Here is a 50,722-nt window from a genome sequence, read left to right on the forward strand (position 1 = left end):
GGCAGTAATAACATGACATTTATTCTCTACCGCTCTCTTTAAATAGCTATATGCAGGCTCTTCATTCACAATGGCTTCAAATATTACTTGCATGCCTGGTTCAGCCAATACATCATCCATGCTTGTAGTCATCAAATGTGCTGTGCCTGGTACACGTTCGCGGCTAGCATCTGTTACTAAAATTTTCGCTACTTCCAACTCAATGCCTAATTTATTTTTAAGATCTTCCCGCTTTTCATTTAATATATGATAGATCCCTTGACCTACCGTTCCAAATCCTAAAATCGCTGCCTTTATAGTTGCCATTCTTATTATTCCCTCCAACTTACATTCCGCAGTTTCATCAAGCCAAACTCTCCGTGGGGTTGTGCCAAATCATTTGACACCAACCGCAGGCCTTAGCCAACCCTTAATTTTGGATAAATTTTGATATTCAGTACATGTTAGATCATATACAAATTCAAATAATTCGAAATTTAACTTAAAGAAAATTGTAACGCATATATATACTTTACACAAGAAAAATCTTTCTAGGAAGGACATTTGTTTTCCCTAGACGTGCAAAAGAAATCGGTTTCATTCCTTTTACTATACGTTTTTTTAGTTTATCCATAAAATTCGAACAAATATTGACTCTTTACTCTCAAATAATGATGTCTTTCTTCTATTATATATGTATGTTCAGACACCCATAAACCAGCTAAATAATTAAACTACTATAAAAAAGGCTCATTCCCTGTAGCAGCAGAGAATGAGCCTAAATATATGAGGGATTATTTAGCTCGCTTTTGAAAGCAATTGAAAACGATATTGTGTTAAAGCTTGTTGAACAATACTAATTTCTTCTTCTGTAAAATTTGGTATTGCATACGTACGTTCTACTAATTGAAATGTACCGTATTTCAAATAAAATTCTGTTGCTGGAAGCTGGATGTGGCTCACACCATACTTCTCATATGTCTCATAAACTTCCTTAATCGTATAGCCAATATCATCTGCGCAAACCTGTTCCTGATATGCTGAATGACCAAAAATTTGCTGCCATTTATGTTCCACTAATGTAAGGATGTGTTGAATGGATTGATTGTTAACAAATACATGACCTTCATTTAGTTCATAAATTAGATAAGATGCAATGTTTTGCGCACTATAGAGATTACCCATTTTAAACACTCCTTTATCATCAGTTTTTTTGAAGAGTAGCCACTGGCTATGTAACTACTCTCCTATCTATTCAAAAGTGGGGGGAGCACTTATGAAAACATTTACCTTTTCAACGAGGTTTTTCCGAACACTTAACTTAATTCCAAGTATATAACAAGGTTTTAACAAAGTCAATAATACATATAAAATTACTCGGTATTATTTTTTAAAAGGTTCTGATAATTACCGGATGAGGTAATTGGTTAATGTAGCAACGTTTGACGTATACCAAATGAGGCTATTCGAATGAGAAAATACGTAAACGCTACAACACTCGCCTGTCATTCTATATTACGCTTCTACTGTTTGTTCAGTTGTTGCTGTTGCCTGAGTAATAGCCTGCTCTAAATCTGCAATGATGTCCTCCACTGCCTCTAAACCGATTGATAAGCGAATGAGCGATTCGGTTACGCCAGCTTGAATTAGTTCATCTGCTGATAATTGTTGGTGTGTAGTAGATGCTGGATGGATAATTAGCGACTTAGCATCCCCTACATTTGCCACATGTGAAAACAGCTTTACATGATCAATAAGCTTTCGTCCTGCTTCACGTCCACCTTTAATGCCAAATGTAAGCACTGAGCCGAAGCCATTTTTTAAATACTTTTTCGCCAACTCATGTGTTGGAAAATCTTCCAGGCCATTATAATTTACATACTCCACAGATGGGTGGTTACGTAAATATTCAGCCACAGCTAAAGCATTTTCATTGTGTTTAGGGATACGCAAATGAAGCGTCTCTAAACCTTGTAATAGATTGAAAGCTGCATCTGCACTTAACGTTGGTCCAAAATCACGTAACAGCTGTACACGCAGCTTTGTAGCAAATGCTGCAGAAGCTGTATCTATTCCATAGCGTAAACCATGGTAAGAAGCATCCGGCTCTGTAAAGCCTGGGAATCGCCCACTAGTCCAATCAAACTTACCAGCGTCTACAACAACACCGCCTAGAGTTGTCCCATGGCCACCTATCCATTTAGTTGCTGAGTGAACTACCACATCTGCACCGTAGTCAATTGGTGTAGAACCATAAGGAGAAGCAAATGTACTATCGATAATTAATGGTAAGCTGTTGTCATGTGCAATCTTAGCTACAGCTTCAATATCTAAAACCTTTAAGCTTGGATTACCGTAAACTTCTGCGAAGACAGCTTTTGTTTTATCAGTAATGGCAGCCTTAAAATTCTCTGGGTTTGTTTCATCTACAAAAATCGTTTTAATACCATAGTTTGGTAATGTATTAGCGAATAAATTATACGTACCACCATATAAAGAACTGGCTGCTACAATTTCATCTCCTGCTCCAGCTAGATTTAATATAGAAAATGCAATAGCTGCTGCACCAGATGAAAGTGCTACTGCTGCCGTCCCACCTTCTAATAAAGCCACACGCTTTTCAAAAACATCCACTGTCGGATTCGTAATTCGCGTGTAAATGTTTCCCGCTTCCTCTAAGGCAAAAAGACGTTGCGCATGAGCAGTGTCTTTAAAAACGAAAGCAGTTGAACGGTAAACAGGAACTGTTCTAGAACCCGTCACTGGGTCTGGTTCTTGACCGCCATGTAACAGCAGTGTTTCTGGTTTAAAATTTGTCATTGTGTACCTCCATTTGGTTATTTTTTTACGATGGTACCGGAGATGAGGAGGATTTTTCTGTAGAAAACAAAAACCCTCTTCAGCTAAGAAGAGGGTTGCGGTTGCAAGTTTTCCTCCCCTTATCTGCCAGATCCAAGTAAGAATCTGTAGGAATTAGCACCTTAGTAAGTTCATCACCTACTGGTTGCCGGGCATCATAGGGCCTATCCCTCCGCCGCTCTTGATAAGAGTATGAGATTCAATTTCCATCGTTGTTACAAAGTATAAGCATAGAGTTTTTTTCTGTCAACATCTAAATTTTATTTTTTCCGAAACTTCTGTCTGCTCTTTTACGTAGTAAGAACGCATACACTATTTTAAAAAAAATTTGAAAGGAGTATTTTTATGGTAAAAGCCGTGATCTGTTTTCTAGTTGTTGGCTATTTGATTGGCTGTATTCACGGCTCTAAAGTGGCACAATTTTTATCCGGGGTTGATTTAAAAAAAGCTGGCCATGGCAATGCTGGTGCCTCTAATGCTACGCTTTCACTCGGCTGGAAATATGGCGTTTTAGTAGCTCTTATCGATATTGGCAAAGGCGTCGTAGCCATCGTCGGTGCACATTTTTATTTAACAGATGCAACACATTTAACAGCAGAACAAACATGGCTCCTCACCTATTTGATAGCTGCAGGGGTTATTTTGGGGCATAATTTCCCTTTTTATATGGGCTTCAATGGTGGAAAAGGGACTGCCTCTATCATTGGAATTTTACTTGCGGTTGATTGGAAGATTGGTTTATTTGCACTTATTCTATTTATTATTTTATCTTTTGCAACGAACTATTTAATTGTTGGGGTATTAGAATTTTACCTCGTTTTTTGTACCGCTACTTATTTATGGATTCCTGGGCTTGGCCCGACCATTATTGCCATTTTACTTTTTGCTATTGCTATTATTTTGCACATTGAAAATATTCAACGTTTAATCAATGGAACCGAGCCTAAAGTTACTTCTGCCTTCAAGAAAAAGAAATAATATTTTTTAGGAGATATTTGTATTTTTTATGACCATAAATTATCTCTTTAATTACTATTAAAGCTGTAAAATAGACATATTTCGCTTCTTTTCATTCTATACAATAAATGGACGAATTCTTATCTTAAAAAAACATTATACTGACCGATGTTATGGATAATAACCGTCATTTTTACGTAGACGTAGAAGGGATGAGAAAATATGTCTTCACCTAAACAAACAACAACGAAGCGTAATTTAAAGCCTTTATGGATTGGGTTGGCTTTTGCTTTATTAATTATCATTATTTTTTTACCTAATAACGGTGAGCTACCTGTAGCTGGACAGCGCGCTTTAGCCATTTTAGCTTTCGCGGTTATCCTGTGGGTAACAGAGGCCGTTTCATATCCTGTTAGCTCTGCAATGATTATTGCACTCGTCACTGTTTTACTAGGACTTGCACCATCCATGGATGATCCAACAACACAACTAGGTACTGCTAGCGCCTTAAAACTATCATTAAGTGGTTTTAGTAACTCTGCCGTGGCCCTAGTAGCAGCGGCTCTTTTTCTAGCAGCAGCCATGCAAATTACCAATTTGCATAAACGACTTGCTCTTTGGATTCTTTCACTTGTAGGAACAAAAACAAAAGCCATTGTTTTCGGTGCAATATTAGTTTCAATTGCCCTTGCATTTTTTGTTCCTTCAGCTACTGCACGTGCTGGCGCAGTAGTCCCTATTCTTCTTGGAATGGTCGCAGCATTCGGTTTACCACGTGATAGTCGACTTGCTGCTTTACTCGTTATTACTTCTGTACAAGCCGTCTCCATTTGGAATATCGGTATTAAAACTGCGGCAGCGCAAAATATGGTTGCTTTGAATTTCATCCAAGAGCAATTTAATGTGAATATTTCATGGGGTGCTTGGTTACTTTATGCTGCCCCATTCTCGATTATTATGTCAGTAGCCTTATTTTTCATTATGATTACGCTTATTAAGCCTGAGACGAGCAATATTGATGGTGGTAAAGAAGTCATCAAGAAACAATTGGCTGAGCTTGGGCCGTTAAAAGCACCTGAGATTCGGTTGATCGTTACATCATTAGTTTTACTATTTTTCTGGGCAACGGAAGGCAAGCTCCATCCATTTGATACAACAACGGTTACAATTATCGCCATTGCTGTACTACTAATGCCTAAAATCGGCGTTTATTCATGGAAGGAAGTTGAACCTCATATCCCTTGGGGAACAATCATTGTCTTTGCAGTAGGTATTATGCTCGGAACTATTTTGCTGAATACAAAAGGTGCATCATGGTTATCAGATAAAGTTTTTGGTTCACTCGGTCTAGATACTATGCCAATTCTTGCTACGATTGCTATCGTAACATTATTTAATATTCTTATTCATTTAGGTTTTGCTAGTGCAACAAGCTTAGCCTCTGCACTTATACCAGTGTTTATCGTGTTAACTTCCACATTAACAGCTAATGTTGATCAGGTTGGTTTTGTTATTGTACAACAATTTGTTATTAGCTTTGGTTTCCTATTACCAATTAGTGCACCACAAAATATGCTTGCCTATGGTACAGGAGCGTTTACAACAAAGGATTTCCTGAAATCAGGTATCCCACTAACGATTCTCGGCTTCCTCCTAATTTTGCTGTTCTCTGCAACTTATTGGAAATGGATTGGCCTACTTTAAACTCTAATCGTCTTAGATAAACTTATACAACAAAAGGCCTTGAGGGAGCAGCTGTCCTTCAAGGCCTTTTTATTAGAATTTTATTTTGATAAAGCTGGGTCTTTCATTGTCCCACTTTTTGCGTAATTGACATGCCATGACAGCGCTTTTTCAAGATCATGTGGCGTATGATGTCCACCAGTTGCCTCATTAGCGTCGTTAAAATATTGCCATAGCTGCTCACGATAGTCAGGGTGAGCACAATGATCAATAATTAGACCTACACGTTCTTTCGGAGCAAGCCCGCGTAAATCAGCCACTCCCTGCTCTGTTACGATAACATCAACATCATGCTCTGTATGATCCACATGCGATACCATTGGGACAATGCTCGAAATATTCCCACCCTTAGCATAGGATTTAGTCACAAAAATACCTAAGCGCGCATTGCGGGCGAAGTCACCCGATCCCCCGATACCATTCATCATTTTAGTGCCAGAAACATGTGTAGAATTAACATTTCCGTAAATATCAACTTCTAATGCCGTATTTACTGAAATCAAGCCGAGTCGACGAATAATTTCTGGTTGGTTAGAAATTTCTTGTGGACGCAGTACTAATTTATCCGCATACTTGTCAAAATTCCCATAAACACGGTTTCCTACTTGTTCAGAGAGGGTAATGGAAGTAGCAGAAGCAAAATTCACTTTTCCTGCATCGATTAATTCAAATACTGCATCTTGAAGTACTTCTGAGAATACTTCTAGGTTCTCAAACTCAGAATCTTTAAAACCAAGTAACACTGCGTTCGCCACTGATCCAACCCCAGATTGAATTGGACGCAAGCTTGTTGTTAAACGTCCAACTTTAATCTCTTCTCGTAGGAAGTTTAACAGATGATTAGCCATAATATCCGTTTCCTCATCAGCAGGAACGATCGTTGATGGCGCATCTAAAATATCAGAAACTACGATACCTTTTACTTTATCTAAATCTAACGGAATACCAATTGTACCGAGACGATCAGACACATTTTGCAAAGGGATTGGGTCCCGTTTCCCCTGTTGTGCAGGAACGAAAATATCATGAACACCTTCTAATGCATCAAGTTGTGCTACGTTTAATTCAATGATGATTTGATCTGCCTCTTGCACAAAAATCGGAGAGTTACCAACTGAAGTTGTAGGAATTAATAAGCCATCTTCTGTAATAGCAGCCGCTTCAATAATTGCAAAATCAATAGGTCCTATAATGCCTTGGCGAACCAACTCCGCATTATGAGATAAATGTGCATCTACAAATGTGATATCACCACTATTAATTTTATTGCGAATACCAGCATCTGCCTGGAAAGGTCCTCGCTTGCGAATAACGCCAGCCTCCGCTAGGTATTGGTCTACCTCAGGGCCTAGAGATGCTCCTGTATATATATCTACCTGGAAGCTCTCTTTTTTAGCTTTCTCTACAAGAGCAAGAGGTACAACTTTTACATCTCCAGCACGAGTGAAACCACTCATCCCTAATACCATGCCATCCTTAATCCAAGATGCTGCTTTTTCTGCTGTTACAACCTTGCCTCGTAATTGCTCATGACGAAGCTTTTTCGCTAACTTTTCTTCCATTCCTTATTCCTCCATCCCACTTTATTTTTGTTCAACTAGTATTTGGTTCCATTATCTCTGTCATCAAAATTACCTCTGCTTCAAACAAATAGGCAGGAGGCTTTATCCTTAATTAAAAGAGCTAACCCCACTCCTCTTCTGCATAAGAATAATCTAATTTTTGGTAGCACAACCAAATAAAAAGCCGATTATATAATTTTATACTATTTAGAATATTTAATCTATATCAAATGAAATATTTAACTTTCCGAGATAATTTCTACATTTCCAAACTATTTAAATATAATTATCTACCCCTCTTTAATCGATTTTGATTGGAAAGCGTGCTATGCTCTTGATATATAAGTGACAAAGGAGAGTAGACAAATGGTTAAAGAATTATTACGAAACCATTCTTCAGTAAGAATCTATGATGGAAACCCGATTTCAAAAGAAATTATTGAAGAATTAATCGCAACAGCCCAAATGGCTGCCACGTCACATTTTGTGCAAGCCTATAGTGTTATATGGGTAACAGATGCAGACAAAAAAGAGAAATTAGGATTACTCTCTGGGAATCCCCGTCAGTATGAAACTTCTGGTGGAGCCTTTGTTTTTTGCGTTGATTTCAAACGCCTACAAATGGCAGGTAAGTTAGAGGGAGTAGATATCGTGGCAGATTCAGCCGAAAATGTCCTTGTTGGAGTTGCTGATGTATCATTGTTTGCACAAAACTTTGTTATTGCAGCAGAATCAATGGGATATGGCATTTGCTATATTGGAGGAGTGCGCAATAACCCTTCAGAAATAAGCGATTTATTTAATTTACCTGATCACGTTTTCCCGTTGTTCGGTCTAACAATTGGTGTACCTGTTCGTCGTAATGAGGTAAAACCACGTTTGCCTGTGTCTGCCGTATTACATGAAAATGAATACAATGCCGAGAAGTATGATGAACTTTTACCAGCATATAATGAGACAATGGAAGCCTATTATAATAGTCGATCATCTAACAGAAAAATCGATAATTGGACAAAGCAAATGGCTGATTTTTTAATTGAGCAACGTCGTCCTCATATAAAAGATTTTTTAGCTACGAAAGGATTTAACTGGAAATAAACAACTTTTTTCTAAAATGGGGTTACTATCGAATGATAATAACCCCATTTTTTTCATAATATCGATACTAATTTGTATAAACTCTAGTCATTATGTCTCGATATATCTATTAAGTACAATAATAAATTAAACGAAAAGACTCTTCCATTTTCAAACAATTCCATTCATATTAATAAATGATTACTTATTTACGAAGGGAGTTATACAAGCAATGTCCTATATCAATAAACATCTTGCTCGTACCTTAGAACAACAACATAAGAGAAGTGTAAGAGGTTTATTTTTAAAAATTGAAGAACTAAATGCTGCTTGCACTCAACTAAGAAAACGACTTGAGCCTGAAACAGATATAGCCGTTTATAAATATGCGATAGATTATGTCAATCAATTTGTTGCCCATACCTCTATCCTCAATTTAAAATTTATTACTAATACTCAAAATTTAGAAGTGTTAGTATTACACGCTCTTCTACTATCCTTTATTTTAGAAAATGAGGACAACCAGTCTTTTGCCTACGAGGAAAAATTGCTAAAAGGATACTTACAAGACACTTTCACATTAAATGATCATGCAAAAACACTCTTTATAAACCATAGAGAAAAAATGCTCAGCTTTATTGAAAACGAAGGAACATAAAAAAGACGCTCTTGATATAACGAACAAGATCGTCTTTTACTTTTTTATTGTAAGCCTTTAATAATTAAAGAACGGACTGGCAGGAATTGCTCCCCTGTGTCACCATATTTGATAATAACCTCGTCACCTTCTTGTAAATAAATAGCTAAAGGTTCTGTTTCGGCACTTACTAAGTAATTTTCACCATTGCTTAATAAGAAAGAAATCGTCGTAAAATCACCAAGTCGTTCCTTGTAAACTCGGACAACTTTTCCGCTAGCCTGTTTCTCTTCTGCATTTGAACTACCATCTACCGTATTTCCTCCTCGACTTAAAGCAGTTTTATACAGCTTCAGTGCTTCTCTTGGAGTGGTAGCGTAAACAGAAATTTCAGGATTGGCTGCTGAAACAATGAAATAGTTTTGTAAAAATCCATTTGAATCAAGCACCGCTGTCAGCCAGCTAGCTTCTCCATAAAAATTATATAATACAGGCATTTCACCAGCCCATTTTTTCTCAATAAATTTCTTTTCGATAATTTGCAAATTCCCCTGTGAGTCCATATAGCTTGAATCTAGATTACCTGTGTAATAGGTTGCTTCGCCTGTTCTTGCATTCGTTAAGGAATAACCTAACATGGAATCTACGCCTTCTTTAGGACTTGTAAAATCGGTAAAGTAATACATATCGCCTTTTTCATCAAAAATAGGACTGACATTCGATTCTGTACCTTCGTCCGAAGGGATTTTCACATCTTTCTTACCAAACATACTGTTCCAAAAACCATGAACATAATTACCGAAATAACTGTTCTGTAAGCTTACAGTCTCAGGTGAAACTGCACCATCAATAAATTCAGGTATAGCATCAAGCTTAACTACTTCTGACTTCCCTGTAAGTGCATCGACCAAGACAATACCTTTTACATCAAAGCCATTACGCCCAGAAATAAATTCACCATATGAGCGAATGTAATAAGGCTTCCCTTCATCATCTACTTCAAGTTGTACATCTCCGTAGAATATAAGGAATGGATGTTGTAAACGAATATGACGTTCTAAATTGGTATTTAAATAGGCTGAAGGAACATATTTCATTTCCTCTTTTACAAATTTAGGATTATCTGCTGAATCTGTAGCACTCATAATAAAGTAACCAGGTGTCGTATCACCATTCATCCATTTAAAGAATCCCGAAAATTCAACTGGTGCGATATAAACATATTCACCTTTTACTTTTTGAATTTGTAAACGACCTAATTCATAATAGCTTGTATTCGGTACTTGCCCGAATGCCTTTTTCATTTTATTACGAGCAAATTTTGGTGGAACACTTGCAGGTGTCTGTGTCTCATCAAACGGCTTTAGCTCCACTTCTTCCTTCATTTCTGAAGACTTAAATTTCTCATTCGCATTCCATAATGGTGCTGATAGAACATAGACTGCAACACCTAGGCTCGCTAAAAATAAAACACCTTTTATTTTTCGTTCAATGCCACTTGCAAGCATTGCACCAATTAACGTTAATAAAATAATAGCTGGCCAGAAAACAAGCCAATTGACGTCAATTTTTGTTACATACAAAGTGATTCCTGTTGCTAAAAACCCTAGCACAAAGACACCAATAAAAAAGTATCCAATCACCTTTCTAGATTTTCCATCTTCTCGCTTCTTAGTAATAAGCGGTGTTACTAACACACTCGCGATTAATGCAATGACTGCAGAAGCTATTAGTAGCTTAGTCATTTGGTTCATCCTCTCTTAAAGCTTTCTGTCTTCTTATTTACGGTTACATACTAAAAAAGTTTCATACATAAGGTATATTAAATTACATGTAGGCGTCTTTATGTCCAGGTATTTTTAAAGTCTATAACATCTGATGGTGATTTTCGCCATCAAAATGTTGGACCACCGGAATATCCAAAGGACGTATTGTTTTGCATATCCTTTATTTCAATATCGTTTAGATTCACTCTCCCTGGCGACTCGTTACTTAAAGAGGTGAGTCCCCGCTCTTCACTATCAGATAAAAAATGTTGGCTGCATAGATAAATAAAGGAATTCTATCATAAAGAAAGAATTTCATAATAGAAAAGGAGCTGAAAATAGTGTTTAAAAAAATATTAATTGCTTTCATTATTTTATTTGGGTTGTATTACATTTTTCTTTTTTCTCATATTCCAGAAAGCTTACAACTAATCTTTAAGGTCATCCCGATGTTGTTGATGATTATTTTAGCGGCCATTCAGAAACCCGTACATAAAAAAAAATATCAACTATTGATTATTATAGGTCTAGTATTTTGTATGATTGGCGACTATACATTGCAATGGTTTTTAATTGGGCTAACTAGTTTTCTAATCGGCCATATCTTTTATATTTTTGCCTTCTCATCTGCAAACGAGGAACCAGTACCAATATGGGCAAAAATAATCTTATTACTGTACGGAGCAGGAATGGCCATTTGGATTGCAGGATCCGTTTTCAAAACTGGTGAAACGATTTTAGCTATTGCAGTGATCGCCTATATTGCAGTCATTTTAACGATGGGATGGACAGCAATTAAAACTGGCTCTAAATTCGCAACAATAGGTGCTTTGTTATTTATCGCCTCAGATTCCTATTTATCTATTAATAAATTTGTAATGCCATTAGCTTTTTCACATGAAGTCATTATGCTGACTTATTATAGTGCCCAATTACTCATAGCTTTAAGTATTCTTCAATATTCCGAAATCCGAAGTAAAGTGTTACAATAATTACACATACACATTAGGGGGCCATACTTATGAAAGAACAAGTAATTGAGCGATTAATACGTTATGCAAAAATTGATACACAATCAGATTTCACAAGCGAAACTACTCCTTCTACACCAAAACAATTTGATCTGTTACATGTTTTGAAAGATGAACTTGCTACTGTAGGCTTAACAGACATTACATTAGATGAAAATGGCTATTTATTTGCGACACTAGAAGCAAATACAGACAAAGATATTCCAACTATCGGCTTTTTAGCACATGTGGACACAACTACGGATTTTACGGGAACAAATGTTAACCCGCAGCGCTTAGATAATTATGAAGGTGGAGATATTCAGCTAAACAAAAACTTAGTGATGTCACCAACTGATTTCCCTGAGCTTCAAAATTACATTGGTCAAACACTTATTACGACAGATGGTACGACATTGTTAGGAGCAGATGATAAGGCTGGTATTGCTGAAATTATAACAGCTATGGAATACCTTATCCAAAACCCAAGTATTAAGCATGGTAAATTACGCGTGGCGTTTACACCTGATGAGGAAATCGGCCGTGGCCCACATAAATTTGATGTGGCTGCATTTGGAGCAGACTATGCCTATACAATGGATGGCGGACCATTAGGTGAGCTACAATACGAAAGCTTCAATGCTGCTGGCGTAAAGGTAGTCACAAAAGGAACAAGCGTCCATCCTGGATCTGCAAAAAATAAAATGGTCAATGCCATTACAATGGCTATTGCCTTCCAAAATGAAATGCCTACAGAGGCGGTTCCTGAAAAGACTGAAGGTTATGAAGGTTTCATTCATTTAATGGGCTTTAAAGGGGCTATCGAGCATGCAGAGCTATCGTATATCGTTCGTGACCATGATCGTCAAAAATTCGAAGAGAAAAAACAGTTAATGCAAGATGCTGCAGCCAAAATTCAAGCGCAATTTGGTGAGAATGCTTTAAGCATTACTATCGAGGATCAATACTATAATATGGGCGAAAAAATCGAACCTGTAAAAGAAATTGTGGACATCGCTCGTGAGGCTATGGAAAAATTAGATATTACACCAATTACCCTACCTATACGCGGTGGTACTGACGGCTCACAATTATCTTATATGGGCTTACCAACACCAAATATTTTTGCTGGCGGCGAAAATATGCATGGTAAATTTGAATATGTATCTGCTGAAACAATGGAAAAGGCAACACAAGTCATCATTGAAATCGTTCAGCTATTTGAACAACGTGCAGAATAGTTTATCTTGTGCCCAAGTAGTTCTTTAAGGGACTTGAAATATAACGGAGAAAGGTTAGTTCCTTTCTTCGTCATTTTTTCTATATTAATTACTGAATATTCTAATTACATAAAGAATTTGAGTGATGAACTCAAATCGAGGTGATCATAATGAAAGAAATTGCTATAGGCATAGTAGCTTCCCTTTTTTTTGCTGTAACATTTATTTTAAATCATGCCATGGAAATGCAAGGTGGTAGCTGGCTATGGAGCGCGTCATTACGCTATTTCTTCATGCTACCTTTTTTACTTATCATTGTGTTTTATCGCAGAGGCTTTTCACAATTATCTAATGAGATAAAAGCACAGCCTACAGTTTGGCTTCTTTGGAGCTTTGTAGGATTTGTCTTATTCTATGCACCGTTAACCTATGCCGCTGCATTTGGCCCAGGCTGGTTAGTTTCTGGCACTTGGCAATTTACCATTGTTGCTGGCGTATTATTAGCTCCACTCTTTATGACAGTTATTGCTGGCAAAAAAGTGCGTCAAAAAATACCATTCATTTCCCTTCTAATCTCATGTGTCATTTTAGTAGGTATTTTACTAATCCAAATACCTCAGGCACAATCGGTTTCATTTAAAAGTTTAATGCTAGGGATTTTGCCTGTCATCGTCGCTGCATTTGCTTACCCTCTCGGCAATCGTAAAATGATGGACGTCTGTGGAGGGCGTATCGATACCTTCCAACGTGTTCTTGGTATGACAATCGCTTCGATGCCAGCATGGATTATCATGGCTATTTATGCCCTGTTCACAGTTGGCCTACCTTCAACAGGCCAGTTATTCCAATCATTACTTGTGGGTATTAGCTCAGGCGTCATAGCAACTATTTTATTTTTCATTGCAACAGATCGTGTAAAAGATCATCAGGGCAAACTAGCAGCGGTTGAAGCGACACAGTCAACAGAAATTCTTTTTGTCATTATTGGTGAGGTAATATTATTAGGTATTCCATTCCCTAACTCGATTGCCCTGGCAGGTCTAGGTGTCATTATTGTGGGAATGCTACTGCACAGTTACTACACAATGATTCTTGGGAGAAAAAGTACTGCCCAACAAACGCCGTCTTCCTAACAGCTCATTTGGAGGGCTGTTTTTTTCTTGGCAGTATGAAAATTGAAACGTCTGCCCCACAGATAAATTCAAAAAAAAGACGACTCCATTCTATAATAGAAAGAGTCGTCTGAGATTTTCACGTTCCCAAAAAATGAGGGGGGTTTTAGGAGCGTAATCATGAACTAGCAAACTTCTGGAGAAAAGTAGCTAAAGTTCATCCTCTCTACACTGTATTGTAGTGGAGGAATAATCTTTATACGATAATGATAATCATTATCAATTAAATTGTCAACAATAATCTAATAATTTTTTAAAAAGATTTTTTTAATGAACGGCGGTACTGCCATTGCTTCAATTGAAAATGTAAAAAGCAACCTATACAAAAACCTGCTATAGCAATGGAAGAAGCTATTGCTACCATTGCCGTAAAGATATGACCTACTACCTGCCAATTTAATAGATAACCTAACAAGCCACCCGTTAAACAAAAGCTAGCTATACTCGCATTAAATTTTGGTTGCTGTGCATCCTCTGGTATATAGGTAGATGGAGCTTTTTTGAGAAACAAACTCCCAAACCGAATAATGGGGTTATAGTTAAAGAAGACACCCAATAAATTCGCAACCAATGGAATGGCTAAAATCCATATAATTCCTGTAATCCATGTGGCGATCACACTTAATAGTATCGTCCATTGATTAAGTCGTACCAGTGGTCTAGGAATTGCATGAGGCAATGACACTTTAAAACCCACCTTTCTTATATGTTTAATGTATTTTACTATATGGCATTCCATTTGTGAAGCAAAAATGATTACTTTATAATTGAATTACGAAAGCTCTTAAGAAAAGGGGATCATCATGCCAGCTTTAACGATGGATCAAGTTCAACAATTAAACTCCTATAGTATTTATACAACGGAACCAAAGCGAACGTTATTTACTTTAGCTGATATACATAAAGACTTTTACCATCCTGATTTTTTAAATCTCATGATGGGTATCACGGACGCCGCTACGGAAACTGCCGCGATTTCTCACTTCGCGCGCCGCTATGGGATGTTTTTTGCTATGCAGCTTTATATGCTCGCCGCTTATGACGAGGTGTGGGATGGAAAGCCAATTGAATTACGCTTCGATGCTGCCAAGGAATTCAACAGCTTTACAGTCGCTATGTTTGTTAATCCTAATGATTGGCGCTATGTTGAGGAGAATGAACGTCAGGTGGTCATTGAAAAAATTCTATACGATGGTCATGTGATTGTTCAACAACTTCGAAAAGTAACTTCAATCTCCCCTCTTACTATATGGGAAAATTTCTTTGGCTATTTACTATGGCATTATCATATTTTACTATCGAACCCTGGCTTAGCCGATCAAGCTATGGACGATATAGAAATATTGGAGGACCCTAAAACATGGGCACGCTTCTCTAATAAATCTTGGTGGGCACAATATACAGGGGGTCTAAGTCCAACAAATTTAGTCAATGTCCCTGTCCGTAAATCGTGTTGTTTTTCGAAAGATATACCGGGATTAATGGCATGCGGATTTTGTCCAATGAAGAAATAATAGCAAGACAAAAAAAGCCTTAACTTCCACAAATACATGTGAAAGCTAAGGCTTTGTATGTTATTTTTCGTATACTACAAACCAATCATTATTTTCCGCATACATAGACGTACCAAGAAAGCCTTGCTTCAAAAGCTGCTGTTGTGCCGCTGTATCTTTCATGTTGATTACTTGTTTTTCTGTCAATAAAGGGAGCTCTTGACGTAAATCCTTAAAGAATATATAACGTAGTTTGTCTACATATTTAATTTTTAATCCTTTAATAACAAGGTCTTGAGCGAACTTATCCTTTAAGCTCGGAATATTAAATGGCTTGACTGTTGAACATACATAATCGTATTTTTCCACATCGATGTTACTCATCACTATTGTCGCTAATGTTTTTTGTAAGCCGTAGCCACGGTACTTTGGTGAAACATTAGAAATCTCCTGATATAAAACTCGATTAAATTCGCTCTCAGGAATTCCACAATCATACCCAAGATGTTCCTCATCAATAGGAGGATTTAATAGGGCACGGAAGGCAATCAATTTCTCACCTGCATAGGCGCCTATCATCATACCTTGTCCATTTAGAATAAATTCGAATTCCTCGGTGCTCAATGGCTGTAAGATGCTTTTATCAGCTAAAGCTTCATAAACCTCCACCTGCAAGTCTTCGATTTGTTGTAAATGTTGAATTGTTAACTCTGTGACAAAGTATGGAGTCTCTCCTAGCATACCTTCATATATTTTTTCCATGTTTCGCCTCCTTAGGCTGTGACAACAGTTGAAAACTTACACAATTCCTTCATAACAGCTTCGTCTACATCAATACCGAGACCCGGTTGTTCATTTAAACAGATAAAAGGAACATCATAATGAAGATTACCCACATCTTTTGAGAACTTCAATGGCCCTGTCAATTCAACACTTGTCATAATTTTTTTAGAAAATGCTACATGGAAACCTGCCGCAGAGCCAACAGAGGACTCTACCATGGAACCAACTTGACATTCAATACCAGCCATTTCTGCCATAACTGCTAGCTTCATTGCAGGATAGATGCCTCCACATTTCATTAATTTTATATTTACTTTATCTGCAGCACGCTTGGCGATGATTTCACGCATTTCACGTACTCCTCGAATCCCTTCATCAATCATTAGAGGTACATCAGATTTTGACTTAATCTCAACCATTCCATCGATATCTTCACTATCAACGGGTTGCTCTAACCAATCAATATTTAAATCCTTCATTGCACGTAAGCCCTGTAATGTAGTTGCAGCATTCTCCCACCCTTGGTTGACATCTACTCGGATGGCGATATCTTCACCTACTTGCTGTCTTACTGCTTTAATACGAGCAACATCACGGGTTACCTCTGTACCTACCTTCATTTTAAATGAACGATACCCCATCTCTACACGCTTCGCAGCCTCTTCAGCCATTGCCTCGGGCGTTCCAATACTTAACACATGTGTAATAGGGAATTTTTCATGATAACGCCCACCTAAAAGCTGATATACTGGAACTCCCAATGCTTTCCCAGCAATATCAAAGCAAGCAATATCAATAGCTGCCTTTGCTGCCGGAACATCTTTTACAATCTTATTCATTTTATCGTGCAATTTTTCAAAGGCCATGGGATCTTCACCAATAACAGCAGGTGCAAGATGATGTTGAAGCACAGCATATGTACTTTCCCATGTTTCACCCGTTACATGTTCATCAGGAACCGCTTCACCATAACCTACAATACCAGTATCAGTTGTTACTTTTAAAATAATAGAAGGCATTGTATCATATGTAGCATAACTAATGATAAATGGATCAATTAGCGGTAAATGTATAGCATAAATTTCTACTTGTTGGATTTTCATAATAATCAGTCTCCTTTGTCGTTATATACGTCGCTAATACGTCGCTAAATATTTAAAAAAATAGAAAAGGAACGATGCCCATGTCTACGAAAATAGCGATTATTTGTTCTAAAGCATTTATGAAGCGTATTATTAGTATCGCACAAAATATAGACAATATTCAATTAGAATTTTATCTATACAACCACCCCTCTGAGGCGCCAATTTTAATGAAGCAAATTAAACCATGTGATGCTCTTTTATTCGGAGGTACATTACCCTTTTTACATGCTCAATCTCACCTACCGAAAATACCAATACCTTGGAATTATATAAAACAAGATGAAACAACTATCTCTACAACTCTGTTATCACTAGTAGCTAAACATGCTATACCAATCAATAGAATTTCAATTGATGTAATGAATCCAGCATTTGTTGATAATGTTTTAACAGAAATTGACTATAAGGGTCCGAAGCCACATATTCAACATATTTCTATTACAGAACCCACAGAACATATTCTAAAGCGTCACATTGCGCTGTGGAATACCAAAAGCATAGATATCGTGATTACAAGTATCCACAGTGTTTTTGATACATTACAAGCACATCAAATACCTGCCATGCGCATGATAGACGCCACGAATTCTATTATTCAATGTCTCGAAGAAACCAAATCAAAATCACTTTTAACAAAATCCGAATCATTTAAGGCCGTAGTTGGATTTTTAGAATTCCCTACTGATTCTTCCATTGATTCAGCTATTTTAAATCAAATTGCGAAGGCTACCTTTTCAACATATAAACAAATTTCATCACAAACCTTTGAGCTTTATACAACTGCTGGCCATTTACAAAATGCACTTGTAAAGGAAACTTTAAAAGAGCTTATTAAACAAATTGAAATACCAATTAAACTAGCCTTCGGGTATGGTCACTCCATGTTAGAAGCCACCCAAAATGCTCAGCATGCTTTAACATTTTCGAAACCATTTGAAATTTATATTCTGGATGAACATAAAAACCTTTTAGGTCCCTTTCCCAAATCAGAAGGTAAATTATCTTTAAAAACAGATGATCCTTATGTATTACAAATGGCCAAACTCACAAGCTTAAGTCCATTAAATATTTCTAAAATCATCAATTTTAGTCATGAAAGGCAATCCGCACAATTTACATCGCAGAATCTTTCAGAATACCTACAGGTTACTAGACGTACAACTGAGCGTATTATAAAAAAATTAGTAGATCAAGGTTACGCTAAGGTCGTTGGCGAAGAAATGACACATCAACAGGGTCGACCTCGCACCATTTATGAATTAAATTTCGCCACCTATTAACCAATTATATAAAAGGAATTCTCGTAAATGCTAAGCATCTACGAGAATTCATATGATTAATCAACCATTACCATATTATCAGTGTTTTCCATTTCTTGTTCCTTTTTACGTTTCTCTGCTTCCGCCATTTCTTCTGGCGTTAATTTAACAATAGCAAAACCAATATATCCATAGATGATGGAAATAATAGGTACCATGAAATTAAGAATGGCATATGGTGCATACTCCATAGCGCCTACACCCAATGTCGCTAAAATAAACACACCACAAGTATTCCATGGGAAGAAAACAGATGTTAATGTTCCCCCATCTTCTAAAGCACGAGATAGATTTTTAGAATGTAGGCCTCGTTGCTGATAGACACCTGCAAACATCCGTGAAGGGACTACAATTGAAATGTATTGCTCTGAACACGTTGCATTCGTTGTGACACACGCTGCAATTGTTGAAGCAATAAGGCTCCCCGTAGATTTAGCAAACTTCATGATTACATTCATAAGGGCTTTCAACATCCCTGAATATTCTAGAATACCACCAAATGTCATCGCCACAATGGTCATTGAAACCGTATTCATCATAGAATCTAAACCACCACGGTTAAATAAATCATCTACCATGTGATTGCCTGTCGAGATTTCAAATCCGGCTTGTAATGCTTGTACAGCACTTGCAGCCGAACCGCCTTGTACAAAAATTTGTAGTAAGAAACCTGATACAATCCCAATAATTAAAGCTGGAATTGCTGGTACTTTCTTAGCTACTAAAACAATAACACCCACTGGTACAAGTAATAGTAAAGGAGAAATAACAAAGCTTTCTTCCATCACTTTTAACGTTGTTAAAATTTCTTCTGATTTCATCGAAACATCTGCAAATTTTCTACCCAAAAATCCGAAAACAACAAGTGAAATAATTAACGCTGGAATCGTTGTATAAAGCATATGCTTAATATGTTCAAATAAATTTGTACCTGTTAAACCAGCTGCCAGATTCGTTGTATCTGATAATGGTGACATTTTATCTCCAAAGTAAGAACCTGAAATAACCGCACCGGCAATCATAGCTGCTGGAATACCCATACTTAAACCAATACCCATGCCTGCCACACCGATTGTCGCCATCGTCGACCACGAACTACCAATAGCTAATGACACGATGGAACATAAGAGCATAATTGTTACTAAAAACCACGCTGGAGATATTAGCTTTAAGCCATAGAAAATCATCGTTGCTACGACCCCGCCGCCAATCCATGCTCCAATTGTCAAACCTACTAAAATAATAATGACAATGGCAGGTAATGCCAAACGTATCCCCTTATACATCATTTCTTCAATTTCAGACCATTTGTATCCATGCATTTTGGCAACAATTGCTGCTACAGTTGTGCCGACAAGAAGAGGTACGTGAGGACTTTGCTCTAAAACAACTACTGTAATTAACATTGTAATAATCATAATTGCAAAAGTTAGTAGTGCCCAGCCCGCATTTATATCCTTTTTCATTTTTCCATCCCCTTTTTTTGCACCAAATTCCTTTTCGGTTTTTCAAAGACGCAAATAATTTTTTACGTTTTTTAGCTTAATATTCAAAAAATTAAAAGTCAACGCAAAAAAATTATGCTTCTCTAGCAAATCCCTTTGTTTTAGGGCAATAAAACGCTTTCAAGTAGCAATAAAAAGCTCCGCAAACCCTTGAATATCCATGCATTTAAAGAAATGTTCATGCAAAAAAAGCTATATGAAAAAATTATTGCATTTTTCATATAGCTAAAAAAATATTTTTTTATTCAGGTTTTTTTTCTAATACGCAGGCAAGTACTTTGGCAGCATCAATTAATGCGCTACGATCAAATGTCATTTTAGGATGGTGTAATCCTGGTGTTAAGTTTGCCCCAATTCCAATCATTGCCGCTTTTAATTCTGGCTTCTTCACGGTATAAAAATGGAAATCATCACTGCCTGGAGTCGTTATTTCATCTGCTAAATATTCCTCGCCCAATGCTTGAACAATTGCCTCTTTCGCCATTTTTGCAGCAATTGTTGACACCTCCGCGCCTGGTGTGAAATCAAGCCACTTCCAATTCATATCAATTTCAAATTGTTGCTGAATTGATTTTAAGCCAGACTCAATTTTGTTACGAAGTAATTCAAGTTGTTGATTATGCTGTGCTCGAATGTCCATCGAGAAACTAGCATTCCCTGGAATAATATTTGTACTACCGCCATCCGCTATAATTTTTGTTAACTTGGCAGAATGGGGCTCAAAAGGCGATAGATGAATACTGTTTAGCATTTGTTGAACAGCCATAATGACATCAATAGCATTTTTCCCTTGGTGCGGTCTCGCCCCATGAGCGTCAATTCCCTGAATAGTCCCATCTAGGAAATAGGCAGCACCATGATGAATAGCTGGTGAAACTTTACCAAGGGGTAGCTCTTCAATAGGTCTTAAATGTACACCAAATAAATGTGATACTCCCTCAACAGCTCCTCGATCAAAAGCAGCGACTGCACCATTCCCTAATTCCTCGGCAGGCTGGAAAATAAAACGGACGCGATGTTGCAATGGTTGATCTTTAAGTAGTAATAATGCGCCAAGCACCATAGTCATATTAGCATCATGTCCACAAGAATGATTTGCCTGCCACTTCCCATCTACTTCTTGCCATAAAGCATCAATATCAGCACGTACCGCAACAACTTCTTCACCTGCTCCAATTTCTGCAATTAATCCAGGTACATCCCCAAGCAAGCGATAAGAAACATTCAATTCGTCTAAGATTGACGCTAATTTTTTTGTCGTCTCGAACTCCTTCCAGCTCACTTCAGGGTATTTGTGAAAATGTTCAAACCATTGATGCATTGTTTCTTCTAATGTTATAGCTTTTGACATAACGACACCTCTATACGCATTTTTGTTTCTCATTATACATGAATCTATTTTATAAAAGTATATACGCAGTAAGACCCATTAATATGAAGTAGCTTAATAAATTTATATGCCACTTAAAATTGCAAGGACACAAAAAAATGGACTATGTTAAAAGTTATTATCTCTTTCAACATAGCCATCAAGTATTTATTATAAACTTGTAAAAAATCCTTCTGGATATTCCTCATATTGCACGATTGCTAATGACTCCTCATTTCTTTCTTCCTCTTCCTTACGGTCAAATTCTTGATCCATTAAATATGTCTCAAATTTAGAATTTAACAATTTACCCATTGTATCACCCCTCTTTTATTTAATTGAATTTTCTGATAAAAGAATTATACAATAGGACTTCGATAAAACGCAATAAATTATACTCATTATGCATTATTAATATAAAATCAATCTCATTTTTAGAACAATCGAGATACAAATTATTCCTTTTAATTCCAAATAATAAAAAAAGTCTGCCTATTAGCACCTGACTGAAACCGTGGGCCAGCTATTATTAGAGCAGACTACTATTGTATTACATCAAAAATTTACGATACAGTCACATCCGTTTTGTCATTTGTATGATCATTGTGACTACCCTTTTTATGGGATAATACTTGAATCACAAACATGAGAATAAAGATGCCTAAACCTACCCAATCCGAGAACTTCTCTGGATAAATAAGTAATAAACCAGCAACTAAAACAATTATTCTTTCAAACCAGTACAGTTTACGGTACCAATACCCAATAACACCCGAACCGATGGCAACCATTCCTGTAATAGCAGTAAATACAACCCATATTATTTGTGGTACTGTCGTATCAATCATTAATAAAGACGGTGAAAAGACAATCATATACGGTATAATAAATGCCGCAATAGCAAGCTTTGCTGAATTCACACCTGTTTTAATAGGATCGCCACCTGAAATACCTGATGCTGCAAAGGCGGCTAACGCTACAGGTGGTGTAATGTCTGCAATAATACCAAAATAGAACACAAAGAAGTGAGCCGATAGTAATACAACTAATGGTACTAACTCTTGCGGTGTATTCGGCGATAATAATGCTACAATCGCTGGAGCTGCGATTGTCGATGTAATCACATAATTTGCGGTAGTTGGTGCACCCATACCAAGTATAAGTGAAGCAATCATCACAAATATTAATGTCAAGATAATACTACCACCAGCCAAAGCTACTAAACTATTGGCTAGACTTAAACCAAGTCCTGTTTTTACAACAACCCCTACAATAATCCCTGCACAAGCTGTTGCTGCCACTACACCTAACGCAGTACGAGCACCTTCGACCAATGCCTCTATCACGTCCATCGGTTTAAGCCGTGTATCCTTATTAAACATAGCAACCCCTATGGAAATAATGATTCCATACAATGCAGCATGCATAACAGGTGTCCCCGTTAACATTAGTACGATAATCGCAACAATCGGTAATAAAAGATAGATTTTCTTAAATACTTCCTTTCGATTAGGCATTTGATCGTCTCTAAGACCTTTTAAACCAACTCGTTTTGCTTCAAAGTGCGTCATAATCCAAATACCTGTAAAGTATAGAAGGGCTGGAATAGCTGCCGCCTTTGCTATATCCCAATACGTAATGCCACGACCAATAAACTCTACCATTAGGAAAGCCGCCGCCCCCATAATTGGTGGCATTAGCTGACCACCAGTTGACGCTGCCGCTTCAACTGCACCTGCAAATTCTTTACGATAGCCTAGTTTTTTCATCATCGGAATCGTATAGGAGCCTGATGTTACGACATTGGCTACAGAGCTACCCGAAATGGTACCTTGTAGAGCACTAGAAAAGACTGCTACTTTTGCTGGGCCGCCTATTAATTTACCTGCCAACGAAACGGCTAGATCATTAAAATACTGACCGACCCCTGTTTTCACTAGAAAGGCTCCAAAGAGTAAAAATACGAATATAAAAGTGGCTGACACACTAATTGGGGTACCGAATATCCCGTCTGTTGTAAAATACATAAGGTTTACAAGACTCTCTAAATCCTGTCCTCTATGTGCCATAAATGCCGGAAAATACGGACCATAATAAGCATAGATTAAAAAACATGCTGCAATAATCGTAATTGGAAGCCCGACTGCGCGACGAGCGGCCTCAAGCACTAATAAAACAGCAATAAGACCTACAATAAAATCCATTTGTGTTATAGAGCCATTGCGATTCACAAGCTCAGTATAGTTCATAGACCAGTACGACCCTACCCCTATTGAAAGCAAAGCCAATAAATAATCAAACCATGCAATTTTGTGCTTTGGTGCTTTTTTACGAGCAGGGAATAGTAGAAAAATAAGTGTCAAACCAAAGCCTAAATGGATAGTACGTTGGATTTGTGCTGGGAATTGCCCGAAAATGGCTGTATAAAGTTGAAACAAAGAGAATGCTAAAAGACCATAGAAAATGACATGCCTCATAATACCTGTTACAGTTCTTACGTTGGATTCAATATCATATTTTTCAAGTATAGCTTGTTGCTCTTCAGCAGAAATTTGCTCGAATTCTTCTACTCTTTCTTTCTTTGCTTTTTCCTGTGTTGTCATTTCATCCTTACTCCTTTCCACTGTTCATAAAGAGATAATTGCCTTATTTCAAATAAATAGGATTTTCCCCTTTGTAAATCTTTTTTTAAATCATATTCCACGCCTTCATAGTTGAATACCAAATCTACATCCAAATCGCCAATTAAAATGGTAAAATTGTCAATGACTCGATGATCATCAAATTGAAGAACATATTTGCCGTCCCTTTCTATAAATGTTTGGCCCTCCTCGGCATAGCCTGGCATACCTATTGCTAAATCTTCATATTCCATCTCTAACATCTTAATACGATTTCCCTTTACATGTTGATAGGATTCGAATACATCTGAATTATGTATGGAATGGGTATATCTAATTTGAAATTTTTCATTTTCAGTAATTGGTATGTAGTATACTCTCGGATTTGCCGTGCGCGTTTCTGTAAAGGTGAATACCTTTTGAAATGGAAGAATAACTACACTAATTAAGCAGAAGATTACTAAAATGACTGCAATACTAACTTTCCTCTGTTGCATTTTATCCTTCTCCCTACTTTAAAAGCTACTCGCCTATACTCACACCTTATAGTAGGAAAAAGACTCGAAGCTTTACGCAATTCGAGCCCCTTCATATTTTAGTGATAGTTTAGACTATTTCTTCTCATCAAAGTATTTTTGAGCACCTGGATGAATGTCAATACTTATACCATCTAAGCCTGTTTCAGCTTTTATAAATTTACCTTTATCATGAGAAATCTTATCAGTATTATCATAGATAGCTTTTGTCATAGCATAGACAACATCCTCTGGTAGTTCTTTTTTCACTGCTAGCATAGCAAGAACTGAAACCGTTTCTGTATCTTCTGCAATACCATAAGTCCCTGCTTTTACTGTATCCTTTGCATAATAAGGATATTTAGCAATTAATTCATCCGCTTTACCTGCATCTACACCAACTATATTTACTTTCGTTGTAGCATTTAACGCTTCAACTGCACCTGTTGGTGTACCTGCAGTAATAAATGCCGCATCAATTTGACCTGATTGAAGTCCATCTGTCGACTCCCCAAAATCTAAATTTTGAGCTTTAATATCATCCATTGTTAAGCCATGAATCTCTAGTAATTGCTCGGCATTCGCATAAGTACCAGAACCAGGTGCCCCTACAGACACTTTTTTCCCTTTTAAATCCGCATAAGTCTTAATACCTGTTGCTTCTGTAGTAACTAATTGGACTGTTTCAGGATAAAGGGCACCTAAAGCTGAAATTGTATCAATTTTCTTTCCATCGAACATAAGCTTTCCTTCCGTAGCATAGTAAGCAATATCCGTTTGAACAAATGCAATTTCGCCTTTACCTTCTTGCAAAGCAGTCATATTGGCAGCAGATGCCTGAGACACCTCAGCAGTTGTTTTAATATCTGTTTCTTTCGTAATGAGATCAGCAAATGTACCTCCAAGTGCATAATAAGTACCTTGTGTTCCACCTGTTAATAGACTTAAAAACTTGGGCTTTTCGGATGACTCCGAAGCATTCTCGTCCGTATCCTTAGAGCCACTTCCGCCATCTGTCCCACATGCTGCTAAAATCATAAGTGCAAACGCACTTAATAAAAGCAACCATCTAAATTGTTTCTTCTCCATCGTTCTCCCCCTCATTGAGTATAATAATTACAATCTATATAAAATTAGCAAATTAAGTATTATTGTGTCAATTATTTTATAGTAAATTCTGAATATTATATTTATACAACTGTTGATCATTACTATTAATTTTCAAAAATAGTTTATTATTTAATTAACCTTTTTTTACCTATAAAAAACATATAATTTCTAAATTCAAAACCGTATAAAAAGTGCATATAAATAACGAAAACTAAAAAACTGCATCCAATGATGATTGGATACAGTTTCTATTCTATTGAATAACGCCACAAGCAATTCTTGCACCAGAGTTACCTGCTGGATCTGTTTTATAGTCATCTGCTGATTCATGAATAACAATTGAACTTCCGTCACTGTCTAACAACGAATTTGGTTGATCTTTTTGTAATGTTAGCCCTTCTGCTAAGAAATTCAAATCGACATTGCCATCGTCACCAACCTCTAGATTGGGTAAATCCCCTAAATGATAACCATTTGGATTTAACTTACCATGCTCTTTTTTGGTCGGATTAAAGTGCGCACCAGCCGATTCAAACTTAGGGGGCTCACATTTCCCTACTTCATGAATGTGAATTCCATGTGTACCTGGTGGTAGGCCTGATAATGCCAGGGTCATCATTACACCATTATCTTCTTCCTGAAAATACGCGTTCCCATAACTTTCGTTATTTGCACCAATGACTTTTGCAGTAGCTGTTAATGGGGATGATGCATTTACTTGTACTTTTTCTTCTTTCTTATCAAAGAAACTACAACCACCAACTAAAACTAATAAAGAAAGGCTAATTAAGCTAATTTTTTTCATAAAAATACCTCCTCTATTTCTGATGGTTTCCAAGTTAATCAATACTTATGCACTTTTTATTAATTTTACCGAGGTCGTTACATGCACAAAAGGGATCTCTCCTATGAGAAATCCCTTCATGTTTTAGTCTAGAATTTTGACGGTTACTGTTTTGACGCCCCATTGAAGAGCTTGTCCCTCGGTAGGAATAAAGACATCAATTTTATTTCCTTTAATAGCTCCGCCCGTGTCAGCTGCAATCGCCTCACCATATCCTTCTACCCATACCTTTGAGCCAAGCGGGATGACACGAGGGTCAACCGCAATTACCTTTAAATTTGGATTAGATCGAATATCCGTTCCATTCGCTGTTATTCCCGAGCATCCTTCACAATAGGCTGTATAGGCTGTAGCACGCATTGTTAACGTTCTACCAGATCCACTTGATGGAGCGCTCGCAGGTTTCGTTTTTGCTGTTGAAGCCACCACCCTTGTCGAAACTGCTTCTGATGTTTTAGGTTTTGGTTTAGCTGCCGAAGCTTTTATAGCTAAAGATTCACCAGCAAAAATCAAATCTGTACCAAGGTTATTCCATGCTTTTAATTCATCAACTGTTATATCGTTTTTACGTGCGATTGAAAATAATGTGTCACCGCCTTTAATGACATATTCATCTTCCAATGTTTTTTCTGTATTTGATGTGTCCTTCACTAAATCTTGCTCTGGATAAAACCAAAACGAATCCATTTCTGCCAATTGTTGAAATTCTCCAACGGTTAAATTATAAATTTGAGGGAGTGCCCATAGAATATTGCCGGAATTGTCTTTCGCAGAGGAAGGACTGGCATATAGGCTCAAACCAACGGTCAATGTTACTGCTAAAGCTAAAGCTTTCTTCTTCATGTTTAGTAATACCTCCAATATTTTATTATTTTTTGCAAGTCTGCTGTTAGCACGCTAGAGTCAAATAATCTAGTATGCAAGCAACAATAAGCTTACAAATTAATAACTCAGGACTGTCTGCCTGATATTAGGAATTATTACTATAAAAACGGAAAATTATACAATTTCGATTATTTTTTTAACAAATCGTCCAATTAGATGGAAAAATCATCGTTTAGACTAGTATTTTTTATATTAGATATTTACTATTTACGGGCAATAAAAGAAGAAATAGATGACATAAAAAATTGAGAATTCATCCAAAACCATTTTCAAATCGTGAGGTAAACATGGCAACATGCATGGAAATTAAATATGTCTGCTGAGGTAAATTACTGAGCATTTACCTCAGCAGCAAATCCTAACACATCCATACAAAGGATAGATATCTCAATCTAATAACCTCTAAACTGAAATGAAAGGTCGTGTTTTTTATTTTGATTCGGACGATATTGTTGGACGACGAGCCTTTAGCACTTATTAGTATGGAGAAACACTTGCAAAAATTTGATAGGTTTGAGGTTATTAAAACTTTTACATCTGTAAAAGATCTACTTATAGAGGGACCGAGCTTGGACTTTCAAGTAGCATTTCTAGATATTGAAATGAAAAGTATGAATGGATTAGACATTGCCGTACTATTAAAATCGTGGAATGAGAGCATCTATATTGTTTTGTTACAGCCTACCGAGACTGTGCTGTTCAAGCCTTTGAACTACATTCAATGATTACCTGTTAAAGCCCGTTTCAACATCTCGCTTAGCGACGACTATTCAAAGGGTTGAGGATCTTCTTGAGCCAAAAATAACGTCATTGCCAACATGATTTCATTCAGAGCCATTGCTAAAAATAAAATGCTTCTGAGAATTTGTTGTTTCCTATGAAGGAAAACCTCTCATTGGCGGACTATTAAAACGAAAGAATTGTTTGCACTACTTTTTTTACATCTCAATACCCCTGTGCCTCGTGACACTATTATTGATAATCTATGGAGTTATTATACTGATTTTAATAAAGCAAGGCTTCAACTGCATACCACCGTCTCATACCTTCGCTCCTCCCTTTCAGCATAGGGCTTTTTAGAGGTAATCGATCATACAAACGGGTGTTATATTTTAACATTAGACCATATTCAATGTGACGCTAATGATTTAGAGATTATTTTGAATAAAAAAGAACAAACCGGAAAATTGGATATCGAAAGGGCTGAAGCACTTCTTCAAGACTATCGTGGAGAATTTATGGCTACGATGGCCTACCCGATTGCTAGTAAAGCAAATTTGATGAATAAATTATTTACTCAATTACTGAAAGAACTAGCCCATTATTATGAACAAGTTCAGGATGTCAAAAACCTAGAACGTTCGTTACTTATAGATTTAAAGTTAAATCAATATTCCGATCAAGCTGTCCAGCAATTAATCAAGCACTATGCTAATATTGGGAACCGAGCAGAGGCTATAAAAATTTACCGTTCTTTTAAACGTACTCTATTGTCTAAGTTAAATGTTTTGCCTATGAAGGAAACAACAACCAAGAGTGACGACAAAAAAGCATGCTGGTGTAGAAAGCCAGCATGCTTTTACTCATGATTTAATAATCATTTGTCTCATATTCCGTACTACACATAAACAATTTCTCCCTGACTGTTTTGCTTTATACAGAGCATGATCTGCAATTTCTATCAATTGATTTGGGCTCTGTACATTTGGTGTAAAAGCAGTAATTCCGGCGGACATTGTAACAGGTCTACCACACGCAGTTTCCTGTAAGGCCTGTTTAACCCGCAAGCTTTCTGCAAGTTCTACCGCTTCATCTATACTCCTTGAAGGCAAAATAATCATAAACTCTTCTCCGCCATACCTGAAGCACATACCTTGCTCCTCCATATTTAGCTGCATATGATGAGCGAAAGCTTTTAATACTTCATCCCCCACGGTATGACCATACGTATCGTTTATACTTTTAAAATCATCTAGATCAATTAAGATAACTGAATGCGGAACTTTATTAATAATTAATTCATGGAGAGTTTGATCCATTATTCTGCGATTCGGAATACCTGTTAATGAGTCTAAATTTAATTGATCCGTTAAATCAGTAATTTTACTTTCTGCGCAAATCATCATATTTTGTACGTTTTTTTTCAGCAACTTTGCTTCATCATACCAATCAGCAATATGTTCTTTCCCCTGCCCGTTTTCGCCAGCTTCTATCATGGTCGAAAGCTCATTTAGGGGGCGTACTATTTTTAATGCTAGCCATATAGCGAGCACCACTACTATAGCAATGACTAAAACGATAGGGACAAAAACCTTTTTAAGAAACAGGCTAAAAGGAATAATCTTTTCATTTGAAGCTACCTGTTCCAAAAATGGTTCTAATGTAATATCTTCCTTCATCGAGTCCTCTAGATAGCCGTCTTTAATTGCAGAAGATCCCTTTACGTATGTATCTTGCATAAAATGTTCCATCAAAATTTCGTTAAAACTTTGATAGCTACTCCAAATACTAACACCAGATGTCGCCAGTACAACCATTATTGTCATACAAACAATAAGAAATGATAACTTTAACTTGAATTTACCCACAATAGATCATTTCTCCCATTGAGATGATTTTTTCGTTAAATCTTATCTATGTTTTAACTTAAAATTTAATATATCTATTCAATCATCATACGTCATACTTCTTAAAGAAAACTTAACAGCTGGGTATTTTTTACTTTATTGAGTAAAGCGCTTGAATTCAAAGAAAGCATACATCTCGATTAGTTCTTTCTGTTCACACTTAAAGTATTCTTTATAATTCTAAAGGTCTAACAGGGAATTTATTTAAAAATAGCTTCAAGTAAGTTTGTGGTAGCTCTTTTTTGATGTTCCAAGGTACAATTCTTCTATAGATTTATGGTAAAAGGGTACATTATAAAGTAAAGAGCGAAGGAAGGGTCGATAGATATGTACAAAATATACATAATAGAGGACGATAGCAATATAGCTTCACTGATTGTCGAACATTTATCGAAATATCAGTTTGAATGCCATACAGTGCAACAGTTTCAGCACATCATAGAAGAGTTCAATGACATCCAACCACATTTAGTCATTATGGATATCAATCTCCCGACCTTTGATGGATATTTTTGGTCACGTAAAATTCGTCAGCTTTCCACTTGTCCAATCATCATTGTCTCAGCTAGAGTCAATGATATCGATCAAGTATATGGTATTGAAAATGGTGCTGATGACTTTATTACTAAACCATTTTCACTAGATGTCTTTATGGCAAAAGTGAATGGTTTACTTCGGCGTACATATGGTGAGTATGCTTCCTTTGATACATCCACCATTACAATAGCCAATACCACATTAAACCCAGACACAGTCCGTCTCCAAACAGATAGCAATGAGAGCCTGCTAACTTTAAAAGAAATGCAGCTCAGTAAACTACTGTTCGAAGCCTATCCAAATGTTGTAGCTCGCCAAAAACTATTAAGTGCTATTTGGGATGATGAAACCTTTGTGGAGGAAAACACATTATCTGTGAACATTGGTCGTCTACGAAGAAAATTCGAAGCTATCCACTCTCAGCTTGAAATTAAAACCATTCGCGGCCTAGGTTATCAACTTGTGGAGGAAGAAAAATGAAGCTGTTTTTTAAAGATCATATGAGTATTATTATTCTTTATGGTATCAGCTTCCTACTCTTACCTTGGATGATTCAAGCATTAGATGATTTAACAGCGCATTATTTTTATTTTATTTTTCTCGTTAGCTTTCTATTTATCCTTTGGCTTGTTGGCCGTTATTACCGAAGGAGACGACTATATACACACTTAGAAAAAGAAGATCTATCGAGGGACGACCTTCATCTGTATGAGCCCCAAGCTTCAATCGAACAAGCCTATAGTGAAAAACTAAGACAAATGCAATATTTACATTTAACGCAACAGCAACAATTAGAGGAGCAAGCGGAGGAAAAGCATCTCGTATTATCACATTTTGCACATCAAATGAAAACACCGCTATCTGTTATTCAATTACTTACACAATCAGCGTCCACCATGACTTCTAACGAATTACAGCAATGGCAAACCATTAGTAAAGAATGTGATAAGCTGACATTTACACTCAATCAGCTATTAACGTATGAGCGTAGTTCAAACTTAGTAGCTGATTTAAAAATTGAGCCTATTCTTTTAAAAGAGCTTGTAAAAGAAGTCGTGAATGATTTGAAAGATTATTTTATTACAAAAGAGGTTTTCCCAAAATTAACGCTGGCAGAAGATCAAATGATATACTCCGATCGTAAATGGTTAAAGGTTGTTCTTTATCAAGTATTAAATAATGCTGTCAAATACAGTGAAGTTGCAAGCACTGTCCATATTGATTATGACAACGACTTTTTGCATATCGATAACCGTGGTGAGACAATCCCTACTAACGAAATTTCTCGTGTCTTTGATTTGTTTTATACGGGCAAAAAAGGACGAACAAATGGAGAAGCAACAGGCATAGGATTATTTTTAGTGAAAAAGGTTTTAACTATACTAGACCATCCCTTCACCTTGCAATCCTCACATGATCACACTAAGTTTTCCATCAATTTCTCAAGCAGTCTTATAAAATGAATATGACAACTTTGTCATATTCCCGTCATCAAGTGAAATGGGTTATTGATCGCTCCTTTTTTATACTATAGCTATCAAATTAATTTAAAGGAGTTGTTCCAAGTTGGGAAACATCATTCTTCAAGTGACCAATTTGCAAAAAGAATATATCGGGGAGATTACCTACAAGGCATTAAAAGGCATTGATTTCCAGTTACAGCAACAGGAGTTTGTAGCAGTCATGGGGCCCTCCGGAAGTGGGAAAACAACATTTTTAAATAGTGTATCCACCATTGATCGCCCCACTGCTGGAGATATTGTTATTAATAATAGAAATCCCTATGTTTTAAATGATGAGGACCTTGCAAAATTTAGACGTTCTGAATTAGGCTTTGTTTTTCAGGATTTTAACCTTGTTCATACGTTAACGGTAAAGGAAAATATTTTATTGCCGCTAACATTAGATAGCATACCTAGCGCCAAAATGCGTCAACGTTTAAAGCATGTAGCGCAATTTCTTGGAATTGAGGAGCTATTACCGAAACGGATTTATGAAATTTCAGGTGGGCAAAAGCAACGAGTAGCTATTGCTCGTGCTGTTATCCATGAACCTAGCTTATTGTTAGCAGATGAGCCTACAGGGAATCTGGACTCAAAAGCCGTCAATGATGTGATGGACTTATTTACCTCCATCAATCAAGAACTACAAACTGCCATTCTCATGGTGACACATGATCCTTACGTAGCAAGCTTTGCCAATCGTATTATATTTATCAAGGATGGAAAATTATATAATGAAATACATCGGGGCAACAATCGCAAGCAATTTTATCAAGAAATTATGGACACTCTTGCTTTTCTAGGTGGTGGGCAACATGACCTTTAACCACATTGTTATCCAAAATATTTTACGAGATAAATGGACTTATGTGTCTTATTTTCTAAGCAGTATGTTTTCCATCATTATATTCTTTTTATTTTCTGTAATCGTCTTTCATCCCAGCTTAAAAAGCCTAGATCCTGACTCAACACTTGGCATTTCATTAATGCTAGCTAGTATGCTTGTTTATTTATTTTCATTTATTTATATCATCTATTCGATCATGGCATTTTTACGCAAAAAGTCTAAAACTCTTGGCATTTTTATGATTACAGGGGCTTCCATGAAACAAGTACGAAAGTTAATATTCCGCGAAAACCTATTCATTGGAATTATGGCGATTATTGCAGCAATCGTTCTCGGTCTTGTCATGACTCCCCTGTTCTTGATGGCCGCTAAAGTAGTGTTAAAAGCAGAAACATTTAGTATGTATATACCTCTGCAGGCAATTGGTTTAACAATAGGTTTATTTTTAATCTTATTTATGGTAATTTCCAAAATCGTCACTAAATTGATTAATAAGGAAGCCTCCATACAGCTTTTAAAAAGTGATACTGTTATCGAAAAATCAATTCAACCACATTATATTTTATTAGCTGCTAGCATAGTAATGACCGCCCTTTTAGCTTATTTACTAAATATTGAGCATGCCATTGTAGAGTCTTTAAGTGTTTTCTTTTATTTATTATTTTTCGCTAGCATTATTAGCACGATTTATTTAGTCATTGCTCAAGGCTTACGTCTATTTCTGGAAATATTTGAGAAGTCTCCCGCTTACCTTCGCAAAACAAATATGCTTTTAGCGTCAAATTTAAATGCAAAAATGAAATCCCATGCCAATATGCTATTTCTAATTACCATATTGTTAAGTGGCGTATTCCTATGTACAAGCATTTTGTTTAGCTCTTATTACAATGTTCAGAAAGATAGTGAAGGAAATTATCCGTATAGCTTTCAATATATCGCGGACCCAAAAGCTGAAGACAGTTTAATAAAGGAGGATTTAGACAAACTTGAAACGAAGCTAGCAACAGTAAAAGCAAACAAGTATTTTATTGAATTTAAATCAGATGAAAATCAACGCCTTGGCTATATGTCATTATCTGATTACAATCTGCTACAACAAAAGAAATTCAGCCTTAATGAAAATGAATTTATCGCCGTTGCTGGGAATCATGGTATAGCACCGATAACCAACAATGCTAGTGACCGTTATATAAAATCATTCAAACTCGCTGAAATTAACGAAAAGAACCTACTATCTACAGGGTTTCAGGAAACTTACTTCATTGTGCCAGATTCTATTTATCAGTCGATTGATTACCCTGTTTATAAAACCTATATTTATGAATTAGAAAATTGGACAGCTCATACAGAATTAGCAAAGACCATTACCGAAGATATACCATCCTTACCTGGTGAACGTTACGTTACATCCAAAATCAACTTATATGATTCGGAAATGTTTGTTAAAAGCGTTATGTTCTTCATTGGCTCTATGTTAAGTTTAATTTTCTTAAGTGCAGCCATGAGTATACTTTACTTCTATTTACAAACAACATTGTTACAGGAAAAAGAAAAATATATGGGCATTCGTAAGCTAGGACTGTCTAAAAAAGAATTAGCCTCTGTTATTGCAAAGGAATTGGCCATTCTTATATTTGTACCGTTCACAATAGCAATTTTGCTATTACTTACTATTTTATTAGCTATGCGTACAATGGTCTCTACAGCATTTTTACAAGTTTCCATTGCCAGTTCTTGTTGTTTCTTTGTGCTGTTCCTCATCAGTTATTTATGGATAAGAAAAAGCTATTTCAAACGTTTAGTAAACTAAAAAATCGCACTCCTCGGGGTGCGATTTTTCAATAATAAAGGACTCGTTACCAAACAATTGGCTTTGCCACCATTAGCCATAACATAATGAGCAATAGCAAAATGTACATCCACGTCTTACGCTGCAATAGAGCAACAAATCGTTGGTGATTATATGCTGGTGTATTAAAAGTCCGTAATGTTGGTTTAAACGCTCTGGCTAAAAATACTATGGATGCAAGCATCACGAGGAAAGTGAGAACAATCCACGAAGTACCCCAATGGTAACCGGCATGCCACATTAGTAAAATACCTGATACTACAAGTACATGTCCTGAATGTTTGACAATGGCAATAGCCCCTTTAAAAGATTCTATATATGGTGGCATTTCACCATTTGAAGCTGTACGCATTTTTTTTACAATCGTTAACACAACGAACAATGGCCCAATCGAAAGAACCGCACTTAAAATATGTATATAAAGAAGAAGCGTATAAATGGAAAACATGATGTGTACTCCCCTTTTCATCAGTCCCCTACATTATAGCATTCAACCTTCGTCTGCTTATTCAATAATTGTGAATCCTTTGTAAACACAAATTGAATCATTGTTAAATTGTTTGAAAATCTTACAAAGAGGGTATTGTTTATAGTAACATGCACTTATAGAACAAAAGGAGTGATTTTTATAGGAATTCATCAATTTTTTACAAGCCTCAATGATTTAGAACGAATTATTCGTTGCCCTGGGCGATTTAAATTTGAAGAACATAATGTGGCAGCACATTCTTGGAAAGTGTCACAATATGCGATGTTTTTCGCGACATTAGAAGAAATGAATGGCGTACAGATTGATTGGAAATCTTTATATGAAAAAACAATTAATCATGACTTTGCTGAAGTTTTTATTGGTGACATTAAAACCCCAGTAAAACATGCTAGCCCCGAGCTCAAGCAAATGCTAGCACATGTGGAAGAAAAGATGATGGAAAAGTTTATTAGCAATGAAATCCCAGAGGAATTTCAAGCCATTTTCTTTGAGCGCATGAAAGAAGGCAAGGATAGTACGATAGAAGGGCGTCTACTTGAATTTGCGGATAAGCTGGACCAATTCTATGAAGCTTTTGCAGAATTAAAGCGAGGTAATACTGACAAAGAATTCGTCTATATGTATCAAAATGCCTTATCGAAGCTTTTAGCCATTCCACTTGAAGCAACTGTCCAATATTTCCGCACTGAAATATTAAAAGACGCCGTACAGGAAAAAACCCATATTGATATTCAAGCATTAACAAATGAAGTACTAACAGCCAAATAGTCAGGTGCATGTACAAGTTTTCCGAATGAAAAGTTCAGGAAGGCTTTTTTTATTTCCTCTAAAAAAATCGTATAATGAAAGGTAATTGAATGGAGGGAGAGTTTTGTCAGAAGATTGCCCAATTGTAGAAGATTTATTACCGTTATATAAGAAACAAATGCTCCAAGCACCAACATTAATATATGTAGAGCAGCATTTAGCAAGTTGTTCGCACTGTCAGCAGCTCTTTAGCTCAAAACCAATTCAAAAAGAATACATACCGATGAAAAAAACGTTATCTTTTTTTCATCTTATATTTATTGTACTTTCTTTCATGTTTGCCATTAATTCATCGTTACTTGGCAATCAAATGGGCTTTGTCATTTCGTATGCCATTTTCGGTTGTCTGTCTTACCTTTTCTATAAAAACATTTGGATTGTTTTTATCATTAGCTCTGTGCCTGTATTTGTTTGGGCGATTATCGACAACCTTACGAATGAGCTCTATATTACCACCTACTCCTTAACAGAATTTGGGGCACTTTTGATGGGAGCAGGCTATATCGCTCTCTTACATACGATTTTTGCCTTAGTAGGTGCGGCCTTTGCCATTTTATTACGCAAAATTTTTAAAATAAATACTAATAAAAAAAGCGTCTAAACATTCGTGTGAGTTTAGACGCTTTTTCAATTCACTATGCTTTTTTCACAAATTCTGACTTTAATTTCATAGCGCCAAAGCCATCAATTTTACAGTCAATATTATGATCCCCTTCTACAAGACGAATGCTTTTTACCTTCGTTCCTATTTTTAAAGTGGAAGAACTCCCCTTTACCTTTAGGTCCTTAATAACCGTAACTGAATCACCATCAGCTAACAGATTACCATTTGCATCTTTGACAACAAGTGCATCTGTTTCTGATTCCGTTGCGTCCATGCTCCACTCATGCGCACATTCAGGACATACATAATTCGTTCCATCCTCATATGTGTATTCAGAATTACATTTTGGACAATTTGGATAAGCTGCCATTTCTGCTTCCTCCTTTTACTTTTTGCTAGATAAATCCTCTATATGCTCCTATCTTTACATAGTCGTCCATAATAAGCAAAGGTTGTTCGTATTTTTTGTTCGTATTTGTGAAAATAATATGAAGCTCCAGTTCCTTTCTAAAGGTATTTGTCGTTACGTATTGCATAATTTGGGACACCTGCCCATTGACTTATTTCAAGCAATCATCTTACTTGCATGTTTGTCGATCATGCTTTAATATATCCATAAAGGCTGCATTGTTCGTATAATATTAAGTTTTAACCTTTAAGCTGTAAAAGGGAGTTTTATTATTGGAGTTGGAATGACGGGCCTCACACTACGGTGCATGAGGATAAGCAGGAAAACTTCTGCGAACACCCACTTTGAGGAGTGGTGGTTTAAAACTTTCTATAATAACTACGGCATACGCGGCTTTTTATATTACATTTACTTTTACAGCACCTTAGCCAATGTGGTTAAGGTGCTTTTTTATGTTTGAAAAATGTATCTAAATCCCACATACGCATTTGCCCTAAAGCACCTGCTATATCTTCAATTTTAAATATCCTATTTCTAAACCCCTCAAAAAGGACATGTTCATCTACCGTTTTAAATCCTAGTTTTAAAAAGTGCATACAACCTTCTCATATTTTGTATAATTCCCTTCCAATTTGCGCATATATGGAGTAACAAGGGAGGTAATGATATTGAAAAAGTTAATGTATGTAATGGTATTTGCTTCACTGCTTCTAACAGCTTGCGGAAAGAGTGACGATCCAAAAGAGGTCGCAGTAGATCAAAATACTTCCGTTGAAGATATTGTCGGAGCAATTGTTAAAAATGAGTTCACGGTTGAAGAATCCAAAGGTGTTGTCACAATATCAATACAAGATACGGATGTGACAGAAGGTTCGAAAAGTCAGATGCTGAAGGACTCCACTAAAATTTTTGCTGATTTGTCCAAGCTGAAAGATGTGAAGACACCTGCTGTTACTTGGTATGCTCCACTTACTGAACCAAATGGAGATAAAACCATGACAGAAGTATTGAATATTTATTTTAGTGAAGAGGATTATCATAAAGTAGATTGGGCCAATTATTTACAGGTTGATATCGAGTCAACTGCAACGAATTATCATGAAAGTGAAGCTTTAGAGGATTAATTTTATTGAAACAAAAGATACCCCTCCATGTATGAAGGGGTATCTTTTGTTTATTTCACATATAGGCTAAGTCCCTCCGCTAAAAGAGACTGTTTTATTTTGTAGTGGGTTGCTTGCCAAATTCCTTTACCACCCTGCAAAATTATAAACTGTGGTGATTCGTGCTTTACCTGTAGATCACGTTCTATGGCGTTGGAAACATCACGTTCCTTTTGGACAATGACTACATATTTAGGTAATTCTGTCGCTAATGCTTTGAACTCCTTTAAAGCTGAAATGCTACTTATACATGTCAGACTAAATTTTAAGACAAGACATGGCATTTCGTGAGATTGTTCTAACACTTCTTTCCAACTATCCAAAGTTTTAATTCGTTGCATATATAAATACCCCCCTTATAAATTATATACTATATAGGGTATTTATTTTGACAAAAAAAACACGAGACTACGATTATAGCTCGTGCATTCCTTCTTCTGTTTAAATGCCCTCTGTATTCATTAATACAAGGCGCCAGCCATCAGGGTCCTCAATAGTAATACCCTTCTGCATCCAATATGGATTTTCAGGCTCTACTTCAGGGTACCCCATTCGTGATAAGCGTTTAGTAATGCTATGAATGGTTTCTTTGTTTGGAATATAGAGCACTAACAGATTATCCTTACTTGGAGCAGGACAAGGGCTCCCTTCAACATGTTCTGTAAATTCCAAATGATAGTGTGCATTTGGAAGACCAACCATTATTCCTGTATAGCCACGATGCCCAGAAAAAGACCCAATTTTCTTTAAACCTATACCCTCACAATAAAATCGTTCAATTTCTTTTAATTGATCTGTTGGCCTTGCTACTCTGACCTGTGCAACTGCTAGTTCATTTGTCCATTTTTGGTCCATCCGAAACTCTCCCTTTTTAAACGAGTATAGGATGATACAACCACGTTGAAAACAGTCCTAAGTCTGTAATTATTGTGCTAAAGCTATATGAAACGAAGCCGCAGTCTTTGCTTTTACTTCCTCTAAAGTAACGCCTTCTGCTAATTCAATAAGCTGCATCCCATCTTTAGTAAAATCAAATACAGCTAAGTCTGTAATTAACCGGTGGACAACACCTTTACCTGTTAATGGGAGTTCACATTGTTTTTTTATTTTGGATTCACCGTTTTTATTAACATGTTCCATAACGACGATGACTCTTTTTGCTCCTACTACAAGGTCCATGGCGCCTCCCATTCCTTTGACCATTTTCCCTGGAATCATCCAATTTGCCAGATCCCCGTTCTCTGAAACTTCCATACCGCCTAAAATAGCAAGGTCAATATGGCCACCGCGAATCATAGCAAATGATTCTGCACTATCAAAAAATGAGGCACCTGGCATAGCTGTCACGGTTTCTTTCCCAGCATTAATTAAATCGGGATCTACGTCATCTTCAACTGGATAAGGACCGATGCCAAGTAATCCGTTCTCTGATTGTAAAAGTACTTCATAATCGGCTGGAATAGCATTGGCAACTAAAGTTGGAATACCAATACCTAAATTTACATTCATGCCATTTTGAATTTCTTTTACTGCTCTATTTACGATTCTTTGTCTTGTATCAGCCATCACGCTTCCCCCTTTTTCACTGTTAAACGCTCAATACGTTTCTCATAATTTTCACCCAATAAAACGCGTTGAACGAAAACTCCTGGTGTATGGATATGATCTGGGTCTAACTCGCCAACTTCTACAATTTCTTCAACCTCAGCAATGGTAATTTTACCTGCCATTGCAGCTAGCGGATTAAAGTTACGTGATGTTTTTCTATACACTAAATTACCTAGCTTATCTGCTTTCCATGCTTTAACTAGAGCAAAATCAGCAGTAATTCCTTTTTCTAATATATAGTCTTTCCCATCAAAAACCTTTACTTCTTTGCCTTCAGCAATGGGCGTACCAACTCCAGTAGCTGTATAAAACCCTGGAATCCCTGCTCCTCCTGCACGTAGGCGCTCAGCAAGTGTTCCTTGAGGCGTTAACTCTACCTCTAACTCACCACTTAAAAATTGTTGCTCAAAAATTTTATTCTCACCTACATAAGAGGCAACCATTTTTTTTATTTGCTTATTCGCTAATAGTAAGCCTAAGCCCCAATCATCTACACCGCAGTTATTACTGACTACTGTTAAATCCTTGGTGCCCTTCTGCACTAAAGCTGCAATAGCCTTTTCTGGTATACCACATAGACCAAATCCTCCTACTGCTAACATATCTCCATCCTTAATATCAGCAACCGCCTCTTCAAATGAACCCCACACTTTCCCATCCTTCATCTCGAAACCCCCTAAAATTGCTCGTTTATTAAGAAAAATTCTACCTTATTAACATTTTACAAGTAAAGGAATTAATTAGAATACCACTTATTCCAAAATAGAATAAATCGCTATATTTCTTACTTACGTATCGTATTAAGTAACTGTTTTAAGGCATACGATTGATATGTATTTTTTTTGGTGATAATCCCCAAACGCCAAGGCATGTCAAAATTAGCTAAGGGAATCATTTTGACATTATTATTTGTTTGCTTAGTAGCAATAGAATATGGCAGTAATGTTATTCCTAAATTTGATGAGACCAGTTCAACTATCAAATCCCACTGCGAACTTTTATAGCCTATATTTGGTGAAAATCCAACACTTTCACATGATTTAATCACATAATCATGTAAAGCGAACTCCTCAGCAAAAATAATAAAGGTTTCATTTTTTAAATCCTGCAATTGTATTTCGTTAAACTGAGCTAATGGGTGTAGTTCATTTATAAATACATAAAATTGATCTTCTACAAATGGCTGAACCGAAAACTTCCTTTCATCGGTCGGTAGTACAACAATCCCCATATCAACATCACCGTTTTCTACTAACGTACCCACCGTTTTTGCACCTCGTTCAACAAGCTCCAAATGCACGTCAGGATATTGTTGATGAAATTCTCTAGCCATTTTCGGAAAAAATAATGTCCCAATTAAAGGTGGAATCCCTAGCTTGATGGAGCCTTTCTTTATATTTAATAAATCATCTAGTAAAATGTGCAGGTCTTGAACGGAACGCATGATTTTTTGCCCCTGTTTAAAAACAATACTACCTGCATCTGTTAGCTCGACATTGCGTGTAGATCTATTCAATAGTTCTACATGCAATGTATCTTCTAATTTTTTTATGCTTTTACTTAATGAAGGCTGAGATACAAATGTTTCATTCGCAGCCTTCGTAAAGCTACCATGCTCGACAACAGACATAAATGCTTTTAAATCTCGTAATTCCATAAATATCTTCCCCATTTATTCTTTTTGATGAAAGTCTCAGCAAAATTCTCTTATAGTAATTAATTCTTCTTCATCTATGGTAATCCTTCTAGAAAAAATAAGTGCACGGAAACTACAACTATCATCCAGAAGATATTCCTTGATTTTCCACACACCTCTTCAACAAAAAAATACACCACCTATCATTAGATTTTTACATCTAAATATAGTGGTGTATTGACTATTAGTGGGCCTTTTCCAATGCTAATTTAATGCCGAATCCTATTAACACAGCACCTGTCAATCCTTCGATTACTGCCTTAGTAGTTGGCCTTTTCATAAATGCACTAATGCGATCTAATAGATAGACATAAAATACAAACCATAACATCGTTAAAGCTGTATATATTAATCCCATCATTAAAAACGGTAGGAATGTTCCACTCGTTCCATCCACAAATTGAGGAAGAAATGTTAGGAAAAATACAGCCACCTTCGGATTCGTCACATTAGTGAGGAACCCTTGCTTAAAACATGATTGATGTGAGTACTTATGATCCATATTAGCTTCATCCTGCACTTCGGGTGATTGTGCACGAATTGTCCGTAAGGTCCACAATGTTTTAATACCTAAATAACATAAGTAAACTGCACCAATATACTTTAATGCAGCAAACACATAAGCTGATTTCACAATAATAGCGGAAAGCCCAATGACAGCTGCGCACGTATGAATCAATAAACCACCGCAAGACCCTAAAATAGTCTGCAAGCCACCTTTTCTACTTACAATCAAGGTATTCTTTGTCGCAATAGCTGTATCTGGACCAGGTAAAATTATGAGTAAAATGCACATAACTAAGAAAACAGAGATGTTAACCATTTTGCTCCCCTACTTTCTGTCAGAAAATTATAAAAATAATTGTAGCATATGTACTTCCTTACAGAAAGATACTAAATTTTTTCTTTTAACATTGACATACAACCATTAGGTGTTATATATTCATAACACCTAATGGTTACATTTTATCTATAAAGGAGATTGACACATGAGCGGAAAATTACCCGATATTGTTAAAACAATTACACTTAATGCACCTATAGAAAAGGTGTGGGATACTGTAGCAACTGCAGAAAAAATTGCTGCTTGGTTTATGCCCAATGATTTTCAACCTATTGAGGGACATGAATTTACGATTCAATCGCCGTTTGGTCCCTCACCCTGTAAAGTTGAACGTGTAGATGCGCCACATTTTCTAAGATTTGCTTGGGATGAGGATGGTTGGTTCGTTACTTTTGAGCTAAAGGAAGTTGGAGAACAAACAGAATTTACCTTAACACATGGTGGCTGGAAGGAAGCTTCACATATTATTCCTAAAGCTAACGCTGCTACTGAAGCCATTCGCACAAAAATGGATGGCGGCTGGACAATGATCATCCACCATAAATTAAAAGAAATTGCAGAAGCCTAATGATCCAAGAAGCAATTAAATATGACGTTTTTCAGGCAATTGCAGATCCGACAAGAAGAAATGTTTTAAAGCTACTTGCATCTAGTGATAGACCTATCTCTAATATTTCAGAGCATTTTGCGATTAGTCGAACAGCTGTTGTGAAGCACTTAAAAATTTTAGAACAGGCAGAGCTTGTGTCTGCTCAAAAAAAAGGTCGCGAAAAGATCTACACTTTGCATAGTGAGCGTTTAAAGGAAATTGAGGATTGGCTCCAATACTTTCATTTATTCTGGGACAATAAATTGGCGCAGCTACAAAGCCTGGTGGAAGACAATTAAAATATGGAGCTGTCTTATTAGGGACAGCTCCTCATTTAAAAGAGATAAAATAATCCTCCATTAATAATGTCAATTTTAATTTTAGATTCGTATTGCTCCTCTAATGCTTTTCTTTCAATTTCATAGCATTCCGGTTTATCCTCTACATCCTCATAAAAATAATCCAATACTCGTTGATCACGTTGCCATCTCTTTTGCGCTTCAATGGCCCACGAATGATCATCCTTTTCAATAATGGATTCCACTGCTGCATTTAATCTTTCAAGAGCACGTACTGGTTTTATTATATATTGCACATGAAAAACATTCTCTGCTGGTTCGGAGTCATAATCTGAGGCATAAATCGATTCATGAAAATTCTCTTTGATAACACCCGTTAATAAATTAATACCAAATGAATACATCATTTCTTTTGTCCGATCACAGCAATAGGAAACTTTAAAATTAACGCCTAGCCATGGAGTAAGGATAACCTGCCCCATTGCATGATCAACTTTTTCAAATAATTGGACATAGGCACCTAGTTCTCCTGTCGCATGAAAAAGCTGATTTAACCGTGGTGAGCCATAATGAATAACTTCACCAAACAAGTTACCGGCCATAGCTGTCTGATCTGTAATAAAGGTCACTTGAGCTGGGTTTGGTTCACTATTAGTTGCCTCTATATATTGCCAATAAAATGGTCTATTCATAATCCTTTTATCAATATCTACCGTCAACTGCACGGTCAAAGAATGATTCTCTTCCCCTAAAATAGGGCATTCATTTTCGGCGAAAAATCCCTTTAAATACTCATGAACTTGCTGCGGATACATAGTTTCCCTCCTTACCTCATACTGATTTTTTTAAGTTTGTTAAAATGGCATCTAAATCACCAACCACTTTTTCAAACACATCGATTTTGGTATGAAGTAATTCTAAGATTTTTTCTTCAATGGTATTTTCAATAGCAAGATTATATATGTGAACATCATGCTCCTGCCCCAAACGATGGACACGACCAATTCGTTGCTCTAGCTTCATAGGATTCCATGGTAAATCATAATTGATGACATGATGACAAAATTGAAGATTTATTCCCTCTCCACCAGCCTCTGTGGCAATGAGTACTTGTGCTCTTTCTTTGAATAAATGCTTCATATAATCTCGTTTACTTTTATTAAATTTACCGTTAAACAATACACTTGTAATACCTTTGGAATGTAAATACCATTGTAAGTAGATTTGAGTTGCACGGTATTCTGTAAAAATAATAACCTTATCCTTCGCCTGTTCAATAATCTCAATCGTCTTTTCTGCTTTAGAATTCACTTCTAACGCCATTAGTTTGGCTAAAATGGCTTCCATTTCTTGTGATTGTCCATGCTCCTTCAGCATATTTGTTAATGTTAATGCTGTTGCTTCCTTGCTACTGCACATTTCCTTCTGCAAAGTAATTAATGCAAAAGATCCTTTGTTTTCAAGTGAGCCAAGGAGATCGTAAACTTCTCTTTCTTCTTCCGTAAAGGTAATCGGCACAATTTGAACGCAACGATTGGTCCATTCAATACCTGTATCTTCTCTTCGATTTCTCACCATCACCTGATTGACCAATTCTTTCAAATAATCATCATGTTCTAGATGATGCTTACTGGCTGAAAAGGCCGATTGGAAGGTATCATAGTTCCCCAGATGTCCTGGTTTTAATAAGGAAATTAAATAATATAATTCGAAAACATCATTTTGTATAGGAGTGGCAGTTAATAATAAGCAAAACTTTTTCTTTAATCCTTGGACGAACTCATAAATTTGTGTTTTATTATTTTTTAATTTATGGGCCTCGTCAATAATAATCATATCGTAATCCTGCTCATAAATACGCTCCCTATGAGGGCTCTTTTTCGCCGTATCCATACTCATGATAATGACGTCATAGCGCTCTATTGGACAATTTTTTTTATAAGCAATAGCAGGTATATGAAATTTTAAATTTAACTCTTCAATCCATTGATTAATAAGGGAAGCTGGCGCTAATATTAATGCCTTCTTCACAAGGCCCCTTAACAGATATTCCTTTAAAATCAAACCCGCTTCAATTGTTTTACCAAGACCTACTTCATCTGCTAAAATGGCTTTTCCATTCATGCGTTCAATGACTGTTTCAGCTGCTTCTAGCTGATGTGCAAGAGGTTTTAAATTTGGTAAATACTTTGTAGCTTGTAGACCTTTGAAATCAGGGATTAATTTCATTTTGACAATATCATAGTTCATCTTATATAATGTCCAGCTATGCCATTGTTCAAGATCATTGACGCGATTGATAAAGCCTTCTTCCCATTCTGACGACCTCTCTATTTTCATGATCATCACCCCACCATGTCAGTATTTCTCCTTAGGTTGTCCAAAAAAGAGAAAGCTATGTTCGATCTATACAAAAAACACCCAATGAATGTAATTTTTTCATTGAGTGTTTGTTAATTCATCTGTTTGCGGAAAATACTAGGTGATAAACCTGTCACCTTTTTAAAGACACGACTAAAATAAAAATAATCCGTATAACCTACTCGATCAGCTATTTCCTTTATAGAAAAATCAGATGACCTTAATAGCATTTTGGATTTTTGAATACGTAAATCAGTTAAATAAACATGGGGACTGACACCCATTCTTTTTTCAAATACATAGCTCAATTTTCTACGGTCCCAATTACATTCATTAGCTATATCGCTCACAGTAATATTCTTTGTAAAATTTTCTTGTATATACGTCAAAATGGATGCTATGTTTTGATAATCTTTCACCTTCATCAATAAAATTATTTCCTCTAAAATATTTAAAAAGAGTACTTTGGATTGAAGAAATGATAAATGACTACCCTTTTGATTTGTTGCGATTAATTGCTGCACTATGTTCATTAATTTCATGTGTTCTACAACCTGTAAAGGAAAATGACTATTATAAAGAGGAAGTTTCGCCTGTTCTTCATCAGATAGGTGAAAGTAAATGACTACATATTCTAATTTGGCCTCATTAACAGCTAAGAATCGACTGGGGAAATTGGGACCAACATGGAGGATTCGTCCTTTTTTTATGTGATAATTAGTGCCTTCTATTTTAACGTCACCTATCCCATTGATTGGGAAGATAAGTCTAGCTACATTTTCCTTTGTCTCGCTAGTCTCAGCAACCGTTTCAGAAGAAATCTGATCAGTAGTGACAGACGTAAATGTTAAAGGTGCCATTGTATAGAATTCTATAATTTCTTGCGTATTTATACTGAATAGCTCCCTTCCTATAGCATGTTTTAAAACAACAAGAAAGGAACACCTAAAATGCATGAGTGCTCCTAAGATTGATTATTTTAAGCTTTCCTGTAATAGCTTGCGATTACGTTGTTTGAAAATATCATTATGTGAGGATACAATACCGCCATCAGAAGCATCTGGCTGAATATACTTCTTCGCACTATTCACTGCGTGCAATGCATCATGAAAAGCTGCTGCAATTAAATGGATTTTGCCATCATGGTGCAAAATATCTCCTGCCGCATAAAGACCCGGAATAGATGATTCACTATTTATAGTACCAGCTATGAAATAGTCGTTTTTACGTTCAATTGCTAATGGACTATTATCTAAAAGTTCCTTATCACGTACATAGCCATGACTGATGACAACTTCATCGATAGGAATTTCCGTCACAGTACCTGTTTCATGGTTTGTTAAAGCAATTGCTTTAATCATTCCTTCTTGATCATCTGCAATTAATTTTGTAATTTCAGAATTATAATGGCATTCAATCGCACTATTCGTAAGCTCCGTAATTTGAGCCTCATGTGCAGACAATTGATCTTTTCGATACGTTAAATAGACCTTTGACGCCACTTCCATTAACTCTAGTGCCCAATCTACAGCTGTATTACCGCCACCAGAAATAATGACCGCTTTATTTTTAAATTTTTCATAGGATTTGATAGTATAGTTTAAATTAGATACCTCAAATCGTTCAGCTCCCTCAATCTCTATTTTTTGAGGATTAAGGATGCCACCACCAATAGCAACTATGACCGTTCTTGAATAGTGAATATTCCCAGACTCGGCTGTAATAACGAAAATACCCTCTTCGTTTTTAGCAATTGATAATACCTTTTCATCTGTATAAATAGAAGGATTAAATGTTAAGGCTTGCTCTACTAACTGCTTAATGAGTTGGCCACCTGAAATTGGCGTAACGCCCCCAATGTCCCAAATCATTTTCTCTGGGTAAACGTGGATTTTTCCCCCAAGCTGCGACTGAGATTCAATTAGCTTCGTCTTCATTTCACGTAAGCCACAATAAAAGCTAGAATATAACCCTGCTGGTCCTCCACCAATGATCGTTACATCATACAATTCTTGTTCAAACAATACTTAACACACCTTTCGTTTATGTTTATTTCCTATCTCAACAATTGGGCTGCGGCATCAGCTGAACTACAACCCCTACTGTATACTTTTCATCTTATAAAAATGCTTATTATTTCCTTCCTCCCCTATTATACGATAATGATAATCATTATCAAGTAAAACTTCCCCTTTTCAAAGCTATTTTGTCAATTCTTACTATTATTTAAATCATTTTTATATCGTAATTCCATCGACCATGCACTCTCAAACTAACATTAATTGCTAGTTTTAATATGTATGAAGTATAAAGTAATAGCTGTCCTAGCAGCAGGCTCCTCCTTAGCTATACGAGCTTTGCTCCAATAAGAGATAGAGCCCTTTTTCTGTTGAGACTAACGGTGCAGGTTAGTTTAAGAGTGTTGTTTAACTTGTGTTCAACAATCGGGCCAGATTGTGGAGGAACATTTTCAACGGAATTTGATATTGTTGTTAAAATTCAGAGTGAGATTGTGAAGTTTCTCACTTAAACTAACAGGTCAGGTTAGTTGTATAATCTTTGGCTCATGCAGTTATAGCTGTATGAGCCGAAGAATAGTTAGTAGGGGATAAAGATGGAGACTGTTTAATTTAAGTCGTTTGAAAACGAATGGAAATATCCGGAAAGGGAGGCTTGAATACAAAAGAGGCTTCTTATGTTGATTAACCTCTTTAAATAATTTTCTATCAAAGAAATCTATTGATTATTACTACTGTCTGTATGAACAATGATTTTCTGCTTCATTTTTTTTACTTCCGATTGACTATAAAAATAAAATAACAGCCAAACTAGTGCAAAAATTAATACATTAAATAGTAACAATAGAATCGTTAGTTTTATCGAAAATGTTGGAAGCCATTTTAAAGAAAAGGCGACAGCTATAAAGGTCCCTATAGCGATAAAAAAATGACAAGCACTTTGTTGTAAAAATGTTAAACGTTCTGTCCTATAGACGTATGAAGGTAGTATACAGGCAATGCCAACAGTAACTGATCCCAAAATTTGTTGTGGAAAATTAGATATAACAGCTTCTAAAAACAAATCCCCTTTCAACCAATATCCAATAAGATTTACAAAAACAAAAACTGTACAGCCCATACTTATTCCAAACCATAAATTCTTGAAAAAGTTCATGTACTTATACCCCCAAGCGCTCTTTAAATGATTTTTTATAATTGCGTGAAATGACTTCTTTTATTCCTAAAGTAAGCTCGATTTCCATTGTGCCATTAAAGGAAGCTTCAATATTTCTGATTTTTCTAGGATTAATGATGGCAGATTTAGAAATCCGAATAAATCCTTCCCCTAGTTGCTGCTCTAACTCGTACAAAGGTTTATTCATAAGTACACGATTACCATCGTCGCTATATAGTACTAAATCTTTACCTTCCGTCCTAATAGCTATAACAGAATTAGGCTCGATAATATGTACTTTATTGTTAGCGGTCCCTGTTAAAATTTGTTGTTCTTCTTGTTGTAAGAGTGAGATTGCAGCCTGTATAGTTGGCGTTAATTTAGAAACGCAGATTGTTATGTAGGGTTCATCAATTTGTGGATCAATTTTTATGTCTATCTTCAACTCCATCACCTCTCTATAAAAATATACCATAAATTACAAATCGAATAATGCAGGTTGTCATCCATAAAAAGCATTTCACCTTTCAATAAAGACATGTTACATGTAACGTATTGTTGCTAAACTTTGATGTCGTTATATTAGGCCTTAGAAACATTAATTTAATATAAGGGGACAGTTAATATGAACGAGATCACAACGCTAAAAGAGCGAAGAAAGGCAGGATGGATATTAGCAAGCATATCAAGTATGCTTTCATTAAGTGTTATTTATTGGTATGTAACTAATCCTAAAAAATTTATTGAGAATGGGTTGGGCTATTCACTGGAACTGCACTTGAACTTACCTATGTGGTTTTTCACTGCATTCATCGTAATCGGGTATATTTCCTATACAATGTCTGCAATACCTTTAGTAAAAAGCAATTTGTTTACATTTTCTTGGCTTAAATTGATTGGTATATGGGCTGCTATTGTAAGTGGAATAGTAGAAGAAGTCGTATTTAGACATTTGCTCATGGAGTATGTATTATCTATTGGATTTTCAAATCTTTCACAAGTAATAATCTCAGGAATTGCGTTTGGAATTGCTCATGGCGCATGGGTGTTATTGCGAGGAGAGATGAAAATTGCGCTTCCAGCAATTCTTTCAACGACAATCTTAGGTTGTCTACTTGCTATGCTCTATATTTATACTGGAAGGAGCACCTTTGCACCAATTGTAGCCCATATTCTAATCAATATGGTAATAGAGCCATGGTTGATGCTAGCTGCTATTTCAGGGAAATGGCAGCTAAATAAAAATTAATGGTAATAATTGAGAGGGATGTTGTGTAATTTCGCCTCTCGATATTAAATAATTTTATGGGAAAAGGTTATTTAATTTACCACTGTTAGCAAATTTGAAGTTTTTTCAGGACCTATGAGGTTCAGTTGTTTAATCTAAGCTCTTCAATTCCTATAAAAAAAACGGAGTAATCTTTCATTTTCTGTGATGAAGCATCGATTTTATCCGACGTGGATGGCTAACGGAGTGATTTAGTTCAACAAGCTATAAGCGATTTTAGGAATAAGCCCATATTTTAGTTATTCCATTAAAGGGCACATTAGTTGAATAAGAAACTAAATAAAGGACCACACATATTAGATATTGAACTGAACCCTATAAAGTAGACAGTTTAATAAAAGACCATTTGCTACATTAAACAGCGATTAAATGACTTCGGTATGCTGCCGGAGTCATTTTTTTTAACGTCCATTGCTTTCTTGTATTGTTGTAGTGCTCCATATAATCATCTATCATA

The 50,722-nt window shown here is 36.3% G+C and carries 54 protein-coding genes, 1 other RNA gene and 1 riboswitch (1 of these 56 only partly in view); of the genes, 22 read left to right on the forward strand and 33 right to left on the reverse strand.

Going from position 1 to position 50,722, the window contains the following annotated elements:
* The 3 genes from C9J29_RS04695 to C9J29_RS04705 all read right to left on the reverse strand — a co-directional run.
* Window positions 1–306, reverse strand: the start of a protein-coding gene (locus C9J29_RS04695; protein WP_090002430.1) for a homoserine dehydrogenase. 681 nt of this gene lie to the left of the window's left edge; 306 of the gene's 987 nt are visible here — the first part of the coding sequence; the start codon lies at window positions 304–306; its stop codon lies beyond the left edge, outside the window.
* A gap of 471 nt (window positions 307–777) precedes the next feature.
* Window positions 778–1,164, reverse strand: coding sequence for a hypothetical protein (locus C9J29_RS04700; RefSeq protein ID WP_008176214.1), 387 nt, complete (start codon window positions 1,162–1,164; stop codon window positions 778–780).
* Window positions 1,165–1,494: 330 nt separating this feature from the next.
* Window positions 1,495–2,799 (reverse strand): O-acetylhomoserine aminocarboxypropyltransferase/cysteine synthase family protein, encoded by a 1,305-nt coding sequence (locus C9J29_RS04705; RefSeq protein WP_089985945.1) that lies wholly within the window; start codon window positions 2,797–2,799, stop codon window positions 1,495–1,497.
* Window positions 2,800–2,915: 116 nt separating this feature from the next.
* Window positions 2,916–3,029, reverse strand: a riboswitch (SAM riboswitch).
* A gap of 154 nt (window positions 3,030–3,183) precedes the next feature.
* Between C9J29_RS04705 and C9J29_RS04710 the strand changes: the two genes are divergently transcribed.
* Together C9J29_RS04710 and C9J29_RS04715 are read left to right on the forward strand one after the other, a co-directional pair.
* Window positions 3,184–3,816, forward strand: a complete 633-nt coding sequence (locus C9J29_RS04710; RefSeq protein WP_008176218.1) for a glycerol-3-phosphate acyltransferase — start codon at window positions 3,184–3,186, stop codon at window positions 3,814–3,816.
* A gap of 201 nt (window positions 3,817–4,017) precedes the next feature.
* Window positions 4,018–5,499 carry a DASS family sodium-coupled anion symporter gene (locus C9J29_RS04715; protein ID WP_107921722.1) on the forward strand — a complete coding sequence of 494 codons (1,482 nt, stop codon included), beginning with the start codon at window positions 4,018–4,020 and terminating at the stop codon, window positions 5,497–5,499.
* Window positions 5,500–5,579: 80 nt separating this feature from the next.
* Here the strand turns inward: C9J29_RS04715 and C9J29_RS04720 are convergent, their stop codons facing one another.
* Entirely contained in the window at window positions 5,580–7,100 is a 1,521-nt protein-coding gene (locus tag C9J29_RS04720) for a succinate CoA transferase (RefSeq protein WP_107921723.1), read from the reverse strand.
* A 366-nt stretch (window positions 7,101–7,466) separates the two neighbouring features.
* On the opposite strand from C9J29_RS04720, the gene chrR reads away from it, so the two are divergent.
* Window positions 7,467–8,198, forward strand: a complete 732-nt coding sequence (gene chrR, locus C9J29_RS04725) for a class II chromate reductase ChrR (protein ID WP_008176223.1) — start codon at window positions 7,467–7,469, stop codon at window positions 8,196–8,198.
* 211 nt (window positions 8,199–8,409) lie between these two features.
* Window positions 8,410–8,835 carry a hypothetical protein gene (locus C9J29_RS04730; RefSeq protein WP_008176226.1) on the forward strand — a complete coding sequence of 142 codons (426 nt, stop codon included), beginning with the start codon at window positions 8,410–8,412 and terminating at the stop codon, window positions 8,833–8,835.
* 44 nt (window positions 8,836–8,879) lie between these two features.
* Here the strand turns inward: C9J29_RS04730 and C9J29_RS04735 are convergent, their stop codons facing one another.
* Complete coding sequence (locus tag C9J29_RS04735; protein WP_043990097.1) at window positions 8,880–10,559, reverse strand: tripartite tricarboxylate transporter TctB family protein; 1,680 nt, start codon at window positions 10,557–10,559, stop codon at window positions 8,880–8,882.
* Window positions 10,560–10,921: 362 nt separating this feature from the next.
* Here C9J29_RS04735 and C9J29_RS04740 point away from each other — a divergent pair, with 362 nt between their 5' ends.
* From C9J29_RS04740 to C9J29_RS04750, 3 genes are all read left to right on the forward strand, one after another.
* Window positions 10,922–11,572 carry a lysoplasmalogenase gene (locus tag C9J29_RS04740; protein ID WP_089985943.1) on the forward strand — a complete coding sequence of 217 codons (651 nt, stop codon included), beginning with the start codon at window positions 10,922–10,924 and terminating at the stop codon, window positions 11,570–11,572.
* Between the two features lie 29 nt (window positions 11,573–11,601).
* Window positions 11,602–12,831: a peptidase T gene (pepT, locus tag C9J29_RS04745; protein ID WP_008176232.1), complete on the forward strand. Its 1,230-nt coding sequence runs from the start codon at window positions 11,602–11,604 to the stop codon at window positions 12,829–12,831.
* Window positions 12,832–12,980: 149 nt separating this feature from the next.
* Window positions 12,981–13,943: a DMT family transporter gene (locus tag C9J29_RS04750; RefSeq protein ID WP_090002426.1), complete on the forward strand. Its 963-nt coding sequence runs from the start codon at window positions 12,981–12,983 to the stop codon at window positions 13,941–13,943.
* Between the two features lie 292 nt (window positions 13,944–14,235).
* On the opposite strand, the gene C9J29_RS04755 is transcribed toward C9J29_RS04750, so the two are convergent.
* Window positions 14,236–14,667 (reverse strand): DUF4395 domain-containing protein, encoded by a 432-nt coding sequence (locus C9J29_RS04755; RefSeq protein ID WP_090002424.1) that lies wholly within the window; start codon window positions 14,665–14,667, stop codon window positions 14,236–14,238.
* A 118-nt stretch (window positions 14,668–14,785) separates the two neighbouring features.
* Here C9J29_RS04755 and C9J29_RS04760 point away from each other — a divergent pair, with 118 nt between their 5' ends.
* Window positions 14,786–15,496 carry a hypothetical protein gene (locus C9J29_RS04760; RefSeq protein WP_008176238.1) on the forward strand — a complete coding sequence of 237 codons (711 nt, stop codon included), beginning with the start codon at window positions 14,786–14,788 and terminating at the stop codon, window positions 15,494–15,496.
* Between the two features lie 60 nt (window positions 15,497–15,556).
* On the opposite strand, the gene C9J29_RS04765 is transcribed toward C9J29_RS04760, so the two are convergent.
* The gene (locus C9J29_RS04765) at window positions 15,557–16,237 is read right to left on the reverse strand and encodes a hypothetical protein (protein ID WP_008176239.1); all 681 of its coding nucleotides are present in this window, start codon (window positions 16,235–16,237) and stop codon (window positions 15,557–15,559) included.
* 11 nt (window positions 16,238–16,248) lie between these two features.
* Entirely contained in the window at window positions 16,249–17,361 is a 1,113-nt protein-coding gene (locus C9J29_RS04770) for a mandelate racemase/muconate lactonizing enzyme family protein (protein WP_090002420.1), read from the reverse strand.
* A gap of 80 nt (window positions 17,362–17,441) precedes the next feature.
* Between C9J29_RS04770 and C9J29_RS04775 the strand changes: the two genes are divergently transcribed.
* Window positions 17,442–18,683, forward strand: a complete 1,242-nt coding sequence (locus tag C9J29_RS04775) for a hypothetical protein (RefSeq protein ID WP_107921724.1) — start codon at window positions 17,442–17,444, stop codon at window positions 18,681–18,683.
* Between the two features lie 56 nt (window positions 18,684–18,739).
* Here C9J29_RS04775 and nhaC read toward each other — a convergent pair whose 3' ends face one another.
* From nhaC to C9J29_RS04810, 8 genes are all read right to left on the reverse strand, one after another.
* The gene (gene nhaC / locus C9J29_RS04780) at window positions 18,740–20,188 is read right to left on the reverse strand and encodes a Na+/H+ antiporter NhaC (RefSeq protein WP_008176244.1); all 1,449 of its coding nucleotides are present in this window, start codon (window positions 20,186–20,188) and stop codon (window positions 18,740–18,742) included.
* A gap of 280 nt (window positions 20,189–20,468) precedes the next feature.
* A complete protein-coding gene (locus C9J29_RS04785) occupies window positions 20,469–21,578 on the reverse strand; it encodes an amidohydrolase (RefSeq protein ID WP_008176246.1) in 1,110 nt (369 codons plus the stop codon).
* Window positions 21,579–21,767: 189 nt separating this feature from the next.
* A complete protein-coding gene (locus C9J29_RS24205; RefSeq protein ID WP_008176247.1) occupies window positions 21,768–21,911 on the reverse strand; it encodes a hypothetical protein in 144 nt (47 codons plus the stop codon).
* 248 nt (window positions 21,912–22,159) lie between these two features.
* The gene (locus C9J29_RS04790) at window positions 22,160–24,199 is read right to left on the reverse strand and encodes a TRAP transporter permease (RefSeq protein WP_089985937.1); all 2,040 of its coding nucleotides are present in this window, start codon (window positions 24,197–24,199) and stop codon (window positions 22,160–22,162) included.
* Window positions 24,196–24,714 carry a DUF1850 domain-containing protein gene (locus tag C9J29_RS04795; protein ID WP_089985936.1) on the reverse strand — a complete coding sequence of 173 codons (519 nt, stop codon included), beginning with the start codon at window positions 24,712–24,714 and terminating at the stop codon, window positions 24,196–24,198. Before C9J29_RS04795 ends, C9J29_RS04790 begins: the two co-directional genes overlap by 4 nt.
* 114 nt (window positions 24,715–24,828) lie before the next feature.
* Window positions 24,829–25,821 (reverse strand): TAXI family TRAP transporter solute-binding subunit, encoded by a 993-nt coding sequence (locus C9J29_RS04800; RefSeq protein WP_089985935.1) that lies wholly within the window; start codon window positions 25,819–25,821, stop codon window positions 24,829–24,831.
* Between the two features lie 274 nt (window positions 25,822–26,095).
* A complete protein-coding gene (locus tag C9J29_RS04805; protein ID WP_008176255.1) occupies window positions 26,096–26,647 on the reverse strand; it encodes a superoxide dismutase family protein in 552 nt (183 codons plus the stop codon).
* Between the two features lie 123 nt (window positions 26,648–26,770).
* On the reverse strand, window positions 26,771–27,529 hold the full coding sequence (locus C9J29_RS04810; protein WP_008176257.1) for a 3D domain-containing protein: 759 nt from the start codon (window positions 27,527–27,529) through the stop codon (window positions 26,771–26,773).
* 464 nt (window positions 27,530–27,993) lie between these two features.
* Here C9J29_RS04810 and C9J29_RS24565 point away from each other — a divergent pair, with 464 nt between their 5' ends.
* Window positions 27,994–28,296 carry a response regulator gene (locus C9J29_RS24565; RefSeq protein ID WP_255250259.1) on the forward strand — a complete coding sequence of 101 codons (303 nt, stop codon included), beginning with the start codon at window positions 27,994–27,996 and terminating at the stop codon, window positions 28,294–28,296.
* Window positions 28,297–28,731: 435 nt separating this feature from the next.
* The gene (locus C9J29_RS24575) at window positions 28,732–29,160 is read left to right on the forward strand and encodes a bacterial transcriptional activator domain-containing protein (RefSeq protein ID WP_237068741.1); all 429 of its coding nucleotides are present in this window, start codon (window positions 28,732–28,734) and stop codon (window positions 29,158–29,160) included.
* Here the strand turns inward: C9J29_RS24575 and C9J29_RS04820 are convergent.
* A complete protein-coding gene (locus C9J29_RS04820; RefSeq protein ID WP_089985933.1) occupies window positions 29,155–30,159 on the reverse strand; it encodes a GGDEF domain-containing protein in 1,005 nt (334 codons plus the stop codon). The genes C9J29_RS24575 and C9J29_RS04820 overlap by 6 nt on opposite strands.
* A gap of 366 nt (window positions 30,160–30,525) precedes the next feature.
* On the opposite strand from C9J29_RS04820, the gene C9J29_RS04825 reads away from it, so the two are divergent.
* The 4 genes from C9J29_RS04825 to C9J29_RS04840 all read left to right on the forward strand — a co-directional run bounded on the left by C9J29_RS04825 (window position 30,526) and on the right by C9J29_RS04840 (window position 34,894).
* Window positions 30,526–31,215: a response regulator transcription factor gene (locus C9J29_RS04825; protein WP_090002413.1), complete on the forward strand. Its 690-nt coding sequence runs from the start codon at window positions 30,526–30,528 to the stop codon at window positions 31,213–31,215.
* Window positions 31,212–32,198 (forward strand): sensor histidine kinase, encoded by a 987-nt coding sequence (locus tag C9J29_RS04830; protein WP_090002411.1) that lies wholly within the window; start codon window positions 31,212–31,214, stop codon window positions 32,196–32,198. The genes C9J29_RS04825 and C9J29_RS04830 overlap by 4 nt, the downstream gene beginning before the upstream one ends.
* Before the next feature lie 103 nt (window positions 32,199–32,301).
* On the forward strand, window positions 32,302–33,063 hold the full coding sequence (locus C9J29_RS04835) for an ABC transporter ATP-binding protein (RefSeq protein WP_008176267.1): 762 nt from the start codon (window positions 32,302–32,304) through the stop codon (window positions 33,061–33,063).
* Window positions 33,053–34,894, forward strand: coding sequence for an ABC transporter permease (locus C9J29_RS04840; RefSeq protein ID WP_090002409.1), 1,842 nt, complete (start codon window positions 33,053–33,055; stop codon window positions 34,892–34,894). The genes C9J29_RS04835 and C9J29_RS04840 overlap by 11 nt, the downstream gene beginning before the upstream one ends.
* Window positions 34,895–34,940: 46 nt before the next feature.
* On the opposite strand, the gene C9J29_RS04845 is transcribed toward C9J29_RS04840, so the two are convergent.
* On the reverse strand, window positions 34,941–35,381 hold the full coding sequence (locus C9J29_RS04845) for a DUF2269 family protein (RefSeq protein WP_107921725.1): 441 nt from the start codon (window positions 35,379–35,381) through the stop codon (window positions 34,941–34,943).
* Window positions 35,382–35,552: 171 nt separating this feature from the next.
* On the opposite strand from C9J29_RS04845, the gene C9J29_RS04850 reads away from it, so the two are divergent.
* Complete coding sequence (locus C9J29_RS04850) at window positions 35,553–36,191, forward strand: YfbR-like 5'-deoxynucleotidase (protein WP_008176273.1); 639 nt, start codon at window positions 35,553–35,555, stop codon at window positions 36,189–36,191.
* Window positions 36,192–36,294: 103 nt separating this feature from the next.
* The gene (locus C9J29_RS04855; protein WP_036222825.1) at window positions 36,295–36,831 is read left to right on the forward strand and encodes a zf-HC2 domain-containing protein; all 537 of its coding nucleotides are present in this window, start codon (window positions 36,295–36,297) and stop codon (window positions 36,829–36,831) included.
* A 34-nt stretch (window positions 36,832–36,865) separates the two neighbouring features.
* Here the strand turns inward: C9J29_RS04855 and C9J29_RS04860 are convergent, their stop codons facing one another.
* Window positions 36,866–37,204, reverse strand: a complete 339-nt coding sequence (locus tag C9J29_RS04860) for a zinc ribbon domain-containing protein YjdM (protein ID WP_008176276.1) — start codon at window positions 37,202–37,204, stop codon at window positions 36,866–36,868.
* A gap of 246 nt (window positions 37,205–37,450) precedes the next feature.
* Here C9J29_RS04860 and ssrS point away from each other — a divergent pair.
* Window positions 37,451–37,643, forward strand: a non-coding RNA gene (ssrS, locus tag C9J29_RS04865) — 6S RNA.
* Between the two features lie 37 nt (window positions 37,644–37,680).
* Here ssrS and C9J29_RS24210 read toward each other — a convergent pair.
* On the reverse strand, window positions 37,681–37,839 hold the full coding sequence (locus C9J29_RS24210) for a hypothetical protein (RefSeq protein ID WP_008176280.1): 159 nt from the start codon (window positions 37,837–37,839) through the stop codon (window positions 37,681–37,683).
* A 66-nt stretch (window positions 37,840–37,905) separates the two neighbouring features.
* Here C9J29_RS24210 and C9J29_RS04870 point away from each other — a divergent pair, with 66 nt between their 5' ends.
* Complete coding sequence (locus C9J29_RS04870; protein ID WP_237068742.1) at window positions 37,906–38,367, forward strand: hypothetical protein; 462 nt, start codon at window positions 37,906–37,908, stop codon at window positions 38,365–38,367.
* Between the two features lie 50 nt (window positions 38,368–38,417).
* On the opposite strand, the gene ytxJ is transcribed toward C9J29_RS04870, so the two are convergent.
* The 6 genes from ytxJ to C9J29_RS04900 all read right to left on the reverse strand — a co-directional run bounded on the left by ytxJ (window position 38,418) and on the right by C9J29_RS04900 (window position 42,533).
* Window positions 38,418–38,747 (reverse strand): bacillithiol system redox-active protein YtxJ, encoded by a 330-nt coding sequence (ytxJ, locus tag C9J29_RS04875; RefSeq protein ID WP_008176284.1) that lies wholly within the window; start codon window positions 38,745–38,747, stop codon window positions 38,418–38,420.
* Between the two features lie 100 nt (window positions 38,748–38,847).
* The gene (locus C9J29_RS04880; RefSeq protein WP_089985926.1) at window positions 38,848–39,261 is read right to left on the reverse strand and encodes a VOC family protein; all 414 of its coding nucleotides are present in this window, start codon (window positions 39,259–39,261) and stop codon (window positions 38,848–38,850) included.
* A gap of 69 nt (window positions 39,262–39,330) precedes the next feature.
* Entirely contained in the window at window positions 39,331–39,972 is a 642-nt protein-coding gene (locus C9J29_RS04885; RefSeq protein ID WP_096363429.1) for a 3-oxoacid CoA-transferase subunit B, read from the reverse strand.
* On the reverse strand, window positions 39,972–40,679 hold the full coding sequence (locus tag C9J29_RS04890) for a CoA transferase subunit A (protein ID WP_107921726.1): 708 nt from the start codon (window positions 40,677–40,679) through the stop codon (window positions 39,972–39,974). Before C9J29_RS04890 ends, C9J29_RS04885 begins: the two co-directional genes overlap by 1 nt.
* Window positions 40,680–40,798: 119 nt before the next feature.
* Window positions 40,799–41,671 carry a LysR family transcriptional regulator gene (locus C9J29_RS04895; RefSeq protein ID WP_107921727.1) on the reverse strand — a complete coding sequence of 291 codons (873 nt, stop codon included), beginning with the start codon at window positions 41,669–41,671 and terminating at the stop codon, window positions 40,799–40,801.
* A gap of 223 nt (window positions 41,672–41,894) precedes the next feature.
* The gene (locus tag C9J29_RS04900; RefSeq protein ID WP_008176294.1) at window positions 41,895–42,533 is read right to left on the reverse strand and encodes a LysE family translocator; all 639 of its coding nucleotides are present in this window, start codon (window positions 42,531–42,533) and stop codon (window positions 41,895–41,897) included.
* Window positions 42,534–42,699: 166 nt separating this feature from the next.
* Between C9J29_RS04900 and C9J29_RS04905 the strand changes: the two genes are divergently transcribed.
* The gene (locus C9J29_RS04905; RefSeq protein ID WP_008176296.1) at window positions 42,700–43,122 is read left to right on the forward strand and encodes an SRPBCC family protein; all 423 of its coding nucleotides are present in this window, start codon (window positions 42,700–42,702) and stop codon (window positions 43,120–43,122) included.
* A complete protein-coding gene (locus C9J29_RS04910) occupies window positions 43,122–43,442 on the forward strand; it encodes an ArsR/SmtB family transcription factor (protein WP_036222843.1) in 321 nt (106 codons plus the stop codon). Before C9J29_RS04905 ends, C9J29_RS04910 begins: the two co-directional genes overlap by 1 nt.
* Before the next feature lie 35 nt (window positions 43,443–43,477).
* On the opposite strand, the gene C9J29_RS04915 is transcribed toward C9J29_RS04910, so the two are convergent.
* From C9J29_RS04915 to C9J29_RS04940, 6 genes are all read right to left on the reverse strand, one after another.
* A complete protein-coding gene (locus C9J29_RS04915) occupies window positions 43,478–44,257 on the reverse strand; it encodes a YqhG family protein (RefSeq protein ID WP_008176300.1) in 780 nt (259 codons plus the stop codon).
* Window positions 44,258–44,273: 16 nt separating this feature from the next.
* Window positions 44,274–45,788 carry a DEAD/DEAH box helicase gene (locus C9J29_RS04920; RefSeq protein WP_008176302.1) on the reverse strand — a complete coding sequence of 505 codons (1,515 nt, stop codon included), beginning with the start codon at window positions 45,786–45,788 and terminating at the stop codon, window positions 44,274–44,276.
* Window positions 45,789–45,895: 107 nt separating this feature from the next.
* Window positions 45,896–46,663, reverse strand: coding sequence for a helix-turn-helix domain-containing protein (locus C9J29_RS04925; RefSeq protein WP_164908752.1), 768 nt, complete (start codon window positions 46,661–46,663; stop codon window positions 45,896–45,898).
* 114 nt (window positions 46,664–46,777) lie between these two features.
* Complete coding sequence (locus C9J29_RS04930; protein ID WP_008176306.1) at window positions 46,778–47,827, reverse strand: NAD(P)/FAD-dependent oxidoreductase; 1,050 nt, start codon at window positions 47,825–47,827, stop codon at window positions 46,778–46,780.
* A 712-nt stretch (window positions 47,828–48,539) separates the two neighbouring features.
* Window positions 48,540–48,977 (reverse strand): DUF3021 domain-containing protein, encoded by a 438-nt coding sequence (locus C9J29_RS04935; protein WP_080695195.1) that lies wholly within the window; start codon window positions 48,975–48,977, stop codon window positions 48,540–48,542.
* A gap of 4 nt (window positions 48,978–48,981) precedes the next feature.
* A complete protein-coding gene (locus C9J29_RS04940; RefSeq protein ID WP_012294430.1) occupies window positions 48,982–49,428 on the reverse strand; it encodes a LytTR family DNA-binding domain-containing protein in 447 nt (148 codons plus the stop codon).
* 174 nt (window positions 49,429–49,602) lie between these two features.
* On the opposite strand from C9J29_RS04940, the gene C9J29_RS04945 reads away from it, so the two are divergent.
* Window positions 49,603–50,226 carry a CPBP family intramembrane glutamic endopeptidase gene (locus C9J29_RS04945; protein WP_008176311.1) on the forward strand — a complete coding sequence of 208 codons (624 nt, stop codon included), beginning with the start codon at window positions 49,603–49,605 and terminating at the stop codon, window positions 50,224–50,226.
* Window positions 50,227–50,619: 393 nt separating this feature from the next.
* On the opposite strand, the gene C9J29_RS04950 is transcribed toward C9J29_RS04945, so the two are convergent.
* On the reverse strand, window positions 50,620–50,722 hold a 103-nt coding region (locus C9J29_RS04950), incomplete at its 5' end, for an IS3 family transposase (RefSeq protein WP_153062678.1).

It is taken from the genome of Lysinibacillus fusiformis (assembly GCF_003049525.1).
GTDB lineage: Bacteria > Bacillota > Bacilli > Bacillales_A > Planococcaceae > Lysinibacillus > Lysinibacillus fusiformis.

Coding starts and splice junctions, on each gene's coding strand:
- C9J29_RS04895 (WP_107921727.1), bottom strand. CDS start 41,671: ATGGAATTACGAGATTTAAAAGCATTTATGTCTGTTGTCGAGCATGGT.
- C9J29_RS04765 (WP_008176239.1), bottom strand. CDS start 16,237: ATGGAAAAAATATATGAAGGTATGCTAGGAGAGACTCCATACTTTGTC.
- C9J29_RS04770 (WP_090002420.1), bottom strand. CDS start 17,361: ATGAAAATCCAACAAGTAGAAATTTATGCTATACATTTACCGCTAATT.
- C9J29_RS24210 (WP_008176280.1), bottom strand. CDS start 37,839: ATGCACTTTTTAAAACTAGGATTTAAAACGGTAGATGAACATGTCCTT.
- C9J29_RS04775 (WP_107921724.1), top strand. CDS start 17,442: ATGTCTACGAAAATAGCGATTATTTGTTCTAAAGCATTTATGAAGCGT.
- C9J29_RS04845 (WP_107921725.1), bottom strand. CDS start 35,381: ATGTTTTCCATTTATACGCTTCTTCTTTATATACATATTTTAAGTGCG.
- C9J29_RS04885 (WP_096363429.1), bottom strand. CDS start 39,972: ATGGCTGATACAAGACAAAGAATCGTAAATAGAGCAGTAAAAGAAATT.
- C9J29_RS04890 (WP_107921726.1), bottom strand. CDS start 40,679: ATGAAGGATGGGAAAGTGTGGGGTTCATTTGAAGAGGCGGTTGCTGAT.
- C9J29_RS04830 (WP_090002411.1), top strand. CDS start 31,212: ATGAAGCTGTTTTTTAAAGATCATATGAGTATTATTATTCTTTATGGT.
- C9J29_RS04715 (WP_107921722.1), top strand. CDS start 4,018: ATGTCTTCACCTAAACAAACAACAACGAAGCGTAATTTAAAGCCTTTA.
- C9J29_RS04790 (WP_089985937.1), bottom strand. CDS start 24,199: ATGACAACACAGGAAAAAGCAAAGAAAGAAAGAGTAGAAGAATTCGAG.
- C9J29_RS04700 (WP_008176214.1), bottom strand. CDS start 1,164: ATGGGTAATCTCTATAGTGCGCAAAACATTGCATCTTATCTAATTTAT.
- C9J29_RS04880 (WP_089985926.1), bottom strand. CDS start 39,261: ATGGACCAAAAATGGACAAATGAACTAGCAGTTGCACAGGTCAGAGTA.
- C9J29_RS04935 (WP_080695195.1), bottom strand. CDS start 48,977: ATGAACTTTTTCAAGAATTTATGGTTTGGAATAAGTATGGGCTGTACA.
- nhaC (WP_008176244.1), bottom strand. CDS start 20,188: ATGAAAAAGGATATAAATGCGGGCTGGGCACTACTAACTTTTGCAATT.
- chrR (WP_008176223.1), top strand. CDS start 7,467: ATGGTTAAAGAATTATTACGAAACCATTCTTCAGTAAGAATCTATGAT.
- ytxJ (WP_008176284.1), bottom strand. CDS start 38,747: ATGCAACGAATTAAAACTTTGGATAGTTGGAAAGAAGTGTTAGAACAA.
- C9J29_RS04915 (WP_008176300.1), bottom strand. CDS start 44,257: ATGTATCCGCAGCAAGTTCATGAGTATTTAAAGGGATTTTTCGCCGAA.
- C9J29_RS04905 (WP_008176296.1), top strand. CDS start 42,700: ATGAGCGGAAAATTACCCGATATTGTTAAAACAATTACACTTAATGCA.
- C9J29_RS04925 (WP_164908752.1), bottom strand. CDS start 46,663: ATGGCACCTTTAACATTTACGTCTGTCACTACTGATCAGATTTCTTCT.
- C9J29_RS04910 (WP_036222843.1), top strand. CDS start 43,122: ATGATCCAAGAAGCAATTAAATATGACGTTTTTCAGGCAATTGCAGAT.
- pepT (WP_008176232.1), top strand. CDS start 11,602: ATGAAAGAACAAGTAATTGAGCGATTAATACGTTATGCAAAAATTGAT.
- C9J29_RS04785 (WP_008176246.1), bottom strand. CDS start 21,578: ATGTCAAAAGCTATAACATTAGAAGAAACAATGCATCAATGGTTTGAA.
- C9J29_RS04705 (WP_089985945.1), bottom strand. CDS start 2,799: ATGACAAATTTTAAACCAGAAACACTGCTGTTACATGGCGGTCAAGAA.
- C9J29_RS04920 (WP_008176302.1), bottom strand. CDS start 45,788: ATGATCATGAAAATAGAGAGGTCGTCAGAATGGGAAGAAGGCTTTATC.
- C9J29_RS04940 (WP_012294430.1), bottom strand. CDS start 49,428: ATGGAGTTGAAGATAGACATAAAAATTGATCCACAAATTGATGAACCC.
- C9J29_RS04795 (WP_089985936.1), bottom strand. CDS start 24,714: ATGCAACAGAGGAAAGTTAGTATTGCAGTCATTTTAGTAATCTTCTGC.
- C9J29_RS04810 (WP_008176257.1), bottom strand. CDS start 27,529: ATGAAGAAGAAAGCTTTAGCTTTAGCAGTAACATTGACCGTTGGTTTG.
- C9J29_RS04720 (WP_107921723.1), bottom strand. CDS start 7,100: ATGGAAGAAAAGTTAGCGAAAAAGCTTCGTCATGAGCAATTACGAGGC.
- C9J29_RS04800 (WP_089985935.1), bottom strand. CDS start 25,821: ATGGAGAAGAAACAATTTAGATGGTTGCTTTTATTAAGTGCGTTTGCA.
- C9J29_RS04900 (WP_008176294.1), bottom strand. CDS start 42,533: ATGGTTAACATCTCTGTTTTCTTAGTTATGTGCATTTTACTCATAATT.
- C9J29_RS04840 (WP_090002409.1), top strand. CDS start 33,053: ATGACCTTTAACCACATTGTTATCCAAAATATTTTACGAGATAAATGG.
- C9J29_RS24205 (WP_008176247.1), bottom strand. CDS start 21,911: ATGGGTAAATTGTTAAATTCTAAATTTGAGACATATTTAATGGATCAA.
- C9J29_RS04710 (WP_008176218.1), top strand. CDS start 3,184: ATGGTAAAAGCCGTGATCTGTTTTCTAGTTGTTGGCTATTTGATTGGC.
- C9J29_RS04805 (WP_008176255.1), bottom strand. CDS start 26,647: ATGAAAAAAATTAGCTTAATTAGCCTTTCTTTATTAGTTTTAGTTGGT.
- C9J29_RS04750 (WP_090002426.1), top strand. CDS start 12,981: ATGAAAGAAATTGCTATAGGCATAGTAGCTTCCCTTTTTTTTGCTGTA.
- C9J29_RS04730 (WP_008176226.1), top strand. CDS start 8,410: ATGTCCTATATCAATAAACATCTTGCTCGTACCTTAGAACAACAACAT.
- C9J29_RS04870 (WP_237068742.1), top strand. CDS start 37,906: ATGATATTGAAAAAGTTAATGTATGTAATGGTATTTGCTTCACTGCTT.
- C9J29_RS04760 (WP_008176238.1), top strand. CDS start 14,786: ATGCCAGCTTTAACGATGGATCAAGTTCAACAATTAAACTCCTATAGT.
- C9J29_RS04825 (WP_090002413.1), top strand. CDS start 30,526: ATGTACAAAATATACATAATAGAGGACGATAGCAATATAGCTTCACTG.
- C9J29_RS04945 (WP_008176311.1), top strand. CDS start 49,603: ATGAACGAGATCACAACGCTAAAAGAGCGAAGAAAGGCAGGATGGATA.
- C9J29_RS04735 (WP_043990097.1), bottom strand. CDS start 10,559: ATGACTAAGCTACTAATAGCTTCTGCAGTCATTGCATTAATCGCGAGT.
- C9J29_RS04860 (WP_008176276.1), bottom strand. CDS start 37,204: ATGGCAGCTTATCCAAATTGTCCAAAATGTAATTCTGAATACACATAT.